This is a genomic window from Agrobacterium deltaense RV3, from assembly GCF_900013505.1.
GTDB classification, from domain to species: domain Bacteria; phylum Pseudomonadota; class Alphaproteobacteria; order Rhizobiales; family Rhizobiaceae; genus Agrobacterium; species Agrobacterium leguminum.
Map to the genome: position 1 here is coordinate 1986280 of NZ_LT009745.1, position 57172 is coordinate 2043451.

At 59.9% G+C, this 57172-nt stretch carries 54 protein-coding genes and 1 other RNA gene (2 of these 55 running past the window's edge); 19 read left to right on the forward strand and 36 right to left on the reverse strand.

What is annotated here, in order from left to right:
* A protein-coding gene (locus AGR7B_RS10075) for an MFS transporter (protein ID WP_080856567.1) crosses the window boundary here: on the forward strand, window positions 1–220 show its 3' portion. 1085 nt of this gene lie to the left of the window's left edge; 220 of the gene's 1305 nt are visible here — the last part of the coding sequence; its start codon lies off the left edge, out of view; the stop codon is at window positions 218–220.
* A 75-nt stretch (window positions 221–295) separates the two neighbouring features.
* Here AGR7B_RS10075 and AGR7B_RS10080 read toward each other — a convergent pair whose 3' ends face one another.
* From AGR7B_RS10080 to AGR7B_RS10180, 22 genes are all read right to left on the reverse strand, one after another.
* Window positions 296–1105, reverse strand: coding sequence for a GGDEF domain-containing protein (locus tag AGR7B_RS10080; RefSeq protein WP_065655956.1), 810 nt, complete (start codon window positions 1103–1105; stop codon window positions 296–298).
* Window positions 1106–1288: 183 nt separating this feature from the next.
* A complete protein-coding gene (gene murB, locus AGR7B_RS10085; protein ID WP_065655815.1) occupies window positions 1289–2254 on the reverse strand; it encodes a UDP-N-acetylmuramate dehydrogenase in 966 nt (321 codons plus the stop codon).
* Window positions 2251–3666 (reverse strand): UDP-N-acetylmuramate--L-alanine ligase, encoded by a 1416-nt coding sequence (gene murC, locus AGR7B_RS10090; RefSeq protein ID WP_080856568.1) that lies wholly within the window; start codon window positions 3664–3666, stop codon window positions 2251–2253. The genes murB and murC overlap by 4 nt, the downstream gene beginning before the upstream one ends.
* Window positions 3663–4799, reverse strand: a complete 1137-nt coding sequence (gene murG, locus AGR7B_RS10095; RefSeq protein WP_080856569.1) for an undecaprenyldiphospho-muramoylpentapeptide beta-N-acetylglucosaminyltransferase — start codon at window positions 4797–4799, stop codon at window positions 3663–3665. Before murG ends, murC begins: the two co-directional genes overlap by 4 nt.
* A 6-nt stretch (window positions 4800–4805) precedes the next feature.
* The gene (gene ftsW / locus AGR7B_RS10100) at window positions 4806–5960 is read right to left on the reverse strand and encodes a putative lipid II flippase FtsW (protein ID WP_080856570.1); all 1155 of its coding nucleotides are present in this window, start codon (window positions 5958–5960) and stop codon (window positions 4806–4808) included.
* A gap of 5 nt (window positions 5961–5965) precedes the next feature.
* On the reverse strand, window positions 5966–7375 hold the full coding sequence (gene murD / locus AGR7B_RS10105) for a UDP-N-acetylmuramoyl-L-alanine--D-glutamate ligase (RefSeq protein ID WP_080856571.1): 1410 nt from the start codon (window positions 7373–7375) through the stop codon (window positions 5966–5968).
* Window positions 7376–7378: 3 nt separating this feature from the next.
* The gene (gene mraY, locus AGR7B_RS10110) at window positions 7379–8479 is read right to left on the reverse strand and encodes a phospho-N-acetylmuramoyl-pentapeptide-transferase (protein WP_003522196.1); all 1101 of its coding nucleotides are present in this window, start codon (window positions 8477–8479) and stop codon (window positions 7379–7381) included.
* Between the two features lie 23 nt (window positions 8480–8502).
* Window positions 8503–9936 (reverse strand): UDP-N-acetylmuramoylalanyl-D-glutamyl-2,6-diaminopimelate--D-alanyl-D-alanine ligase, encoded by a 1434-nt coding sequence (locus AGR7B_RS10115; RefSeq protein ID WP_065655810.1) that lies wholly within the window; start codon window positions 9934–9936, stop codon window positions 8503–8505.
* On the reverse strand, window positions 9933–11402 hold the full coding sequence (locus tag AGR7B_RS10120; RefSeq protein WP_080856572.1) for a UDP-N-acetylmuramoyl-L-alanyl-D-glutamate--2,6-diaminopimelate ligase: 1470 nt from the start codon (window positions 11400–11402) through the stop codon (window positions 9933–9935). The genes AGR7B_RS10115 and AGR7B_RS10120 overlap by 4 nt, the downstream gene beginning before the upstream one ends.
* Before the next feature lie 57 nt (window positions 11403–11459).
* Window positions 11460–13202 carry a peptidoglycan D,D-transpeptidase FtsI family protein gene (locus tag AGR7B_RS10125; RefSeq protein ID WP_003522193.1) on the reverse strand — a complete coding sequence of 581 codons (1743 nt, stop codon included), beginning with the start codon at window positions 13200–13202 and terminating at the stop codon, window positions 11460–11462.
* Window positions 13202–13756, reverse strand: a complete 555-nt coding sequence (gene ftsL / locus AGR7B_RS10130) for a cell division protein FtsL (RefSeq protein WP_020811527.1) — start codon at window positions 13754–13756, stop codon at window positions 13202–13204. The genes AGR7B_RS10125 and ftsL overlap by 1 nt, the downstream gene beginning before the upstream one ends.
* A 1-nt stretch (window position 13757) precedes the next feature.
* On the reverse strand, window positions 13758–14783 hold the full coding sequence (rsmH, locus tag AGR7B_RS10135; protein WP_080856573.1) for a 16S rRNA (cytosine(1402)-N(4))-methyltransferase RsmH: 1026 nt from the start codon (window positions 14781–14783) through the stop codon (window positions 13758–13760).
* A 14-nt stretch (window positions 14784–14797) separates the two neighbouring features.
* The gene (gene mraZ / locus AGR7B_RS10140; protein WP_080856574.1) at window positions 14798–15238 is read right to left on the reverse strand and encodes a division/cell wall cluster transcriptional repressor MraZ; all 441 of its coding nucleotides are present in this window, start codon (window positions 15236–15238) and stop codon (window positions 14798–14800) included.
* A gap of 430 nt (window positions 15239–15668) precedes the next feature.
* Window positions 15669–15857 (reverse strand): hypothetical protein, encoded by a 189-nt coding sequence (locus AGR7B_RS26150; RefSeq protein ID WP_245317715.1) that lies wholly within the window; start codon window positions 15855–15857, stop codon window positions 15669–15671.
* Complete coding sequence (locus AGR7B_RS26155) at window positions 15824–16021, reverse strand: type II toxin-antitoxin system RelE/ParE family toxin (protein WP_245317702.1); 198 nt, start codon at window positions 16019–16021, stop codon at window positions 15824–15826. Before AGR7B_RS26155 ends, AGR7B_RS26150 begins: the two co-directional genes overlap by 34 nt.
* An 89-nt stretch (window positions 16022–16110) precedes the next feature.
* The gene (locus AGR7B_RS10150; protein ID WP_059756642.1) at window positions 16111–16389 is read right to left on the reverse strand and encodes a ribbon-helix-helix domain-containing protein; all 279 of its coding nucleotides are present in this window, start codon (window positions 16387–16389) and stop codon (window positions 16111–16113) included.
* A 111-nt stretch (window positions 16390–16500) separates the two neighbouring features.
* Window positions 16501–16902: RNase P RNA component class A (gene rnpB / locus AGR7B_RS10155), an RNA gene on the reverse strand.
* A gap of 56 nt (window positions 16903–16958) precedes the next feature.
* Window positions 16959–18149 carry an FAD-dependent oxidoreductase gene (locus AGR7B_RS10160; RefSeq protein WP_080856575.1) on the reverse strand — a complete coding sequence of 397 codons (1191 nt, stop codon included), beginning with the start codon at window positions 18147–18149 and terminating at the stop codon, window positions 16959–16961.
* 59 nt (window positions 18150–18208) lie between these two features.
* The gene (locus AGR7B_RS10165; RefSeq protein WP_080856576.1) at window positions 18209–19396 is read right to left on the reverse strand and encodes an NAD(P)/FAD-dependent oxidoreductase; all 1188 of its coding nucleotides are present in this window, start codon (window positions 19394–19396) and stop codon (window positions 18209–18211) included.
* 92 nt (window positions 19397–19488) lie between these two features.
* The gene (locus tag AGR7B_RS10170) at window positions 19489–20028 is read right to left on the reverse strand and encodes a lytic transglycosylase domain-containing protein (RefSeq protein WP_003522187.1); all 540 of its coding nucleotides are present in this window, start codon (window positions 20026–20028) and stop codon (window positions 19489–19491) included.
* 247 nt (window positions 20029–20275) lie between these two features.
* The gene (locus AGR7B_RS10175) at window positions 20276–21055 is read right to left on the reverse strand and encodes an N-acetylmuramoyl-L-alanine amidase (RefSeq protein ID WP_080856577.1); all 780 of its coding nucleotides are present in this window, start codon (window positions 21053–21055) and stop codon (window positions 20276–20278) included.
* On the reverse strand, window positions 21052–21792 hold the full coding sequence (locus tag AGR7B_RS10180; RefSeq protein ID WP_003522185.1) for a J domain-containing protein: 741 nt from the start codon (window positions 21790–21792) through the stop codon (window positions 21052–21054). Before AGR7B_RS10180 ends, AGR7B_RS10175 begins: the two co-directional genes overlap by 4 nt.
* Before the next feature lie 319 nt (window positions 21793–22111).
* On the opposite strand from AGR7B_RS10180, the gene AGR7B_RS10185 reads away from it, so the two are divergent.
* The 7 genes from AGR7B_RS10185 (at window position 22112) to AGR7B_RS10215 (ending at window position 29763) form a co-directional block, all read left to right on the forward strand.
* Complete coding sequence (locus tag AGR7B_RS10185) at window positions 22112–23323, forward strand: pyrophosphate--fructose-6-phosphate 1-phosphotransferase (RefSeq protein WP_080857051.1); 1212 nt, start codon at window positions 22112–22114, stop codon at window positions 23321–23323.
* A gap of 52 nt (window positions 23324–23375) precedes the next feature.
* Entirely contained in the window at window positions 23376–24011 is a 636-nt protein-coding gene (locus AGR7B_RS10190) for a LysE family translocator (RefSeq protein WP_080856578.1), read from the forward strand.
* A gap of 136 nt (window positions 24012–24147) precedes the next feature.
* Window positions 24148–25233 (forward strand): lytic transglycosylase domain-containing protein, encoded by a 1086-nt coding sequence (locus AGR7B_RS10195; RefSeq protein WP_080856579.1) that lies wholly within the window; start codon window positions 24148–24150, stop codon window positions 25231–25233.
* 199 nt (window positions 25234–25432) lie between these two features.
* Window positions 25433–26683 carry a BtaA family protein gene (locus tag AGR7B_RS10200; RefSeq protein ID WP_080856580.1) on the forward strand — a complete coding sequence of 417 codons (1251 nt, stop codon included), beginning with the start codon at window positions 25433–25435 and terminating at the stop codon, window positions 26681–26683.
* The gene (locus tag AGR7B_RS10205; protein WP_162934099.1) at window positions 26680–27399 is read left to right on the forward strand and encodes a class I SAM-dependent methyltransferase; all 720 of its coding nucleotides are present in this window, start codon (window positions 26680–26682) and stop codon (window positions 27397–27399) included. The genes AGR7B_RS10200 and AGR7B_RS10205 overlap by 4 nt, the downstream gene beginning before the upstream one ends.
* A gap of 235 nt (window positions 27400–27634) precedes the next feature.
* Window positions 27635–28414, forward strand: a complete 780-nt coding sequence (locus AGR7B_RS10210) for a glycoside hydrolase family 25 protein (protein ID WP_162934100.1) — start codon at window positions 27635–27637, stop codon at window positions 28412–28414.
* A 122-nt stretch (window positions 28415–28536) separates the two neighbouring features.
* Window positions 28537–29763 carry a lytic murein transglycosylase gene (locus tag AGR7B_RS10215; protein ID WP_003522178.1) on the forward strand — a complete coding sequence of 409 codons (1227 nt, stop codon included), beginning with the start codon at window positions 28537–28539 and terminating at the stop codon, window positions 29761–29763.
* A gap of 465 nt (window positions 29764–30228) precedes the next feature.
* Here the strand turns inward: AGR7B_RS10215 and metF are convergent, their stop codons facing one another.
* Entirely contained in the window at window positions 30229–31122 is an 894-nt protein-coding gene (gene metF, locus AGR7B_RS10220) for a methylenetetrahydrofolate reductase [NAD(P)H] (protein WP_162934101.1), read from the reverse strand.
* Window position 31123: 1 nt separating this feature from the next.
* On the reverse strand, window positions 31124–32137 hold the full coding sequence (locus tag AGR7B_RS10225) for an ArsR/SmtB family transcription factor (RefSeq protein ID WP_003522176.1): 1014 nt from the start codon (window positions 32135–32137) through the stop codon (window positions 31124–31126).
* A gap of 217 nt (window positions 32138–32354) precedes the next feature.
* On the opposite strand from AGR7B_RS10225, the gene AGR7B_RS10230 reads away from it, so the two are divergent.
* Both AGR7B_RS10230 and AGR7B_RS10235 read left to right on the forward strand, forming a co-directional pair.
* Window positions 32355–32972: an MT-A70 family methyltransferase gene (locus tag AGR7B_RS10230; RefSeq protein ID WP_078051842.1), complete on the forward strand. Its 618-nt coding sequence runs from the start codon at window positions 32355–32357 to the stop codon at window positions 32970–32972.
* A complete protein-coding gene (locus AGR7B_RS10235; RefSeq protein WP_078051841.1) occupies window positions 32969–33565 on the forward strand; it encodes a BglII/BstYI family type II restriction endonuclease in 597 nt (198 codons plus the stop codon). The genes AGR7B_RS10230 and AGR7B_RS10235 overlap by 4 nt, the downstream gene beginning before the upstream one ends.
* A 41-nt stretch (window positions 33566–33606) precedes the next feature.
* Here AGR7B_RS10235 and ettA read toward each other — a convergent pair whose 3' ends face one another.
* Window positions 33607–35256 (reverse strand): energy-dependent translational throttle protein EttA, encoded by a 1650-nt coding sequence (ettA, locus tag AGR7B_RS10240; RefSeq protein WP_078051840.1) that lies wholly within the window; start codon window positions 35254–35256, stop codon window positions 33607–33609.
* A gap of 127 nt (window positions 35257–35383) precedes the next feature.
* Here ettA and AGR7B_RS10245 point away from each other — a divergent pair, with 127 nt between their 5' ends.
* The 4 genes from AGR7B_RS10245 (at window position 35384) to AGR7B_RS10260 (ending at window position 40335) form a co-directional block, all read left to right on the forward strand.
* The gene (locus AGR7B_RS10245) at window positions 35384–36385 is read left to right on the forward strand and encodes an alpha/beta hydrolase (protein ID WP_208616023.1); all 1002 of its coding nucleotides are present in this window, start codon (window positions 35384–35386) and stop codon (window positions 36383–36385) included.
* A gap of 251 nt (window positions 36386–36636) precedes the next feature.
* Window positions 36637–37839: a succinate--glutarate CoA-transferase gene (gene caiB, locus AGR7B_RS10250; protein WP_065655797.1), complete on the forward strand. Its 1203-nt coding sequence runs from the start codon at window positions 36637–36639 to the stop codon at window positions 37837–37839.
* A complete protein-coding gene (locus AGR7B_RS10255) occupies window positions 37836–39503 on the forward strand; it encodes a thiamine pyrophosphate-binding protein (protein ID WP_065655796.1) in 1668 nt (555 codons plus the stop codon). The genes caiB and AGR7B_RS10255 overlap by 4 nt, the downstream gene beginning before the upstream one ends.
* 67 nt (window positions 39504–39570) lie before the next feature.
* Window positions 39571–40335, forward strand: coding sequence for a HugZ family pyridoxamine 5'-phosphate oxidase (locus tag AGR7B_RS10260; RefSeq protein ID WP_065655795.1), 765 nt, complete (start codon window positions 39571–39573; stop codon window positions 40333–40335).
* Between the two features lie 270 nt (window positions 40336–40605).
* On the opposite strand, the gene AGR7B_RS10265 is transcribed toward AGR7B_RS10260, so the two are convergent.
* The 3 genes from AGR7B_RS10265 to AGR7B_RS10275 form a co-directional block, all read right to left on the reverse strand.
* Window positions 40606–40947, reverse strand: coding sequence for a RidA family protein (locus AGR7B_RS10265; RefSeq protein WP_003494829.1), 342 nt, complete (start codon window positions 40945–40947; stop codon window positions 40606–40608).
* Between the two features lie 48 nt (window positions 40948–40995).
* The gene (locus AGR7B_RS10270; RefSeq protein ID WP_003522797.1) at window positions 40996–41334 is read right to left on the reverse strand and encodes a protein tyrosine phosphatase family protein; all 339 of its coding nucleotides are present in this window, start codon (window positions 41332–41334) and stop codon (window positions 40996–40998) included.
* Window positions 41335–41451: 117 nt separating this feature from the next.
* Complete coding sequence (locus AGR7B_RS10275) at window positions 41452–42285, reverse strand: aldose 1-epimerase family protein (RefSeq protein ID WP_080856582.1); 834 nt, start codon at window positions 42283–42285, stop codon at window positions 41452–41454.
* Between the two features lie 156 nt (window positions 42286–42441).
* Between AGR7B_RS10275 and AGR7B_RS10280 the strand changes: the two genes are divergently transcribed.
* On the forward strand, window positions 42442–43830 hold the full coding sequence (locus AGR7B_RS10280; RefSeq protein WP_080856583.1) for a L,D-transpeptidase family protein: 1389 nt from the start codon (window positions 42442–42444) through the stop codon (window positions 43828–43830).
* A 69-nt stretch (window positions 43831–43899) separates the two neighbouring features.
* Here the strand turns inward: AGR7B_RS10280 and AGR7B_RS10285 are convergent, their stop codons facing one another.
* From AGR7B_RS10285 to AGR7B_RS10325, 8 genes are all read right to left on the reverse strand, one after another.
* Complete coding sequence (locus tag AGR7B_RS10285; RefSeq protein ID WP_208616025.1) at window positions 43900–45105, reverse strand: MFS transporter; 1206 nt, start codon at window positions 45103–45105, stop codon at window positions 43900–43902.
* A 46-nt stretch (window positions 45106–45151) separates the two neighbouring features.
* Window positions 45152–45799: a TetR/AcrR family transcriptional regulator gene (locus AGR7B_RS10290; RefSeq protein ID WP_080857055.1), complete on the reverse strand. Its 648-nt coding sequence runs from the start codon at window positions 45797–45799 to the stop codon at window positions 45152–45154.
* A 145-nt stretch (window positions 45800–45944) separates the two neighbouring features.
* Window positions 45945–46661: an AAA family ATPase gene (locus AGR7B_RS10295; RefSeq protein ID WP_065655791.1), complete on the reverse strand. Its 717-nt coding sequence runs from the start codon at window positions 46659–46661 to the stop codon at window positions 45945–45947.
* Between the two features lie 205 nt (window positions 46662–46866).
* Window positions 46867–48012 (reverse strand): iron-containing alcohol dehydrogenase, encoded by a 1146-nt coding sequence (locus AGR7B_RS10305; RefSeq protein ID WP_080856586.1) that lies wholly within the window; start codon window positions 48010–48012, stop codon window positions 46867–46869.
* Entirely contained in the window at window positions 48009–49397 is a 1389-nt protein-coding gene (locus AGR7B_RS10310) for an aldehyde dehydrogenase family protein (protein WP_080856587.1), read from the reverse strand. Before AGR7B_RS10310 ends, AGR7B_RS10305 begins: the two co-directional genes overlap by 4 nt.
* A gap of 18 nt (window positions 49398–49415) precedes the next feature.
* On the reverse strand, window positions 49416–50783 hold the full coding sequence (locus tag AGR7B_RS10315; RefSeq protein WP_080856588.1) for a glutamine synthetase family protein: 1368 nt from the start codon (window positions 50781–50783) through the stop codon (window positions 49416–49418).
* Between the two features lie 66 nt (window positions 50784–50849).
* On the reverse strand, window positions 50850–52364 hold the full coding sequence (locus AGR7B_RS10320) for an amino acid permease (RefSeq protein ID WP_080856589.1): 1515 nt from the start codon (window positions 52362–52364) through the stop codon (window positions 50850–50852).
* 227 nt (window positions 52365–52591) lie between these two features.
* On the reverse strand, window positions 52592–53365 hold the full coding sequence (locus AGR7B_RS10325; RefSeq protein WP_080856590.1) for an N-formylglutamate amidohydrolase: 774 nt from the start codon (window positions 53363–53365) through the stop codon (window positions 52592–52594).
* A 174-nt stretch (window positions 53366–53539) separates the two neighbouring features.
* Here AGR7B_RS10325 and AGR7B_RS10330 point away from each other — a divergent pair, with 174 nt between their 5' ends.
* The 4 genes from AGR7B_RS10330 to AGR7B_RS10350 form a co-directional block, all read left to right on the forward strand.
* Window positions 53540–54418: a MurR/RpiR family transcriptional regulator gene (locus AGR7B_RS10330; RefSeq protein WP_080856591.1), complete on the forward strand. Its 879-nt coding sequence runs from the start codon at window positions 53540–53542 to the stop codon at window positions 54416–54418.
* 291 nt (window positions 54419–54709) lie between these two features.
* The gene (locus AGR7B_RS10340) at window positions 54710–55816 is read left to right on the forward strand and encodes an ABC transporter substrate-binding protein (protein WP_065655786.1); all 1107 of its coding nucleotides are present in this window, start codon (window positions 54710–54712) and stop codon (window positions 55814–55816) included.
* A 99-nt stretch (window positions 55817–55915) separates the two neighbouring features.
* On the forward strand, window positions 55916–56800 hold the full coding sequence (locus AGR7B_RS10345; protein ID WP_078051829.1) for an ABC transporter permease: 885 nt from the start codon (window positions 55916–55918) through the stop codon (window positions 56798–56800).
* Window positions 56797–57172, forward strand: the start of a protein-coding gene (locus AGR7B_RS10350; RefSeq protein ID WP_003522814.1) for an ABC transporter permease. Its footprint extends 407 nt past the window's final position; the window shows 376 of its 783 coding nt (coding positions 1–376); it begins with the start codon at window positions 56797–56799; its stop codon lies off the right edge, out of view. Before AGR7B_RS10345 ends, AGR7B_RS10350 begins: the two co-directional genes overlap by 4 nt.

Below are 57172 nucleotides of genomic sequence, written 5' to 3' on the forward strand. Positions count from 1 at the left end.
GATCGGAACGGCGCTCGCCGCCCCCTTCCCGACCCGCGTGCGCTACACCGGCTCGTCCATCACCTTCAACATGGCCGGCATCTTTGGCGCATCGCTGGCACCCTACATCGCCACATGGCTGCAGGTGAATTACGGCATGGGGTATGTCGGCTATTATCTCTGCGTATCGGCGCTCATCACGCTCGCCTGCATTCTTCTGTCCCGCAAGGACGAAGTCTGATCCGAACGGATTGCCAGACATTAAAGAGCCCGCGAAACCTTCGTTTCGCGGGCTTTTGTTTGCCTGTTTTAACACTTACGCCACGGCCTGGCGCCGCTCCACATGACCGGTCATGCAGACGCGATTGCGCCCTCCTTCCTTTGCCCGATAGAGCGCCAGATCGGCATTGTGCATGACCTTGTCGAAAATGTCGGCGTCGCCGCGAAACGCCACGCCAATCGAAATCGTCACCGTGATCCGCAAATCCTGATACTCCACCGGGGTGGTCTCGATGGCTGCGCGAACCCTTTCGCACATCTGCAGAAAGGCGAGCGGGCTGGTTTCCTGCACAACGACAAATTCCTCGCCACCCAGGCGGGCGACATGCGCAGAAGAATCGAAATGCTCCCTTATCCTGCGGGCGACGTTCGAGATGACGAGATCACCGGCAAGGTGGCTGTATCTGTCATTCACCTTCTTGAAATGATCGATATCAAGAAAGGCGACGCAATAGTCGCTGCCCAGTTCAGCGCATGCAGCATAAAGGCCGAGCCGGTTGCTAAGGCCGGTCAGGGCGTCCGTATGGCTCAGATGCAGGAAGCGCTCGTGGGATTGCACGAGAATTTTCACTTCCCTGGAATTCAGCCAACAGACCAGCAATGTAACCGTAAACGCCACCGTCCCGCCGAGCGTCACACTCAACATGATGCCGTTGAAGAGATCGGTTACCAGCCCGAACCGCGCGAGAAGCGTCAGGCCGCCCATGCACATCAGGATGACAATGATCGTCACGAGACAAGCGATACGAATGGAGAATTCAAGCGGCTCGAGCCGCCTGCGGCCATCCGACGTGGCGACCGAAAAACTTATCATTTCGATCGGTTTTTTCCAAAGACCCAACATCATGCTCAAAAGCGCCTAGATCACGTAATGCCGTTGGTATTTCCTGATAAAAAGTAATTTAATAGAAGGACGAGACGCCGCTTCGCCCCGATAATATCGGCAAAAACTGTTGATTGACCGTTACGATACATGAAACGGCCAGATCAACAGCAGGTTTTTCTTGCAATTGGCAGCATTCGCCGAGGCTTAAGCCCCGAGGAACGGCTCCACTTCCCGGCCCGGCATGAACAGGCCAAGGCGCTTGATTTCCCATTCCAGCCGGATGCCCGACTTCTCGAACACCCGCTTGCGGATGGTCTCACCCAGATATTCCAGATCGTAACCGGTCGCATGGCCGGTATTGATCATGAAATTGCAATGCAGCGACGACATCTGCGCGCCGCCGATGACCAGACCGCGACCGCCCGCCTCGTCGATCAGTTCCCAGGCGGAATGACCTTCGGGATTCTTGAAGGTGGAACCGCCCGTCTGCTCGCGGATTGGCTGCACGGTTTCGCGGTGGTGGCGCACGGCGTCCATATCGGCCCGGATTTTCGCCTTGTCTTCGGGATAACCCTCAAACAGCGCGCCCGTAAAGATCAGACCTGCATCGGCACCGGAATGGCGATAGCTGTAGCCCATATCGGCATTGGAAAGCACATGCTGATTGCCCTGACGGTCGACCGCATAGACCTCCACGACACGCTCGCGCGTCTCGCCGCCATTGGCGCCCGCATTCATGCGCAGCGCACCGCCGATGGAGCCGGGAATGCCGTAATAGAAATGGAAACCGCCGATGCCATTATCCATGGCCATAGCGGCAATATGCTTGTCGGGGCAGATCGCGCCCGCCTTGATGCGGTTTTCACCGGCAAGCTCCACCTGGCCGAAGCCCTTGGCGGACAGACGGACGACAACGCCCGGAATGCCGCCATCGCGCACAAGAAGGTTCGAGCCGACGCCAACCACGGTCAACGGCACGTCTTCCGGCAGAATTTTCAGGAAGGCAATCAGATCGTCGGTATCGTGCGGCTGGAACATGACTTCCGCAAGACCGCCGGCTCTGAACCACGTCACGCGGTCCATGGGCGCATCCGGTGTCAGACGTCCCCGCAATTCATTTACCCCGTCGCCGAGCCTCCCCAGCAATTTAACCCCATCGACCTGTCTCATTCAGACTTTCCTGATATGCTCTTCAATTCCGAAGGCAGCGCCGCTGCCCATTGCGTGATATTTCCAGCCCCCAAGAGAACCACGAAATCACCCGGATTCGCAATGCCTGCAACCACTGAGGCGAGATCTTCCCGTTTCTCGAGAAAACGGGCGTCCCGGTGGCCGGCGGCCTTGATGGCCGAAACCAGCGCTTCCGAGCTTGCACCCTCGATCGGATCTTCGCCCGCGGCATAGACCGGAGCAAGGATAATCGTGTCGGCATCGTTAAAACAATGCGCGAAATCGTCGAACAGGCTGGAAAGGCGGCTGTAGCGGTGCGGCTGGTGCACGGCGATGATGCGGCCCTTGCAGGCCTCCCGCGCCGCCTTCAGCACGGCCTTGATCTCCACCGGATGGTGGCCGTAGTCATCGAAAACCTGCACCCCATTGGCTTCGCCCGTCAGCGTGAAACGTCGCTTGACACCACCAAAGGAGGCAAGCCCCTTCTTGATGTCGGCTTCCGAAATGCCGAGACGATTGGCAACCGCGATTGCCGCTGTCGCATTCGAAACGTTATGGCGGCCGGGCATCGGCAGGACGAGGTCCTTGAAAGAGAAAATCTTGCCGGTGCGGCGACGGCGGATTTCCACGTCGAAGACCGACCGCGTGCCATCGATGCGCACATTCGAAAAACGCACGTCGGCCTGCGGGTTTTCACCGTAGGTGATGACCTTGCGGTCCTCGATGCGGCCGACCAGCGCCTGCACTTCCGGATGATCGAGGCACATGACGCCGAAACCGTAGAAAGGCACGTTCTCGACGAACTGACGGAAGGCAGCACGCACGGCATCGAAATTGCCGTAATAGTCCAGATGCTCGGGATCGATATTGGTGATGACAGCCACATCGGCCGGCAGCTTCAGGAAGGTGCCGTCGGACTCGTCGGCCTCCACCACCATCCATTCGCCCTCACCCATGCGGGCATTGGTGCCATAGGCATTGATAATGCCGCCGTTGATGACGGTCGGGTCAAGATTGCCGGCTTCCAGCAGGGTTGCGACCATGGAGGTGGTGGTGGTCTTGCCATGGGTGCCGCCAATGGCGATGGCATTACGGAAACGCATCAGTTCGGCCAGCATTTCGGCCCGGCGAACGATCGGCAGGTGCTTTTCACGCGCCGCGATGAGTTCGGGATTGTTCTTCTTGATGGCGGTGGAAACGACCACGACCTCGGCATCGCCGATATTATCCGCCGTATGACCGACGAAAACCTCGATGCCCTTGTCGCGCAGGCGCTGCACATTGGCGCTGTCGGCCTGATCCGACCCCTGAACGCGGTGGCCGAGATTGTGAAGCACTTCGGCAATGCCGCTCATGCCGATCCCGCCTATGCCGATGAAATGCACAAGGCCTATGGCTTTCGGCATCTTCATGCCCCAACTCCTTCATTCTTTTTCTTGAATTCCTGTATGGACCGGCCGGAAGCAATCGCCTCGACCAGATCGGCCAGCACATCCGCCGCATGCGGTTTGCCCGTCGCCTTTGCCGCCGCCGCCGTTGCCGAAAGACGATCCGGCTCCGAAAGCGCTGAGGACAGCAGGCCGGAAAGCTTCTGCGGCGACAGTTCCGCCTGCTTGATGACGCTTGCTCCGCCCGCCGCCGAAAGCGCTGCCGCATTGGCGGCCTGATCGTGATCGAGCGCATGCGGATACGGAACGAGGATAGATGGGCGGCCGATCACCGAAAGCTCCGATACGGTCGATGCGCCCGAGCGGCTGATGACCAGATCGGCCTCGCCGATACGCGACGCCATGTCGCCGAAGAAGGGCGAAACATCCGCCTTCACGCCGAGCTTCTGATAGGAGGCGACCACGCTGTCCTTGTCTTCCGGCCGCGCCTGCTGGGTGACGACGATGCGCTTGCGCTGTTCATCCTTCAGCAGGCAGATCGCCGCAGGCACCGCGCTCGAGAAGAACTGCGCGCCCTGGCTGCCGCCGAAAACGACAAGCTGGAATGTCTCACCCGTCTGCGAGGGCGTATAGGGTATCTCCGACGCCGCCAGCACCGCCGGGCGCACGGGATTGCCGGTCGCCACCGTCTTGTCGGAATATTGGCCGTTGGCGGGCGGCAGGAAACCGCCGGCAATCGCTTTCACGCGGGCAGCCAGCGCCTTGTTGGCGCGGCCCATTACGGCATTCTGCTCGTGAATGATGGACGGAACGCCAAGCCCGGTGGATGCCAGAAGCGGCGGCACGGTGGGATAACCGCCGAAACCGACAACTGCTACCGGCTTCAGTTTCGCCACCAGCCGGCGCGCGGCGCGCAGACCAACCCACAGCTTCCAGAGCGAACGCGCCACGGAAATCGGGTTTTTCGAGCCGATGGTGGCGGACGGCACGACATGGATTTCATCCGCCGGAAACTTGCCGGCATAACGCTCGGCGCGGCTGTCGGTAACGAGGTGCACCTGATAACCGCGCGCTTTCAGCGTGTGCGCGAGCGCCTCTGCTGGAAAGACATGGCCGCCGGTTCCCCCGGCGGCAAGAAGAACAATACCCTTGCTCATGATCGTTTACTCCGCGGGAACGCCGGAACCGACGCGGAAGAAACTCCGCTCCTGCGCCCGCTTTTCGGGTCTGTGGCGTGTCAGCGCCAGAAGGAAGCCGGCGGTCACGCAGATCGCCATCATCGACGAACCACCGTAGGAAATCAGCGGCAGCGTCATGCCCTTGGCGGGCATCAGTTCCAGATTGACGCCGATATTGATCATCGACTGCATGCCGATCTGCAGCACAAGGCCCGCCACGGCAAAGCGGCAGAAATCGTCCTTTTCCTTGAAGGCGTGCGAAAGGCCGCGCAGCACGATGAAGGCGAAGATCACGACGAGGAACATGCAGAAAACGATGCCGAATTCTTCCGCAGCCACCGAGAAGATGAAGTCGGTGTGGCTGTCGGGAATGATGCGCTTGACGATGCCCTCGCCCGGTCCGCGACCGAACCAGTCGCCGCGAATGATAGCCTCGCGCGCCGTGTCCACCTGGAACGTATCGCCTTCGCCGGTCCAGAAACGGTCGATACGACCGGCCACGTGCGGCAGCATCAGATAGGCGGAGATGATGCCGCCGACCCCGACGCCGCCGAGCATGATGATCCAGAACCACGGCACGCCGGCCATGAAGAACATGCCGCCCCAGACCACGGAGGTCAGGATCGTCTGGCCAAAGTCCGGCTGGGCGATCAGGAGTGCGGCGACGATACCGAAAGTGATGATGGCGAAAAGATTGCCGGGAATTTCCGGGTGGCGCGCCCGCTCCGCAAAAAGCCACGCGCAGACGATGACGAAGGCCGGCTTCATGAATTCCGACGGCTGGATGGAGAAGCTGCCGATGGAAATCCAGCGCCGCGCACCCTTGACCTCGATGCCGAAGAACAGCGCGAAGATCATCATCAGCAGCGAAACGATAAGCATGATGACCGCCACGCGTCGCACCTGACGCGGCGACAGGAAGGATAGGCCGACCATGATCGCCAGCGACGGCACCATGAACATCGCCTGACGCTCGACGAAGAAGAAACTGTTGAGGCCGATGCGCTCGGCAACCGCAGGCGAGGCCGCAAAGGACAGCATCAGGCCGATGCCCATCAGCGCGATGAACGCCGCCAGAAAGAAACGGTCGATGGTCCAGAACCACTCTGCGACCGGACCGCGATCAACTCGGCTTACCATGGCCTTCAGCCCCCTTTTCCAGAGTCAACCAGCATCGTCATGCCATCGAGCGCCGCGACCTGCGCGACGAACGAATCACCTCTGATCTCAAAGTTCTTATATTGATCGAAGCTTGCGCAAGCCGGGGATAACATGACGATATTGCCGGCCGTCGCATCTTTTTCCGCATCCGCCGCCGCATGTTGCACGGCCTTGTCCAGCGTGCCGGATATTTCATAAGGCACGGCTTCACCAAGTGTCGCGGCAAATTCGGCTGCCGCCTCGCCGATGAGATAGGCCTTGGCGATGCGCGGGAAAAGCGGCGAAAGGCTGGTGATGCCGCCTGCCTTGGGCAGACCGCCGGCGATCCAGTAGATACGGTCGAAACTTGAAAGCGCCGGTGCCGCAGCATCGGCATTGGTGGCCTTGCTGTCATTGACGAAGGTGACATTGCCACGTCGGCCGACCGGCTGCATACGATGCTTGAGGCCGGGAAAAGACTTCAGGCCTGCGCGAACTTCCTCTTCGGAAACCCCGACCGCAAGGCAGGCGGCGATTGCCGCCGCCGCATTCTGCGCATTGTGGCTGCCGCGCAGGGTCTGGATACCGTCGAGATCGGTGAGCAGCGAAGAAGTGCCGTCATGCGCACGGAAAATGCGGCTGCCTTCGGCATAAAGACCTTCGGAAACCACATTGCGCTTGGAAATGCGTTCCACCTTGACACCGGCGCGTTCGATACGGTCGGCAATCAGCGTCGAATGGCTGTCATCGACACCGACGATTGCCGTTTGACTGCCCGCCACCAGCCGTTCCTTGACGTCGGCATAGTGCTGCATCGTGCCGTGCCGGTCGAGATGATCGGGCGTCAGGTTGAGAAGAATGCCGGCGGTCGGATTGATCGTCGGTGCGAGATCGATTTGGTAGGACGAGCATTCGACAACATAGAAGCGCTGCGCCTTCGGCGGATCGAGGCTTAGTACCGCCGTACCGATATTGCCGCCCAGCTGCGTATCGCGGCCGGACGCCTTGAGAATATGCGCGATCAGCGCCGTCGTTGTCGACTTACCGTTGGTGCCGGTAATAGCGATGAAAGGGCAATCCGGCGCATGCGCACGGCGCTCGCGGATGAAAAGCTCGATATCGCCGATGATCTCGACGCCCGCAGCTTTCGCAAGGTCGACCGACCAATGCGGTTTCGGATGCGTCAGCGGCACGCCGGGCGCCAGAACGAAGGAAGAAAAGCTCGACCAGTCTATCGTTCGAAGGTCCGCCGTCTTGATGCCCTCGGCCTCAGCCTTCGCGACACTGTCGGGATTGTCGTCGAAAGCCACGACATCCGCCCCGCCAGCCACCAGCGCCCGGGCCGTGACGAGACCCGAACCGCCAAGCCCGAAAAGCGCGACCTTCTTACCTTTGAACGACGTGACCGGGATCATCGCTCACCTCAGCTTCAGGGTGGCGAGGCCAAGCAGCGCGAGGCCAACGGAGATGATCCAGAAACGGATGACCACCTGGCTTTCCGTCCAGCCCTTTTTCTCAAAATGGTGATGGATCGGCGCCATCAGGAAGACGCGCCTGCCGGTGCGCTTGAACCAGAAGACCTGGATGATGACAGACAGTGTTTCCATGACGAACAGACCGCCGACGATGACCATGACGATCTCGTGCTTGGTCGCGACAGCGATGGAGCCGATCAGGCCTCCGAGCGCCAGCGAACCCGTATCGCCCATGAAGATGGCGGCGGGCGGAGCGTTGAACCACAGGAAGCCGAGGCCTGCGCCGATGACCGCGCCGACGATGACGGCAAGTTCGCCCGTGCCGGGCACGAAATTGATCTGCAGGTAATTGGCGAAAACCGCGTTACCGGCGAGATAGGCGATCACGCCGAAGGTGGCGGCGGCGATCATCACAGGCACGATGGCGAGACCATCGAGACCATCGGTCAGGTTCACCGCATTGCCCGCGCCAACGATGACGAAAGCACCGAACAGCACGAAGAAGTAGCCGAGATTGATCACGAATTCCTTGAAGAAGGGAAACGCGATGGAGCTGCCGAGAGTGCCGCCATGCGGTGCGGAGGCGAGCGCCATCTTCATCATGAAGAACACGGCAATCGCCGCGATCAGGAATTCAATGCCGAGACGGGCCTTGCCGGAAAAGCCCTTGTCGCTCTGTTTCGTCACTTTCAGATAATCGTCGTAGAAGCCGATGGCTCCGAAACCGAGCGTCACCATCAAAACGGCGACGACATAGACGTTCGACAGATCGCCCCAGAGCAGCGAACCGCCGAGAATGCCGGCAAGGATCATCAGGCCGCCCATGGTCGGCGTGCCGGCCTTCTTGAAATGCGTCTGCGGACCATCCGCGCGGATGGGCTGGCCCTTGCCCTGGCGCACGCGCAGCGAATTGATGATCGCCGGTCCGAACAGGAAGACGATCAACGCAGAGGTGAACATCGCAGCACCCGCCCGGAAGGTGATGTACCGGAACAGGTTGAAGATTTGAATTTTATCCGACAGTTCGACGAGCCAGATCAGCATAATTGCCCTTTCAAAAGGCTATTTCAGACTTGGCGTTCCGTCTCGGGGAATGCCGGATACTTGTCAAGCAGCGCGGCGACAATCTTGCCGAAACCGAGGCCAAGTGACGATTTTACCATCAGCGCGTCTCCCGGTTGCACCCATTGCAGGGCGAAATCGGTCAGTTCCGCCGTCGTCGGGAACCAGATGACGGTAACGCTGTCCGGCAACGCATCACGCAGCGCCGCCATCGCCTCACCCGCCAGCCAGACATGTTCGATACCAGCCGCGAGCAGTGGGCCCGCCAATTCTTCATGCAACTGCGCGGAAAACTCGCCCATCTCCAGCATGTCGCCGAGGACTGCGACGCGCCTTCCGTGACCCTGCGTCGGCGTTTCCGCCAGCACGGCGATCGCCGCGCGCATGGAGGCCGGATTGGCATTGTAGCTTTCATCGATCAGCAGGAAGGTGCCACCGTTGATTGCCAGCTGATGGCGCTGGCCGCGCCCCTTTACCGCCTCAAGCGTTCCCAGCGCCTCGAAGGCACGGTCGAGATTGGCGCCGGTGACCGCAACGGCGCCCAGCACGGCCATGGCGTTATCGGCAATGTGCCGGCCGGGAATATTGATGTGCAACTCGCTGGTTTCACCGTTCAGGATCGCCCAGATCGTCGAGCCCGTCGTCGTGCTCTCGAAATCCGCGAGGCGGAAATCCGCCTTGGCATGCTGCCCGAAGGTGAGGATATGCTCGATACCCTGTTCCTGCGCCGCTTCTTCAAGCTGTTCGAATTGGGCGTTATCGCGGTTGAGGATGACGGAACCGCCCTCTTCCAGACCCTCGAAAATCTCCGCCTTGGCGCTAGCGATCTCTTCGATGTTCTTGAAATTGCCGAGATGGGCCGGTGCGATGGTCGTGATGATCGCCACATGCGGGCGCACCAGCTTCACCAGCGGCCGGATTTCGCCGGAATGGTTCATGCCGATTTCGAACACGCCGAATTCCGTGTCCGCCGGCATGCGCGCCAGCGTCAGCGGCACGCCCCAATGATTGTTGAAGGAGGCTACCGCCGCATGCACACGGCCTGAAGGGGCGAGCGCCTGCCGCAGCATTTCCTTGGTCGTGGTCTTGCCGACCGAACCGGTTACCGCAATGATGCGCGCCGACGTTCTTTCACGCGCCGCGATGGCGAGCTTGCCGAGTGCGGCAAGCACATCTTCCACCACGATCATCGGCACGGTCAGGCGGCCGAGCGCCGGCAGCTTGGCCTCGGCAACGACCAGAAGCCCCGCCCCGTTCGCAACGGCGAAGCTGGTGTAATCATGACCGTCCACCCGGTCGCCCTTGATGGCGAAGAACGCTTCGCCCGGCTTGACCGTCCGGCTGTCGATGGAAATGCCGGTGATTCCGGTCGGCAGGTTGCCCACGGGGCGTCCTGCCGTGATGGCGATCATGTCGGCGACTGTCCATAACCAGCTCAAATCTTCGATCCTTCCAGCCCTGCCAGTGCAGCGCGCACCTGTTCATGATCGGAAAACGGCAGCGTTACCGAACCGACGATCTGCCCCTCTTCATGCCCCTTGCCTGCAACGATCAGCGTATCGCCATGCGAAAGCAGCGACACCGCATGGCGGATAGCGTCCGCCCTGTCGCCGATTTCCAATGCGCCGGGTGCCGCCGCCATGACTTCGGAACGGATCGTTGCAGCATCTTCCGAACGCGGATTGTCGTCGGTGACGATGACGATGTCGGAAAGCCGCGTCGCAACCTCGCCCATGATCGGGCGCTTGCCCTTGTCGCGGTCGCCGCCGCAGCCGAAGACGGTGATGATGCGGCCCGAGGTGAAGGGCCGGACCGAGGTGAGCACATTTTCCAGCGCATCCGGCTTGTGGGCATAATCCACATAGGCAAGCGCACCGTTCTTCGTCTGGCCCACAAGCTCCAGACGGCCGGCGGCGCCGATCAGCTTTTCTAGCGCCTTCAGCGCGGTTGCTGCGGGAACGCCGGTGGACATGGCAAGACCGGCCGCGACGAGAGCGTTCGCAACCTGAAAATCACCCGCCAAGGGGATGTCGACTTCATAAATCTCGCCGTCATGATGCACTTCGATCATCTGCTTGTGACGGAAGTGCTCGACACGCTTCAGGGCCAGATATTCGCCTTTGCGACCGACCGTGCGCACATCGAGACCGGCTTCGCGCGCCGCCCGGATCGCCTTTTCCGACCACGGGTCGTCGGCGAAGATCACGGCGGGAGCGCCCTTTTCCATCAGCGTATCGAAGAGCCGCATCTTCGCGGCCATATAGTCCTCGACGGTCGGATGATAATCCATGTGGTCGCGGCCGAGATTGGTGAAACCGGCGGCTGCCAGCCTCACTCCATCGAGACGGCGCTGGTCAAGACCGTGGCTGGACGCCTCCATCGCCGCATGCGTCACGCCTTCGGCCGCAAGTTCGGCCAGAAGCGCATGCAGCGTCACCGGATCGGGCGTGGTGAGCGCGCCGTAATCCTCGCGGCCGGGTGCAATCACACCTGTCGTGCCGATCTGTGCAGCGGCATGGCCGGCGAAAGCCCAGATTTGCCGCACGAAGGAAGCAACGGACGTTTTTCCCGCAGTACCGGTGACGGCGACCATGGTTTCCGGCTGTTTTCCATAAAAACGGGAAGCGGCAAGGGAGAGATAAAGGCGTGGATCGGTGACCGAAAGCACCGGCACATCGGCATCCACCGCGTGTCCGGAAACGATGGCGACCGCGCCCTTGGCAACCGCGTCCTTCACATAGGCCGCGCCATCCGCCTTGGTGCCCGCAACCGCCACAAACAGGCTGCCCGGCGCAGCCTTGCGGCTGTCTGCGGTGATCCCCCCGATTTCGATCGCCCCGATCTCAGACAGGAGCAATTCTTTCAATTCCGGAAACGCATTTCCGGATATATCTCGCAAATTCATCGACTGTGTCCGTCTTGTCCCCCCGGCGCGAATCGCCGGAACATCATAAGCTAACAATCAATAAGACACGAGCAAGGCCGAGCCATCCTTGCCGAACTTCGGCTTCACGCCCAGCACCGCCGCCGTGCGGGTGATGATATCGCGCACCATCGGCGCTGCGGATGTGCCGGCGAGTGCCGCGCCATTACCCTTGTCCGTCTTCGGCTCGTCGATGAAGGACAGCACGACATATTGCGGATCGTCCATTGGGAAGGCCGAGAGGAAGGCGTTGAAGTTCTTGTCGTGCACGTAACGTCCGTTGACGACCTTGTCGGCCGTGCCGGTCTTGCCGCCGACGTTGAAACCATCGACGCGCGCGTTGCGGCCGGAACCGTTGACCCCGTTCCACTCGAACAGGAAACGCATGTCCTTGCTGGCGCCCGGTTTCAGAACCTGCTTAGCCACCTGATCGGCCTGTTCGCGGGTACGCGGCAGGAAAGTCGGCTCGATCAATTTGCCGCCATTGACGAGTGCAGCGCCGGCAACCGCCGTCTGCAACGGTGTCGTGGAAACACCGTGGCCGAAGGAAATGGTAATCGAGTTGATCTTCTTCCATTCGCGCGGCTGCGACGGCAGCGCCACTTCCGGCAGTTCGGTCTGCATGCGGGTCAAAAGGCCAAGCCGGGTGAGGAATTCCTTGTGGCCTTCCGTTCCCACCGTATCGGCAATCTTGGCAGTACCGATGTTCGACGAATACTGGAAGATTTCCGGCACCGACAGCATCCGGCCCTTGCCGTGGAAGTCCTTGATGGTGAAACCGCCGATGCGGATCGGATAACGCGCATCGAAGGTATCGCCGAGACGGACGCGGCCCGAATCGAGACCCATGGCGATGGTGAAGGATTTGAAGGTGGACCCCATTTCGAACGTGCCGTTCGACATGCGGTTGAGCCAGCCTTCCTTGGCGCCTTCGGCCGGATTGTTCGGATCATAATCCGGCACGGAGGCCATGGCGAGGACTTCGCCGGTATGCACATCCAGAACCACCGCGCCGGCGCCGATTGCCTGGAACTTGGTGATGGCCGAGGTCACGACTTCGCGGACAATGGACTGTACGCGCAGATCGATGGAAAGCTTCACCGGCTCCAGCGGCTGGTCGCTGGTCATGCCAAGCGCGGTCAGATCGGCAAGGCCCTGGCTGTCGACGTAACGTTCCATGCCGGCAACGCCGCGATTGTCGATATTGACGTGACCGACGACATGCGCAGCGGTCGGCCCGCCGGGATAAAAGCGGCGCTTTTCCGGACGGAAGCCGACGCCTGGAATGCCGAGCGCCAGAATCTGGCTCTGCTGCTTCGGCGTCAGCTGGCGGCGCAGCCACTGGAAGCGCGAATTGGAGGAAAGCTTCTGATAGGTGCTGCGCTGGTCGAGATCCGGCAGAACCGTCCGCAGCTTCTCGATAGCCTCATCGATATCGACGATGCGATGCGGTTCGGCGAAAAGCGAGACGGTGCGAATATCGGTGGCCAGAACCTCGCCATTGCGGTCGAGAAGATCGGGGCGCGACGCCATCAAGCGGTCGGCGGGTGCGATGCTCGATACCGTTTCCTGCTCGGCCATGCCATATTGCACAAGACGCCCGCCAACGACGGCGTAAAAGGCCACAAAACCGAAAATAATGAGGCCGACACGGCTTTTCGCCTGGGCGGCGCGCTTCTTGCGGGCGCCCTCAAAAGCCGCATGGTCGGTATAAACACCGGTGGTGCTGGCGGAAAAATGAGCCTTGCTCTTCAAAACCATGACGCGGGAGAGAAAAGACATTAGCGGTTCACCGATCCTGTTATCGTGTCATCCATGTCGTCGGTTTCATCGCCCGCGACGGCGGAGACGGCCGGAGCCGCTGTTGGACGGGAAACACGCGCCCGGGGTGTCGGAACCGGAGTGCCGTTGACGGCAATCTGGCCCGCCGGCGGTGATTTCTTTTTGGTGGCCGCACCAAGCGTCGCACCCGGCTTGGAGCCGTTGACGGCGGCGGCAATGACATCCTCGACGCTCATGCCTTCCGGTTCGGGCGGCTGCGGCAGTTGCGAGCGCAGCATGGGCAGCTCGCGCGGCTGCGCCAGTTGCGTCGGCAGCGTCGGCGAAAGGCCAAGCTCGTCCTGATAGGCATTCACGAGACGGTGCAGACGGTTCGGCTGCGTCAGGAGCGCCCAGTCGGCCCTCAAAAGATCGATCGTATCCTTCTCAAGCTTGATCTCGGCCTCCAGCTTGCGGACCTCCTCAAGCTTCAGATCGGCCTTGTGCTTGATCGAATAGGTCACGACGGCCGCGGCGACCATCACACCCATCAAGATGACATCGAAAGTGCGCAGCATATCAGCCTCCCATCTTTTCAAGGCTGGCGAGATCGGGAAGCTCGAAGATCGAATAATCCGACGCGCGCGCCGGTGCGGTCGTGCGCAGACCGGCCCGCAGTTTGGCGGATCGGGCACGGGGATTGAGCTCCGCCTCCTCATCGCTGGCGGCGATCATCGGCTTTCCGATGTTATCGAAAATGGCGGGCTTGTCCTCCACCATCGGCAGATGCCGGGAACCGGCGGCCTTGCCCGAACGGTCGGAGAAGAATTTCTTGACGATACGGTCTTCCAGCGAATGGAAGGTGACGACGACCAGCCGGCCACCGGGTTTCAAAACCTGCTCGGCGGCAAAAAGCGCCTGCGCCAGCTCGCCCAGCTCGTCATTGACGAAAACGCGCAGCGCCTGAAACACCCGCGTTGCGGGATGAATCTTGTCTTTGGCCTTACGCGGCGTGACGATTTCGATGAGGCCGGCCAGATCGCGGGTGGTGCGGAACGGCTCTTCCGCCCTCTTCTTCTCTATGGCGCGGGCGATGCGGCCCGGCTGCTTTTCTTCACCGAGAAAACCGAAGATGCGGATCAGATCGCTGACCTTCGCACGATTGACGACATCGGCCGCCGAAACGCCGGAACCCGACATGCGCATGTCGAGAGGGCCATTTTTCTGGAAGGAAAAACCGCGCTCGGCCTCGTCGATCTGCATGGAGGAAACGCCGATATCCAGCACGACGCCATCGAGCCCGCCTTGCGGGGCATGTTTCGCGAGATCGGAGAATTGCGATTGGATGAGGCTCAACCGGCCGCCATTGGCGGCAACCATCGCCTGACCGCCGGCGATCGCGGTCGGATCGCGGTCGAGCGCGATGACATCAGCGCCCTGATCGAGGATTGCCTGGGTATAGCCGCCGGCGCCGAACGTGCCGTCGAGAATGATCTTGCCGGATGATGGCTCCAGCGCGGCAATGACTTCGCGAAGCAGGACCGGGATGTGACGCTGAGGTCCGCCATCGGCATCAGAAGATCGTCCGCCAGAATTCGCCGCCATTCCGTGTCCCCGTCCTAGGCGGGGCGAGCAGCCGAAAAACCGCGCCCCGCTCTTGCTTCCGCCTGCGCCGCCAAAAACGCATTCGGTTGCCAAAGCTGAAAATGATCCGCCCGTCCGACGAAGGTGACCTCGGTGGATATGCCGGTGAATTCCCGCACGAAATCCGTCACCATCAATCGACCTTCCTGGTCGAGCTTTATGAAAACGCCGCCGCCGTGAACCAGCAGCGACATCGCGTTCGCCTCCGGCGAGAAGGCATCCATCGACGCAATCTGCCGCTCGTAGCGCTCCAGCAAATCCGGACCGCCGACACTGATTGCCGGAAAGGCGAAATCCTGAAGACAATAAAGCTCCTGAATGCCGCGCCTGACCAGCACCGAACGAAACGGAGACGGAACCGAAACGCGCCCCTTGGCGTCGATCCTGTTCGTCACGTTCGATAAAAAGCGGTCCATTACTCAACTCGCCAAAACCGCATGCCGCAAAGCGATTCATCCGCTCCGCAGCCGACACCGGTACGCACGACACATCGCCAAGCGCCAGGGCGACGTGCCCTGCAGCAGCCCCTCGTAGGCTCCTCACTCGTTTCAGCGATTGCGGGTCAAAAACACGACCCAATGTGGTGTGCATTTGGGATATCATGGGACACTATGGGCGTCAATGGGAGAAGCCGGCACGATACCGACTTCGCATCGGAAATTCATAAGCCGTTAAGTTTAACGAATGGTTTACCGAGCCACGCGACGATGCGCTCTCACGGCACGGGAAGATGCGGCGAAGCCGCTGTTTTTCTGTGTTAAAACAAGGAAATGGCCGCATTATCCGGCTTCACGGGCAGATGGGTCAGGCCGTCAACGTCAGAAAATAATGGAATCGATGAGGAGCTCAGTCAGGATGGTTTCCATCGCTGCGCTCTATTTCCGCATTCTCAGGGCGCAGTGCTTCCTCATCAAACTGCTGGCCTTTAGCCAGAAGACGCAGAACAACCACATCGTCCTGCTCCACCACAAAAGCGACACTGGCGCTGCGTTCAAAACCGATTATGCGGAGTCCCACACGCAGTTCGTTACGCACGGTGCCACGTTCGGGAAGACATTTAAAGTTGAAAGAAATATGCCGATGCGATCAATGTACCGATCTGCGACAGCGGACGACCCTGATTTACTGGCAATATTTTGATGGATATGCACCAGATCAGCCTGCGCTTCGGGTGACAGGCGCACAACGTAATACTTCATTTAAAAGCGTTTCCAGCAAAAACATGCGGCAACTTGGCATTACGAATTGAATAAATATAAATAGATAAAGGGTTTCCGAGAGGTGGGAGCTATGTGCGCCCCTCACCCTTAGCAATACGCGCCCTGACCTCAGCCAAACCTTCACTGAGAGGCTTGGCCCTGCCCGGGTCTGCTTTGTGAGCATCGTATGCGGATGTCACTTCTTCCTGCAACCACCGCTCCACGGCCGCATCGCGGGCTGCCAGGGTGCGAAGGCCATCACGGATAACCTCGCTCTCCGTCGCATATTCGCCGGAAGCGACCTTTGCCTTGACCATTTCCGCCATTTCCAGGGGAAGTGTGATGCTGAAAGCTTGGGTGGTGCGCATGGTTTTCGCCTTTCATTCCCCCTTGTATCACACGGTATGATTTAATCATACACATTCCTGATTATTCATGGGGGAAGCGGCATACACGAGCCGCCGCAAGATTGAGGAAAATTTGCCAGTTGGCCTGTAAGCCGGGTTCTGTATGGCCCCGGTTTGACCCGGAACGTGGCAGCCATTCATCTGGGACGGCATTTGCATGCCGCCTCGCGCAACCCACCCGGATGACGGGCCCGGAAACCGGCTGTGAACGGGCTTTCGCCCGCCCCGTGTCATCCCTATTCGGTCTTGCTCCCGGTGGGGTTTACCTTGCCGCCGCTGTTACCAGAAGCGCGGTGGGCTCTTACCCCACCCTTTCACCCTTACCATGCGATGCATGGCGGTTTGCTCTCTGTGGCACTTTCCCTGGGGTCGCCCCCGCCGGACGTTATCCGGCACCGTATTTCCGTGGAGCCCGGACTTTCCTCACCTTACCGTCTTTCGACATTGGTAAAGCGCGGCTGCCCGGCCAACTGGCATGGGCTGCATAACCATGTTCCGAGGCGAAAGCCACCGAAAAGCGCAGGCAAGGATCAAAGAAATGCCGGCTTGAAATCCGTCGAAAAGGCGCCATCGGCGATTTCTCCGTCCCGCAGAAGCACAGCACCGAGCCGTCCGATCTCATCGGAACTCTTGGCCGCCGTACCATTGCCGCCGGTCAGAACCGCAATCTTCGGCGAGGCGGTGAAGCCGATGGCCGGATAACCGCTTTGCGTTTTGGAGACGACGCAGGCGGCCATCGAGTCACGCGAGAGATCAATGGAAGGCACCAGCGATCCGACGATCTCAGAGAGATGATCACGCACGCTTTCGCGTCCGCCGGAGCGGAACCATTCCCGGATTTCCGGGTCGCTGCCGAGCCTCTTGTCGTCGGGATCGCCGCCGATCTTCAGATAGAATTTGCCATCCGGATAGCGCACCGGCGGCAGAAGATAGATATGTTTCGTCGTGTCGCGCGGCTCATAGATCAGCGACGGCATCTCCGCATATTGATCCAGATCGCCCTCATCTACCTCGAAGAAAGCGACGGTGCGTGCATAGACATCGAGCGCCACCGGCTGCGGCAGCAGATCTTTCGTGATCGAGAAGCCGCCGGCCGCCACCAGCACCCGGTCTGCGGTATAAACCGCGCCAGAGGCCGTCTCCACCCGCACGCGACCATCCTCTTCGCGCGTCGAGACGACGATATCGTCGACAAGCGTAACGCCCGCCATTTCCGCCAAAATGGCCTGCGCCTTCACCAGCCCACGTGGATTGACGTATCCGGCATTGTCCCTTTCGAACACGCCCTCGCAACCCGGCTCGAAGGAGAAATAGGGAAAGCGGCTTTCGAGGCCTTCCCCGTCAAGCAGTTCCGTCGAAACCCCGAGCCGCGCCGCCGCCTTGCGGACATCGTCGACAAAAGGATTATCGCCGCCCCGTTCGGGCCCCACCATGAGGCAACCGACCGGCGCATAAAATTCAACGCCGCTTCTTGCGGCGATATCGGCGTAACGCGCTATCGAGCGGTTGGCGAGCAGCGCCCAGTCGGCATCGCCGTCGATGGTGCGGGTAATCCGCGCCTCGTCATAGTGACTGGCGAAAACGCCCAGATGCGATTTGATGTCGGCAGGTTCGCCGGGGCCAATCAGCGCGACGCCATCCACCGTTTCAGCCAGATGGCGGGCGGCAGCGGCCCCCATCATGCCGCGCCCCACGACGATGTATCTGAAATGTCCCGACATGCCGCCCTCTTCACCCGCTCATTTCCGTCGCAACCTTGTAGCTGCTTCGTCCCCGAATGTCAGACGAAAACCGGCGACATTTCGGCGGCGAATTCATCCTCGGTCAACTGACCGTTCAAAAGCAGCATGGCGCCCAGCCGGCCGATTTCGTCCGAAGACTTGGCGGAGACGAAATTGCCGCCGGTCAGAACCGCGATATTGGAGGATTGCGTATAGCCAATATAGGGATAGCCGCTGCGGGTAATGGAGGCGACACAGGAGCCTGAGGTGACCGGGCAGCCGGCAAGCTCCGGCATCAAGGAGAGCGCCCGCTTTTTCAGAAACTCAACCTCACCCGGCGTGCCGTCCGAATGAAACCAGTCCACTGCGTCGGTGAGCGTTTCAAGCCTGCCCTTTTCGCTCTCGCCGCCGATCTTCAGATAGACCTTGCCATCGGGATAACGCACCGGCGGCAGGATATAGACGATGTCGTCCTCGGTCTCCGCCAGCACGATGGTGGAGGGCATCGCACCGAACAGCGCCTGCCGCGCCTCATCCAGCTCAAAAAAGACGATGGTGCGGCCCGTGGCCGCCATATCGACCGGAGAAGGCAGAAGCTCGGCCATGTTGGTGAAACCGCCGGCCGCTACGATAACCTTTTCAGCCGTATGAACCGCCCCTTCCCGAGTCGAAACCTCGACGCCATGGGAAGTATCGCGAATATACGCCGCCGTCTGGCGCACAAGCCGCGCGCCCTGCGCGATGGCAATCGTGCATTGCGCCTTCACCAGGGCGCGCGGATTGACGTGGCCGGCATATTGCGCCTCGAAATAACCGCTGTGATCGGCCGGCAGGGAGAACATCGGAAACCGATCAGCCAGCGCATCAGTGCCGAGTGTCTCCACACCGAGACCGAGGCGGTCGGCCGAGGCAAACGCGCGCGAGACATAATCTCCCGCAAGCCCCCTGCCGTTTCCGGTAAACAGGCAGCCCGCTTCCGTGAAAAAGCGGATGCCGCTTTTGGCCTCGATCTCCGCATAACGGCGGATGGAGCGCTGCGCGAGTTCCGCCCAGACCGGATCGCCATCAAAACCGCGGGTAATGCGCGCTTCGTCGTAATGGCTCGAAAACACACCCTGATGGGTCTTGCGATCGGTGGGCTCGTCCGGGCCGATCAGCGCCACGCCATCCGTTTGCACTGAGAGATGCCGCGCCGCAGCCGCTCCCATCATCCCGGCCCCGACGACGATATATTTGAAATCCGGCATGTCATGCTCCGTATCAGATTTGCTTCTGACTACAGCATGCCGGGCCGAACCGGAATCGCTTTTCGCAATTTCGCAGACGAACGATGGCGGCCTCAGCCGGCCAGCAGCGCCTGCACCTTGCCGCAATAACGCTTGGAGACCGGGTTCATCCGGGTGGCGCCATGGCCTGCATTGTAACGCAGGATCGTGCTGCACACCTGGCCGCCGCCAAGCTGATGCGCCGTCGCCAGATATTGCATGCCCCAGCGTATATTGGTCTCGGGATCGTAGAGCGCCTTGGTCGTACCGCGATAGCCCATCATCCGCGCCGTCGCCGGCTTGATCTGCATCAGCCCGACCTCGCCTGCGCTGCCGCGGGCTTTCGGATTGAACTTGCTTTCCACCGAAACCACGGCATGCGCCAGATTGGTGGGAACGCCGTAACGCTTGGCATATTTGACGATCAGATCGGAATAGTCGTTCCTGAGCGAGGAAGGCAGGCTCTTTTCGGGAATGGGATAACCGGGCTTGCGGAAGAAGGTCTCCAGCGTCACGGTTTTGGTCTTGACGTCCTCGTCTTTGGCAAAAGCAATCCCCGCCTGCGAAGCGAGCATAACAACGCCCGCCACGACAGCAACAACAACCCTGTTCATATGTAGAAAAAGTCTCCAGATCGGATGACAGAAACAATGAAGCGGCACAATTAATCTGCGCCCGGAAAGTCGATCACGACCTTCCGCTGTCCGGTCTCCTTGATTGATATTGACGGCAGGTTCCCCTGAAGAACGACACCGCATGCAGTGACGTTCTTAAACTTCCTCAATGCGGATTAACTGTGGCACGGTAAAAAAAGCGACTTGAGCAGCAAGAAAACCGGGAACGTTTTTCCAGAATCCGCGTTCAGGCGGCCGAAAATCTCGGCAGGCTGGCGATCAGCCGATGCAACGTGTCGATGGTGGAGAAATCCGCGATGCCATCCACCAGAGCGGGACGGAAATGCCGCTGGAAGGCAGCCACGGCGCCTTCGGTTTTCTCGCAATAAGCGCCTGTAATTTCAACGCCATAACCATAGATGGACAGCATCGACTGTAGCGCTTCGACCGGTTGGCCATGATCGCCGCGCTGGAAAAAACGCCCGCCACGGATCGGCGCAGGCTCCACCCAATGGCCGACACCGTGCTGCGACAGGATGTCCCACGGGAATTTTTCACCCGGATCGACCTTGCGGATCGGCGCGACATCCGAGTGCGCCAGCACCCTTTCAGGGGCGATAGACCAGCGCTGGCCGCAATCGCGACACAATTCGATGACGGCTTCCACCTGTTTCTTCGGAAATTCCGGCAGGCCGCCGGGATGGCCCTGATTGGCGATCTCGATGCCGATGGAGCGGGAATTGATGTCTTGATCCCCCGCCCAGATGCTTTTGCCCGCGTGCCAGGCACGGCGGGTTTCCGGCACGAGCTGAATGACGCGCCCGTCTTCGAAGACGAAATAATGGCTGGAAACCTGGCTTTCCGGATTGCAGAGCCACGACAGCGCGCCGTCGGCCGTCGTCATGCCGGTATAATGCAGCAGAATAATATCAGGGCCGGCCACACCCAGCCTTTCGCCATGGTTAGGCGAAGGCGCAACGGCTGCTCCCCCGAAATCCGGGGTAAAATCCGGCAGACATTCACTCATGCGACGCGGCGTTCTTTCTCGATGGCCGCATAGGCGGCGTTAAGAGCCGCCATACGCTCATTCGCGGCCGCATGCAATTCCATGGGAACGCCGCGTGCGATGAGCTTGTCAGGATGGTGTTCGGCAACCAGCGAACGATAACGCCGGCGAATATCGGAAAAATCGTCGGAAGGCGAAACGCCGAGCACACGATAGGGGTCGCGCCCGTCCATATGGACATGCCGCGCCATGATCGTTTCGAAGTGATCTTCGGTGATACGGAAGATCTCCGCTATCCGGCCGAGGAAGGCCAGTTCCCGCTCGTGGATCAGCCCATCGGCCTTGGCGATGTGGAACAGGCCGTCGATGACGCTTTCCAGCATCTCGCAATTGGCATGTCCGGAACCGCACAGACCGGCAAGCCGCTCCGCATAGGCCTCGTAACCGGCAACGTCCTGACGGGCGAGATTATAAAGACGGGCAACGTTCTTGGCTTCTTCTTCCGGAAAATCGAAGATTTGCCGGAAGGCGCGCACCTCGGCATCGTTAACGACACCGTCGGCCTTCGCCATCTTGGCGGAAAGCGCGATGATGGCCACGGAAAAGGAAACCTTGCGGCGCGTCTCCGGATCACCCTCGAAAAGGGTGCGGATGGCTTCCACGACGCGCCCGAGCGCACCGCCTGCCGCGTCGCCGATTGCGCCGAGCAGCCGTTCCCACAGGGATGAAATTTGCAGACAGGCGAAATCGAACATCATGCGACAAGCATGACGGGATATTGCCGCGAATGCAATATGTCCAGCGGGCCGGCGGCATTAACTTTTATTCATCTTTGCGACAGTTTTGCTTCAGGAACAAGAGCGCGCCAGACGATGACGCCACAGTTTTCCACAGATGGCGGGAAGCCGACCACCGGCTATGCCGATTGAAACGATTATATTCCGCCACTTTGCTCAAGCCGCTGAAAAACCGCGAGAAATCGGCGTTTTTCTTTATAAATTCACTTTACACCTACACGCGGCTGTCGCATCCATTTGCCAGACATGTCTTTAGGTATATGTGAAAAGGAGAGCCATGATGGCCAAACAGAAAGTCGCAATGCTGACCGCGGGTGGCCTTGCGCCCTGTCTCTCTTCGGCCGTGGGCGGCCTGATCGAGCGTTACAGCGACATCGCGCCCGAGATCGACATCATCGCTTACCGCTCGGGTTATCAGGGCGTGCTTCTGGGTGACCGTATCGAGATCACCAGGGATATGCGGGAAAAGGCGCATCTGCTGCACCGTTACGGCGGTTCGCCGATCGGCAACAGCCGCGTCAAGCTCACCAACGCAGCCGATTGCGCCAAGCGCGGTCTGGTCAAGGAAGGCGACAATCCGCTTCGCGTCGCGGCTGACCGGCTGGCGGCCGACGGCATCACCATTCTCCACACCATCGGCGGTGACGACACCAACACGACGGCTGCGGACCTTGCCGCCTATCTCGGCGCCAACGGCTACAATCTCACCGTTGTCGGCCTGCCGAAGACGGTGGATAACGACGTTGTGCCGATCAAGCAGTCGCTCGGCGCCTGGACGGCCGCCGAAGTCGGCGCCTCATTCTTCGACAATGTCAGCAACGAACAGAGCGCGGCGCCGAAAACTTTCGTTATCCACGAAGTCATGGGCCGCCATTGCGGCTGGCTGACGGCCGCCACCGCCCGTGCCTATATCCAGAAGACCAGCGGCAATGAATATGTCGAAGGCCTGATGATGAACACGCAGATGAAGAACATCGACGGCATCTACCTGCCGGAAATGGCCTTCGACATCGAGGCGGAAGCCGAGCGCCTGAAGGAAATCATGGACAGGAACGGCTATGTCACGCTGTTCGTTTCTGAAGGTGCGGGCCTCGATTCCATCGTCGCCGAACGCGAAGCCGCCGGCGAGGCCGTCAAGCGCGACGCTTTCGGCCATGTGAAGATCGACACCATCAATGTCGGTGGCTGGTTCCAGAAGCAGTTTGCCAGCCTCATCGGTGCGGAACGCTCCATGGTGCAGAAATCAGGCTATTTCGCCCGCTCCGCCGCCGCTAATGGCGACGACCTGCGCCTCATTCAGGGCATGGTCGATCTCGCCGTCGAAAGCGCGCTCAACAAGGTCTCCGGCGTCACCGGCCATGACGAAGACCAGAATGGCAAATTGCGGACCATCGAGTTTCCGCGTATCAAAGGCGGAAAGCATTTCGACCTCTCTGCAAAATGGTTTACCGAAGTGATGGAACACGTCGGTCAGCCGTTCACAGCGGCCTGATTTTACGATAGGCTAAAATAATACGGCGACAGGGAGGGCAAGGAGGAAGAGAATGTCTGGACAGGCCTGGCTGATTTTTTGTGCAGCATGTGCCGTTGTGTTCGCACTCCCCTCTCCCCTTGTATTTTCTGTCGCCTCCTATGCCGCCATTCGCGGCAAAAAGACGGTCTTCACCTCCGTCAGCGGCGGCGCGCTCGGCATCGTCACGGCCATGACGATTTCCGCCATTCCGGTGGCCGGTCTCGCCTGGCTGCCGCAATCCTTCGTGGAAATCGTGCAATGGGCCGGCATCGGCTGGCTGATGCTGTTCCTCCTGTGGACCTTCGCCACGCCGGCCGCCCAGGCCGCCAATGCCGATAATGACAATCTGCCGGGCAAATCCTGGAGCGGTATTTTCCGCGATTGTTACGCCATTGCCGCCCTGCGCCCGCGCTACTTCGCTTTCTTTCTGGCGTTGTTGCCGCAATTCGTGTCCACCTCCGGCAATGCAATTGAAACGCTTGCCATGGCGCAGGCCGCCATCCTGCTTCTGGCGCTGGTGATTCTGACCGCGCAGGCGCTGTTTGCCCGGCCTACTCTGGCGATGGTGCGCCGCATGTCGGGCGATAAAAAAATCCGGCCGAAATACCGCACCCACTTCATTTCCGGCCGCGCCGTCAGCGCCGGATACAGGCGCATCGCGGCCTGAAAAACCGCCCGAAAGCCGGGGAGAAACGTCCCGGCTTGCCGCTATCCTTACAATAGGTTAATGAAGGCGCGACGGGACACTGCCTGCTTCGCTCGACGCGGGGGTATCGAAAGACAGGCATAACGAAGGCGGCAACATGCGAAATTCGGGAAAATTCCGCGGAAGAAGTGCACTTCTTCTGTCTTCCACCGTGGGTCTGGCACTGGCATTGAGCGCATGCACCAGCGTCGAATATACCGCCAAGGAAGGGCCGAACGGCCCGAAGATCGCAACAGTCAATCCCGCGACCACTCCTGCGCAGACATCGGCGCAGCCGGCAACGGCCGAAGCAGCAGCGGGCGCGACCCCGGTAGCAGCAGCAACGGTGCAGACCGCCGAAACCGCAACCCCTTCCCAGCCTGCAGCACTTCCCACCGCAGTCGCCGTCAAGGGCGGACGCGTGGCGCTGCCGCCGGCTTCCGAAATTGCTGCAGCCGCAGCCATCGCCGCCCAGATGCAGCCGCAGCAGAACGAGGTCGCCCAAGCTGGTGTGACGACATCTGCGCCGACCACGGCCACGGCGCTGGCACCGACAAGCGCCACTCCGGCGGCCGCAGCCATCGAAACGGCTGACGTGGCGGCCAAGCCGGCTGCCCATAATGCCGCCGCCGATCTGCCGCAGGTGGTTGCCGTCAAGGGCAGCTTCCCGCCCGCACCGCCGCCGCCCGGCTCGCCCTCCATCGGCACCGAACTGACGGCGGAACGCAAAGTCATTCCGCTGCCGAAGCCGGACAGCACGGTTCTGGCCTATGCCGCCGGCCCCACCAATGCCGCGCTGGCCGCCATCCGCCAGAACGAATCGATGACGGCGCCGCTCAATTCCGCGCCGGCCGGACGCGAAAAGCTGAGCGGCCTTATTACCAAATACGCCACCATGTATGATGTGCCGGAAGATCTGGTTCACCGCGTCGTGCAGCGCGAGAGCCGATATAATCCCGGCGCCTATAGCAGCGGCAATTTCGGCCTGATGCAGATCCGCCACGCCACGGCACGCTCCATGGGCTTCGATGGCCCCGCCTCCGGCCTTTTCGATGCCGAAACCAACCTCAAATACGCCGTCAAATATCTGCGCGGCGCATGGGTTGTGGCCGGCAACGACCGCGACAACGCGGTCCGGCTTTATGCGCGCGGTTATTATTACGACGCCAAGCGCAAGGGCATGCTGCACGTTTTGCGCAAGTGATGGCCTCAGGCTCTGTTATGCGAATGCAACCGCGCGGCTTTTCTTAAGCCGCCGGGTCTTTCCATTTCGTCATCCTGATTGGGCGGCGCGGGCTGGTTTTCCACCGACACCCCTATTCCACGGCTTTGCCCACAGCCCCTGTCATCAAATTGTAGTGTCACGGCTGTAGACGCCTCTCAATCGACTGAGAGGTGAACATATGACGAGTGCGGCACCCAAGACCGGCTTCAGCAAAAACACGAAACTGAAGTCCGCATTGCTCCAGCACAAGGCACTCTCCAAAAGCGGTCTGTCCGAGCGCTTCTTCGGCGTCCTCTTTTCCGGCCTCGTCTATCCGCAGATATGGGAAGACCCGGAAATCGACATGGAAGCGATGGAGCTCGGCGAAGGTCACCGCATCGTCACCATCGGCTCGGGCGGCTGCAACATGCTGGCCTATCTCTCCCGCAATCCGGCCAGCATCGATGTCGTGGACCTCAACCCGCACCACATCGCGCTGAACAAGCTGAAGCTCGCCGCCTTCCGCCATCTGCCCGCCCATCAGGACGTGGTGCGCCACTTCGGCCGCGCCAATACGCGCAGCAACAGCCACGGTTACGACCGCTTCATCGCCGAGCATCTCGACGCCACGACCAAGGCTTACTGGTCGAAGCGCACCCTTTCCGGCCGCCGCCGCATCTCTGTCTTCGACAGGAATATCTATCGCACCGGCCTGCTCGGCCGCTTCATCGGCGCCGGCCATCTCATGGCCCGGCTGCACGGCGTAAAGCTCACCGAAATGGCCAAAACCCGAACGCTGGATGAACAGCGCCAGTTTTTCGACAGCAAGGTGGCGCCGTTGTTCGACAAGCCAGTGGTGCGCTGGCTGACGAAGCGCAAAAGCTCACTCTTCGGCCTCGGCATCCCGCCCCGGCAATATGACGAACTGGCCAGCCTTTCCGCCGATGGCACGGTCGCATCCGTGCTGAAGGAGCGGCTGGAAAAGCTCGCCTGCAACTTCCCGCTCAGCGACAATTATTTCGCCTGGCAGGCCTTTGCGCGCCGTTATCCCGAGCCGCATGAGGGTGCGCTGCCCGCCTATCTCCAGCCGGAATATTACGAGACGATCCGCAACAACACGGCCCGCGTCGCGGTTCACCACGCCACCTATACCGAGCTTCTCTCCAGAAAGCCGGCAAGCGCCGTCGACCGTTATATCCTCCTCGATGCGCAGGACTGGATGACGGACACGCAGCTCAACGAATTGTGGTCGCAGATCACCCGCACCGCCGCGCCCGGTGCGCGCGTCATCTTCCGCACCGCGGCCGAAAAGAGCGTCATCGAAGGCCGGCTTTCGCCCGATATCCGCAACCAGTGGGTCTATCTCGAAGAGCGCTCCAGCGAGCTCAACGCCATGGACCGCTCGGCTATCTACGGCGGCTTCCATATCTATCAGAGGGCTATGGCATGAAAACCATCGGCGAGAATGTGGGACTTGCAGATAGCGCGCATGCGAGCCTGATGGACCGCATGTATCGCCACCAGCGGCATATCTACGATATCACCCGCAAATATTACCTTCTCGGCCGTGACCGGACCATTTCCGGCCTCGACGTGCCGAAGGGCGGCACGCTCTTGGAAGTCGGCTGCGGCACCGGCCGCAACCTGCTGCTGGCCAGCCGCAAATTTCCGCAGGCAAGACTGTTCGGCCTAGACATTTCCGCCGAAATGCTTCTGACCGCAGCCGAAAATTTCGCCGGCAAGGCGGAACGCCCCATTCTGCGCGTGGCCGATGCCACTGCTTTTCGCGCCTCCGAATTCGGCCAGCCTGACGGCTTCGACCGCGTCATGATCCCCTATGCCCTGTCGATGATACCGGACTGGGAAAAGGCGATCGAACAGGCGCTCACGGCGCTGAAACCCGGCGGCTCGCTGCATATCGTCGATTTCGGCCAGCAGGAACAATTGCCGAAGTGGTTCCGCACCCTTCTGCAAGTCTGGCTCACCCGTTTCCACGTCACGCCCCGCGCCAATCTCCGCTATGTTCTGGCCAATATGGCCGGCCGTTTTGACGGTAATCTCGAATTCGAGGAAATCGCCCGTGGTTATGCCTGGCGGGCTGTCATCACGCTTCCAGTTGCCGAAGCGCATCAGCCGAAGGTTCACCGCATATTGGCCGACGCCTGATTCCCGGCAAACTGCGAAACCGGGGCGATAGCATGTGGCGCCGACTTCAAGGCTCCCTCCAAGCCGAAGCTCCGTACTAAAACCGCAAATCGCTTGAAATCCAGCGGCTTGCGAGGTGCAAAAGACACGCGCCCCCTTGCCATATCGATTTGTTTACCATGTTATGGGTAAATCGGGAGATACGGCGCGCCGTTTTGCGGCCGCGGGATGGGCAACAATAATCATCAGGGTTCCAATGCGGCTGCGTTTTTCGGCACTATTGTCGGCTTTGCTGTTGATCGGCGGCTGCACCTCCACCAGCTATGACCTGCTGGAAACCGCATCCGTTTCCAAGCCGAAATTTTCCGATACCGATCCGCAGGATTTCGGCACGAACAACCCGCACCGCCATGAGGTGCACGGCATCGACGTGTCCAAATGGAATGGCGATGTCGACTGGCCGACCGTGCGCAAATCAGGCGTGTCCTTCGTCTTCATCAAGGCGACGGAGGGATCGGACCGCATCGATCCCAAATTCGGCGACCATTGGCGCAGCGCGGCGGCGGCAGATGTTCTGCACGCGCCCTATCACTTCTATTATTTCTGTTCGACAGCAGACGCCCAGGCCGACTGGTTCATTCGCAACGTGCCGAAGGAGGCCGTCACCCTGCCCCCGGTTCTCGACGTTGAATGGAACCCGGCCTCGCCCACCTGCAAGACGCGCCCGGCGCCCGGCATCGTTCGTGCCGAGATGCATCGTTTCCTCGACCGCATCGAAGCCCACTATGGCAAGCGTCCGATCATCTATACCTCGGTCGACTTTCACCGCGACAACCTCGTCGGCCAGTTCAAGGATTACCATTTCTGGGTCCGCTCCGTCGCCGCCCATCCGGCCAAGATTTACGAAGACCGCAAATGGGCCTTCTGGCAATATACTGCAACCGGCGTCGTGCCCGGCGTGAAGGGTCCGACCGACATCAATGTCTTTGCCGGAACGGAGAAAAACTGGCGGAAATGGATTGCTTCCGCCAAATAACACGGCCAAGAAGCAACACTTTTGAAAAATCGGCGTTGTTCTGCAACGTCAGATCATTCGGTCCGTTTTTTTGTCGCAAACATATGGGTAAAGCGGGCTAACAACCTATCGAGGAAATTCCCATGCCCACCTTCCGGTCGCGCAGCATCGTTTTTGCCGCCGCTTTGTCGCTTCTTTCCACCGGCTCCGCCCTCGCCACACCGCCAGTGGCCGCGCCCGACGATCCCAAGCAGGTTGCCTGCGGCGGCGACCTCGGTGCATTTCTCGAAGGCGTGAAAGCCGACGCACTTGCCAAGGGCATTCCGGCCGATGCGATCCAGAAGGCGCTTGCCGGCGCGCAGATCGACCCGAAGGTGCTCTCGCGTGACCGTGCACAGGGCGTCTTCCGCCAGACCTTCCTGGAATTCTCTCAGCGCACCGTCAGCCAGGCCCGTCTGGATATCGGCCGCAAGAAACTTCAGGAACTCTCCTCCACCTTCGCCCGCGCCGAAAACGAATTCGGTGTTCCGGCCGGCGTCATCGCGGCCTTCTGGGCCATGGAGACGGATTTCGGCGCCGTTCAGGGCGATTTCAACACCCGCAACGCGCTGGTGACCCTCTCGCATGATTGCCGCCGCCCGGAACTCTTCCGCCCGCAGCTGCTGGCGCTGATCGAAATGGTCCAGCACGGCGATCTCGATCCCGCCGCCAATACCGGCGCATGGGCCGGTGAAATCGGTCAGGTGCAGATGCTGCCCAAGGACATCATCGCCTTCGGCGTCGACGGCGATGGCGACGGCCACATCAACGTCAAGAGCAGCGCCCCGGATGCGATCCTGACGGCTGCGAAGTTCATCCAGCATCTCGGCTTCAAGAAGGGCGAACCCTGGATTCAGGAAGTCTCGCTGCCGGAAAACCTGCCCTGGGAAAAATCCGGCCTCGGCGGTCCGCTGACCGCGGGTGACTGGTTCGCACTGGGCGTGACCCCGCGCGACGGCAACAGAAACTTCGCCACCCTGCCCGCTGCCCTCATCATGCCGCAGGGACGCAAGGGACCGACCTTCATCACCTATCCGAACTTCAACATCTATCTGGAGTGGAACCAGTCGTTCATCTACACGACCTCGGCCGCCTATTTCGCCACCCGCCTCATGGGCTCTCCCGTCTACAACAAGGGCAACCCGGAGCCCGGTTTCGACGATGCGACCATGAAAGAGCTTCAGACCAAGCTTGAAGCGCGCGGACACAATGTCGGCAAGGTGGATGGCATTCTCGGTTCCGGCACCCGCGTCGCCATCCAGAAGGAGCAGCAGCGTCTCGGACTGCCCGCCGATGGCTGGCCTTCGACCGCACTTCTGCAGGCGCTTTAAGCAATCTTAACGGCGCCTTCCGGCCCTTAATCTGTCGGACGGAATAAAGGCATAAAGCGTTAATCTCGACCTGATGACTGGGGATAACACCCCGGTCATTTACTTTTTTTAAACATATGAAGCACTGCGTGATAAGAAAATAATCTTTTATTTTCAAATAATTACAGAAATTTCTTTTTATGCCGTCTGAAGACGTGCTGCACTGCATCACAAAAACCGCTTTTCAACTGCCACAAAACGGTCATATTATCGAACCTGTCAACAAGAGGAGGCACCCATGGGACTTACAAAATCTCTCAATGCCTTGGCAGTCGGTTTGGCGTTTTTGTTCGTAGCGATGATGCTTTTCATCTGACGAGACGTGAAGACCAAACGCAGATAAGAACCGTAGATGACACGAGTTTAAAAAGCGCAGGCCCTGAGGGACCTGCGCTTTTTTCATGTCGGTAATCCGCTGTTGTAAAATCAGGCGGCGCTGCGGCGCAGACGCTCCAGACCGAGATTTTCAAGCACCGCGTCAACCAGCGGCGCGCGGTTCATGGTGTAGAGATGGAACTCATTGACGCCACGCCGCTGCAGATCGGCGATTTGCTCGGCGGCAACCTCCGCGGCCACGCGGGCGCGACCTTCCAGATCGTCGTCATAACCTTCGAAACGCTCATCCAGAAAACCGGGAATGCTGGTGCCGCAGCGACCGGCGAAACGCTTGAGCTGGGTGAGGTTCTGGATCGGCATGATGCCCGGAACCACCGGAATGGTGATGCCCGCAGCCGTCACCCGCTCCATATAGCGTTCGAACACGTCATTATCGAAGAAGAACTGCGTCAGCGCCCGCGTCGCGCCGTTATCAGCCTTGCGCTTCAGCATATCGATATCGACCGCTTCGCTTGCGCTTTCCGGGTGCTTTTCCGGATAGGCCGACACGGAAATCTCGAAATCGGCAATTTCACGCAGCCCCTTCACCAGAGCAGCGGCGTTCTCATACCCTTCCGGATGTGGCTTATACGCCGTGCCGATGCCAGTGGAGGGATCGCCGCGCAGCGCCACGAAATGACGAACGCCGGCATTGCGAAACTCTTCGATAACCTGATGCACGTCCTCACGGCTGGCATCCACGCAGGTCAGATGCGCGGCGGTCGCCAGATGACTGTCGCCGATCATGCGGCGCACCGCATCCAGCGTCGGCGCCTTGGTGGATCCACCGGCGCCATAGGTGACGGACACGAAATCCGGGTTCCATTTCTTCAGCTCGGCAACAGTTTCCCAGAGCTGGGTTTCCATCTCGGGATTCTTGGGCGGGAAAAACTCGAAAGACAACCGAATATCGCCATTTTGGCGCGCGGTTTCCGACCTCAACATATCATGCCCTCCCGGCAGCAAGTAAAACGGCCTCTTGCACCACATCGTCTGCCATCAGCAGCCGCTGGTCACGGGCAACCCATATCGTCACGTCCAGAGCTTCGTCGGACGCTTTTTCAGAATGAAGATCGACAGCGCGCTCCAGAGAAAGCCCGGCCTTCTTCAGCCATTCTTCCATCAGCGGATGCGAGAAACCCAGCCGCACATGCGCATGCTCGTCGCGCAGATATTCGAAGGAATGCGGCGCAAGATCGATAACGATCAGCCGCCCGCCGGGGCGCAGCATGCGCGCGGCCTCGGAAAGCGCAATCTCCGGCTGGTCGAGAAAATGCAGGACCTGATGGATGACGATCAGATCGAAATCCTGGCCTTCCAGCGGCAGGTTGAGAATATCGCCATGGCGCACGGATGCATTGACCACGCCCGCCTTGTCGAGATTGGCACGCGCCACCGAGAGCATGTCACGGCTGGCATCCACACCGATTGCGCGGCGATAGATACCGCTCAGCAGCTGCAGAATGCGACCGGTGCCCGTACCGAGGTCGAGCAGCGAATCGACCGGCGTGGTGCCCACCAGCTTCAGGAGCGCGCCTTCCACCGCCTCGTCGCTGACATGCAGGCGGCGCAGCTCGTCCCAGGCGGAGGCGTTACGGCTGAAATAATCCTGCGCCCGCTCCGCCCGCACCCGCTTGACGGTGGCAAGCCGTTCGCTGTCGCGCTGAAGAACGGCGTCGGAGGGCGATGCGGCGCCAAGCAGCTGCCGGACGACGCCCGCAGGCTCACCATCCTGCCGCAAACGGAAATAGGCCCAGGCGCCTTCCTGATAACGCTCGATCAGTCCCTCTTCCGTCAAAAGCTTGAGATGACGGGAAATGCGCGGCTGCGACTGGCCGAGAATTTCGGTAAGATCGGTAACCGTCAGATCGCCGGCCGAAAGAAGCGCCAGCAAGCGAAAGCGCGTGGGCTCACCCGCCGCCTTCAGAAGATCCACCAATTTGTCCAGACCGAACGCCACTCTGCCGCGCCTCGCAAGCTAATCAAGATATAAAGATATCTTTATGTCTTCTGCGCGAATATTGCAACATTAATATCGAACTTTGTGGGTGAAGTTTTTCCGTACGAGACATGAGAAAGAGAATCGTGAACAATTGACATTGGAACAATTTGTTCTACTTTTGTTCTGAACTTCATAAAGGAATAAGTCTTTGAATGCTGAGCCGATAGATCCATCAATGGACCTGATGAGCAAGCTTGGAGGGAAGAAATTCCACACGATTCTTGCCGACCCGCCTTGGCGTTTCACTAATCGGACCGGAAAAGTCGCGCCGGAGCATCACCGTCTTTCTCGCTATGAGACGATGACGACCGCTGACATTTGCGCACTACCGGTAGCCTCTCTCGCAGCTGAACCTGCGCATCTTTATATGTGGGTGCCTAACGCCCTGCTCCCGGATGGTCTGAAAGTTCTGGCATCTTGGGGCTTTGAATATAAATCCAATATCGTTTGGCATAAAATACGCAAGGACGGTGGATCAGACGGTCGAGGCGTCGGTTTCTATTTCCGCAATGTTACAGAACTGCTTTTGTTCGGTGTCAGGGGTAAAAATGCCCGCACGCTTGGGCCTGGCCGCAGTCAGGTAAATTATCTCGCTACACGTAAACGCGAACATTCCCGTAAGCCCGATGAGCAATATGACCTCATTGAGGATTGCTCCCGTGGTCCCTATCTCGAGCTGTTTGCACGCGGAACCCGTCCGGGTTGGACCTACTGGGGCAATCAGGCCGATGAAAGTTACAAGCCGACGTGGAGCACCTACGCTTACAATTCGTCTGTGGAAGCTGCTGAATGAGCGCTGGATTACCTAAAATCGATCTGCTTCCAGGATGGGATTGTTATGATTGGCGAAATGCCAAAACAATCTTGCAATATGGTCACCCTCAAGAGTGGGCCGACATTGTCGATGTACTTGGCCATTTTTCGTTGGACAAGGAGGCTTTAGCCGCAAAAGGCGGAAGGAAAAGCCCGATATCTTCAGCCATTGATGGGCAGTTTTATTACAGAGATTGGAAAGAAACAAAGTTTGAGACGGCAGTCCTCGTGGATGGCCAACAGAGTGACTCGCCGACACACAAGGTTGATTGTTTCAAAGGAAAAATCGCCCTTGAAGTGGAGTGGAACAATAAGGACCCCTTTTACGATAGAGACTTAAACAACTTTCGACTTCTCTATGATCTTCGTGTCGCGGACGTCGGCGTTATTGTGACAAGATCGACTGCGTTGGTTAAGTGGATGGCAGCAGGCTACCTCGACTTGGGACGAGAAACTGCGGGCACAGGTTCTTCTACAACACATTTTGAAAAATTGGAGCCCCGAATACTGGGCGGAGGAGCAGGCGGGTGCCCCGTTCTGGTCTTCGCGATGACGCCCGCCCTAATAGTTTAATACGTCAATTGAGCGCTGCTCACGCGACGCTCAATGTTTACTTAGCGCGTCAGGCGCTTGTAGCTCACGCGGCCGGGCTTGATGCTTTCTGGGCCGAGGCGGCGGACCTTGTCCTTTTCGTAGTCTTCGAAGTTGCCTTCGAACCATTCCACATGGCTGTCACCCTCGAAAGCGAGGATGTGCGTGGCCAGACGGTCGAGGAACATGCGGTCGTGGCTGATGATAACGGCGCAACCGGCAAAGGCTTCCAGCGCTTCTTCAAGTGCTGCCAGCGTTTCCGTATCAAGGTCGTTGGTCGGTTCGTCGAGCAGCAGAACGTTGCCGCCGGCCTTCAGCATCTTGGCGAGGTGCACGCGGTTACGCTGACCGCCCGAGAGATTGCCGACCTTCTGCTGCTGATCGCCGCCCTTGAAGTTGAAGGCGCCGCAATAGGCGCGCGAGTTCACTTCGAACTTGCCGAGCTTGATGATGTCGTTGCCGCCGGAGATTTCTTCCCACACGGTCTTGTCACCCGCCAGCGCGTCACGGCTCTGGTCGACGTAACCGAGCTGAACGGTATCACCAACGGTCACGGAGCCACTATCAGGCTTTTCCTGGCCGGTAATCATCTTGAACAGCGTCGTCTTACCGGCGCCGTTCGGGCCGATGACGCCTACAATACCGCCGGGGGGCAGCTTGAAGGACAGGTTTTCGATCAGCACGCGGTCGCCATAGGACTTCGTCAGGTTGTCGGCTTCGATGACGACGCGACCGAGACGCTCGGCAACCGGGATAACGATCTGCGCATCGCCGGGACGACGGTTTTCCGCTGCTTCCACCAGCTCGTCATAGGCCTTGATACGTGCCTTGGACTTCGTCTGGCGGGCCTTGGGGCTGGAGGCGATCCATTCCTGTTCGCGGCTGATTGCCTTCTGGCGCGAGGCGTCTTCGCGGGCTTCCTGCTGCATGCGCTTGGCTTTCGCCTGCAGGTAAGCGGAGTAGTTGCCTTCGTAAGGAATGCCGCGGCCACGGTCGAGCTCGAGAATCCAGCCCGTGACGTTGTCGAGGAAGTAGCGGTCGTGGGTGATCATCATCACGGCGCCGGGATAATCGCGCAGGTGCTTTTCAAGCCACGCAATGGTTTCCGCATCGAGGTGGTTGGTCGGTTCGTCGAGCAGCAGCAGATCCGGCTGCGACAGCAGCAGACGGCAGAGCGCCACACGACGGCGTTCACCACCCGAAAGACCGGTTACGGCCGAGTCGCCGGGCGGGCAACGCAGCGCGTCCATGGCCATCTCGACCTGGTTTTCGAGGTCCCAGAGATTCTGGCTGTCGATGATGTCCTGAAGCTTTGCGCCCTCATCCGCCGTTTCGTCGGAATAGTTCATCATCAATTCGTTGTAGCGGTCGACGATGGCCGTCTTGCTCGCCACGCCTTCCATAACGTTTTCCATCACGGTCTTGTTTTCGTCGAGCTTCGGCTCCTGCTCGAGATAACCGAGGGTCGCGCCTTCGGCCAGCCAGGCCTCGCCGGTATATTCCTTGTCGAGACCGGCCATGATTTTCAGAACAGTCGACTTACCGGCGCCGTTCGGGCCGAGGATACCGATCTTGGCGTCGGGGTAGAAGGAGAGATGAACGTTCTCCAGAACCTTCTTCGCACCGTAGGCCTTGTTCAGCCCGGCCATGTGATAGATGAATTGACGTGCCATTGTAGCGAATGCTCCACATCGGATTTTTAAGAGTACGTATCGGGAAATTTGCCGCTATGTAGGGTAAATAGGACCTTGGGGCAACCTCTGGCACGATTATGACCCCATGATTATGACAAGGGATGTTATGGCAGGGACAGGCGCGATCATGAATGAAACGACCGACGACTTGGCCTTCAGCCGTATTCAGAGGCTGGAAGCCCCCTCCGGCGCATCCATCGCCTTTCGCCACCAGCCCTCCGCTCTTGCCACTGCGCGCGGCGTGCTGATGATCTGCCACGGGCTGGTTGACCACGCGGGCCGTTATCGCCGGCTCGCGGATGTGATGTCGAAGCAGGGTTTCGAAGTCTACGCCCACGACCATCGCGGCCATGGCCGCACGAGAGCGGCGGACGCGCCTCTCGGCCGTTTTGCCTGGAAGGACGGCGCGGAAAAGGTCGTTGCCGATGTCATGGCGATGCGCCGGATGGCCGGCGAAAGACATCCCGGCCTGCCGGTAATCCTGTTCGGCCATTCCATGGGCGGCCTCGTGGCGCTGAACACCGCCGTCAGCCATCCGGATGCCTTCGATGGCCTGTCCATCTGGAATTCCAGCCTCAATCCCGGCCTCATGGGCCGTTTGGCACAGGTTGTGCTGCGGCTGGAAAAGATGCTGAAGGGCTCGGATGTGCCGAGCGCCATTCTGCCGAAGGCGACCTTCCGCGTGTGGAATGCGAAAATGCCGGAAAGGCGCACCCATGCCGACTGGCTGAGCCACGACAGGGCGGCGGTGGACGCCTATGTGGAGGACCCGCTCTGCCAGTTCGAGGCGAGCGTTTCCCTGTGGCAGGATGTCTTCGAACTCTCCTATCGCGCACCGAAACTCATCGAGCGCCTGCCGAAAACCTTACCGCTTCTGCTTGTCAGCGGCGATCAGGACAAAGCCACCAATGACGGCAAGGAGATCGTCTGGCTGGCGGAGCGTTTCCGCGAGGCAGGTTTCAGCCATGTCGAGCACACGATCTACAAGGGCATGCGACACGAGACCCTGAACGAAATCGACTGGCAGCCCGTCGCGGCGGATTTTGCCGCCTGGTGCGGCCGCGTCGTGGATGACAGTAAAACGCCCTCCCCGTCATTCCGGCCTTGAGCCGGAATCCAGCCGACGCGCGTCTGCGCGGCGAGAAGAGTCTTTTCAGCCCAATGACTTGGGCTGGCTGGATTCCGGCTCAAGGCCGGAATGACGGAATTAGGAGACTCTCAAAACACCGAATGTCGAAGCTGCCGTGTCAGCCCCAGTTTAGTGCCGTTCCAAAACGGAATAAGTCCATGAGATAAAATCACATGCGACGAGGCAAGCAGCGGTCTATAAACCGGAAGACACAAAATACCGGGGGACCGATGACCGACATGCCAAACAGGAAACCGCCGCTATCGGGCATCCGCGTCATCGAACTTGCGCGTGTTCTGGCCGGTCCCTGGGCAGGGCAGATGCTGGCCGATATGGGCGCTGATGTCATCAAGGTGGAAAACCCCGAGGGCGGCGACGATACCCGCGCATGGGGACCGCCTTTCGTCGAAAGCGACGATGGAGAAAACCTCTCCGCCGCCTATTACCACGCCACCAATCGCGGCAAACGCTCCATCGTCGCCGATCTGAAAACGCCCGAGGGCTGCGAGCTGGTGCGCCGGCTGGTGCGCACCGCCGATGTCGTCATCGAAAATTTCAAGCGCGGCGGGCTTGCCAAATATGGCCTCGACTACGAGAGCCTGAAGGCGCTCAATCCGAAGCTGATCTATTGCTCCATCACTGGCTTCGGCCAGACCGGGCCTTATGCCGATCTCGCCGGATACGACTATATCGTGCAGGGCATGTCCGGCTTCATGTCGATTACCGGCGAAGCCGACGGCCAGCCGATGAAGGCGGGCGTGGCGGTTGCCGATATCTTCACCGGCATCTATTCCGTGTCAGCCATTCAGGCGGCGCTGATCCACGCCATCCGCACCGGCGAAGGCCAGCATATCGACATGGCGCTTCTCGATGTGCAATCGGCCGTGCTCGCCAACCAGAACATGAATTACCTGATTTCCGGCAAGCCGCCCGTCCGGCTCGGCAACGCCCATCCGAATATTTCCCCCTATGAGGTGGTGCCGACGGCTGACGGTTTCCTGATCTTGGCGGTCGGTAATGACGGCCAGTTCCGCCGCCTCTGCACCATTCTCGGCATCGGCGCGATTGCCGATGACGAACGTTACGCGACAAACAAGGCCCGCGTGGCCCATAAAGCGGAAGTCCGGCAGATAGTTTCCACCGAAACGCTGAAATGGCAGAAGCGCGATCTTCTGACCGCCTGCGAAAAGAACGCCGTCCCCGCCGGACCGATCAATTCCATCGAGGAAATGTTCGCCGACCCGCAGGTGAAAGCCCGTGGCCTTCGCGTCGATCTGGAGGCGGAGGACGGCACCGTCATCCCCGGGGTCCGAACACCCATTATCATGTCGCAAACGCCGCTGCGCTATGAACGCCCGAGCCCGAAGCTCGGCGAACATCAGGCGCAGGTGCTGGCCGAACTGGAAAACATCGAAAGGACCACGACGCCATGACTGCAGCCGGAATGAAAAGAACAGGCGGGCAATTGATCGTCGAAGCGCTGAAGGCCAATGGCGTCTCCCGCGTTTCCTGCGTTCCGGGCGAAAGCTATCTCGCCGTACTGGATGCGCTTTATGAAAGCGGCATCGAAACCGTGGTCTGCCGCCAGGAAGGCGGCGCCGCCATGATGGCCGACACATGGGGCCGGCTGACGGGTGAACCCGGCATCTGCATGGTGACCCGCGGACCGGGCGCCACCAATGCCTCGGCGGGCCTGCACATCGCAAGGCAGGATTCCATTCCGATGATCCTCTTCATCGGTCAGGTTCAGCGCGAAGCGCGTGAGCGCGAGGCGTTTCAGGAAGTGGAATATCGCCGCGCCTTCACCGAATTCGCCAAATGGGTGGGTGAGATCGACGATGCGCGCCGCATCCCCGAATTCGTCACCCGCGCCTTTGCCGTCGCCACCTCCGGCCGCCCCGGCCCTGTGGTGCTGACGCTGCCCGAAGACATGCTGGTGGAAGAGGTCGAAGCGCCCGAAGCAAAGCCCTATACTCCGGTCGAAGCGCATCCCGGCCCGTCACAGATGGCCGCCTTCGCAAAAATGCTTGGCGAGGCGAAGCGCCCGGTCTTCATCATCGGCGGCACACGCTGGTCCGAGGAAAGCGTCGCAGGCTTCAAGGCATTTGCGGAAAACAACAAGCTGCCTGTCGGCTGTTCCTTCCGCCGCCAGATGCTGTTCGATCATCTGAGCCCCTCCTACGCGGGCGATGTCGGCATCGGCATCAACCCGGCGCTGGCCAAGGAGATCAAAGAGGCCGATCTCGTGGTGCTGCTCGGCGGCCGCCTCTCCGAAATGCCGTCTTCCGGCTATACGCTGCTCGACATCCCCTACCCGTCGCAGAAACTCGTCCATATTTATCCGGAAGCCGAAGAGCTTGGCCGCGTTTACCGTCCCGATCTGGCGATCTGCGCCGCACCGGACGATTTTATAGCCGCCCTCTCCTCCATCACACTTTCCGGCAGTGCGGCATGGGCGGATCGCACCGCCGCCATGCATGCGGCCTATCTCAGCTGGTCGACCCCGCCGAAGACCGGCCCCGGCGCTGTGCAGATGGGTCCGATCATGGACTGGATCGAGGGCAATGTGCCCGAGGACGCGATCTTCACCAATGGCGCCGGCAACTATGCCACCTGGGTCCATCGCTTCCACCGTTTCCGTCGCTACAATACGCAATCGGCCCCGACATCAGGTTCGATGGGTTACGGCCTGCCGGCGGCGGTCGCGGCCAAGCATCTGTTCCCCGAGCGCGAGGTGATCTGCTTTGCCGGCGACGGCTGTTTCATGATGCATGGGCAGGAATTCATCACCGCCGTGCGTTACGGTCTGCCGATCATCACCGTACTGGTCAATAACGGCACCTACGGCACGATCCGCATGCATCAGGAGCGGGAATATCCCGGCCGCGTCAGCGGCACCGATCTTGTCAATCCGGATTTCAACGCCTTTGCCAAAGCCTATGGCGGCCACGGCGAAACGGTGGAAAGAACGCAAGACTTCGCCGCCGCTTTCGAACGGGCGCGGGCAAGCGGCAAGCCGGCCATTATCGAGGTAAAACTGGATGCCGAAGCGATCACGCCGACGCGTACCCTGACGCAGATCAGGACCGGAAGCTGATATGACGCATGGACACGGCTCCGGCATGGTGTAAATCCTGACTGAAACTCACAGCTTAGGAAACGACATGCCGGATGCAGCCTCTCCCGTCATCACCCCGCGCGGCGCAAAGATCGAGTCCTCGGCCGGTGCGCCTTTCGAGGCCGTGCGCGTGGCCCGGGACGTCTTGCACACTTCCCGCGCGGCAGCGCTTGCGACCCTCGATCCGGTCAGCGGTTATCCCTATACGACCGCCACCAATATCGGCATCGAGCCGGACGGCACGCCGTTTTTCTTCGCGGCGGGGCTGACGCTGCACGCCCGCAACATGGAGGCGGACGCGCGCATCTCGCTGACGCTCGCCCCCTTCGGCAAGGGAGATGCGCTGACGCTGCCGCGGCTGACAATGGTGGGCAAGGCGGAACAAATCGGCCCGGATGAAGCGCCGCTCGCCATCGCGCGCTACATTGCCCGCTACCCCAAAGCGAAACTTTATCTCTCCCTTCCCGACACGCGGCTTTACCGGTTGCGGACGGAAGGTGTGCAGATCAATGGCGGCCCGGCCCGCAATGCCAGCAACATCACCCCGGCCGATCTGCGCACCAATCTCTCAGGCGCAGACGAACTGATGGCGGCGGCGGAAAGCGAAGCGACCCGCCTCAACGCCATCAAGGGCGAAGCGTCCCGGCTCGCCGTTCTGGCCGGCGCAAAAACTGGCCGCTGGACGATCACCTCCATCGACCCGGATGGCATCGATCTCGCCTCGGCGAGCGATCTGGCCAGGCTGTGGTTTGCGGAGCGGGTGACGACGTTGAAGCAGTTTGAGAAGGCGCTTGCTTCGCCGGTGAGGTGACGGACGCAAGCGATTCAAAAAACATGAAAATTACTTCTACTTGGGATTTTGTGGCCATGTCGCCACGCCGCGCCGTCACCCCGGACTAGATCCGGGGTCCAGCGCGATCAAGTCCTTGATCGCGAAAGACTCTCTTCACGGCGCAGACACGCCGTGGCTGGATGCCGGGTCAAGCCCGGCATGACGGGGAGAGTTTTTGACCCCATCCCATCAAAAAAGGCCGGGCCGCTTTCCGCGACCCGGCCTTTTCTTAAAAACTCAGACGGATGCTCAGAGAGCAGCGGTCACGATGAACTCAACCTTGTAGTCCGGCGTCGCCAATGGTGCGCCGCTGGTGGCGCGGGCCGGCGGGTTTGCCGGGTCGATCCAGCCTTCCCAGACGGCGTTCATTTCGCCGAAGGTGGACATGTCGGAGAGATAGATGATGGTCTGCAGGATCTTCGACTTGTCCGAACCGGCAGCGGCCAGCAGGCGGTCGACTTCAGCGAGAGCAGACTTGCTCTGTTCCGTAACGCTCGTGCCTTCGCCAACCTGGCCGGCCAGATAAACGGTGTTGCCGTGAACGACGGCGCCGCTCATGCGCTTGCCCGGCTCGATACGCTTGATGGTCATGGAAAACTCCTGTTGATTGGCATTTAAAATAGAACGATGCGCGGAAAATCAGCCGCGCAGGTGATGGGTCTTTTCGTAAATCGCCGTCGAGCGCGCGCCGGAACGGCAATAGCCGAGCATCGGGCGCTGCAATTCGTCCAGCGCATCCACCATGCCGGCAACGGCATCGGCATCGACGCCGTAACGGCCAACCGGCACATGCATGATGGTGAGGCCAAGCTGCTCGGCACGCTCGGCAATATCGGCGAAAAGCGGCTGGCCGTCTTCTTCGCCGTCAGGACGGTGGCAGACGATCGACTTGAAGCCGAGCGCCTTGATCTCGTCGAGATCGGCAACGCTGATCTGTCCCGTTACCGAATATTCGTCGTCTATGCGCCTGATATCCATGTCATGCCTCCGCTGAAACCGGCGTCCGCGCCGCTGGCTGTCACCCTTGAAATCCGCATCCGATGTAAGCGGTCAAACCCCCTGCGTCAATGACAGGGCATCTTCATTCGGTACGGCTCAGAGGATGGAAAAGCGCAGGCCAAAGGAACGGCTTTCGCCCGGCTGGAGAATATTGAACTCGCCGGCCGCCTCAAGCTCGCTCCGTCCCACCCAGCGATGCGATACCGGCTCGATGCCGAGCACATTGGCCGGCGCCTGCTGGTTGCGCCACATCTGCAGATAGGGCAGCGTTTGCGTGCGAAAACGCACCGTCAGCGTTTTCCCGCCGATGGCCGCAATGGGTCCGAGCGCGAGCGACGCCCACTCGTCATCACCGGCGGGAACGCAGAAAACATTGCCCGGCTCTTCGCCGAAACGCCAGCCGTGGCCGCCACCGTCCAACATCGCGCCCTCAAGCCGCACGGCATCGTCGAAGAGGCGAGCGCCGACATTCATATGATACATCAGGAACACCGGGATGGGCCGCTCGGACGTGTTGACGATCCGGTCATCGAGGCTCACTTCGCCGCTTTCCCCGTCGATACGCCATGTCCGTTCCAGAAGGGCCGTGCCGCCATCGGCAAGCTTCACGGGAACCTCGACGCGCGCCAATGCATTGGACTCATAAACATCGAACGCAATGACCGTCGCGGGATGCGAGGAAAAGGACCCATGCAGCGGATATCGACGTCCCTCACCGTCGCCATCGATTGGCTCGGGATGGCGGATATGGTCGGGGCCGCAGGTGAACAGAAAGCCTTCCAGAGAGTGGTCGATGCGCGCATCGCCATCGTCGGGAATGGCGCGGCCGGGCGCGATGTCGACGCCATCGACGACGAAGGAGCCGATATCGAAGACGGAGGTTTCATCGAGGAAAATGCGTGGCGATCTGCCAGACTGAAACGAACGCAAGATAAACCTCCCTGTGACCTTGAAAACGCATGCTTCACGGAAACGCTACTAACCGTGACGGAAATTAAGATTGCATTAACCGCGAATTCACCTTTTTCACAATAGGGTCAAGATTGCGGTGTGTTTATCGGTGAACAAGTAAGGGATAGCAGAATCGTGAAACAGTTTCTTAACGCAGCTCTGGGTCTGACAGTCGCGCTGGCGGCAGCTATCGCCCCGCTACAGGCTGGCGCGCAGCAGCGTTATGGCGATCAGCAGACGATGCTGGTGACCCCTGATGGTCGTGTGCTCGACTTCATGCCGGAGCGCGGCGATATCGTCATCAGCCGCGATTCCATGGGACGCACGGTGTTTTACGACCAGTACGGCAATCTCCTCGCCACCGAAATGCCCTCCGGCTACCAGGAGCGGCAACAGGCACGCCAGCGCGACACCACCTATTACCCGCCCGCCCCCGGCGGCCAGTATCGTGAGCCGCAACGCGACTACGGCTATCAGGACAATGGCAGCGTGCGCGATTACCGCGAATATCGCGGCGACGGTTCCGACGAGAATTTCTATACCGGCTCCGTTCCCGCACCCGGTCCGGTTGAAAGCGGGCCGCTCGGCCAGCCGATGCCGGGCGAAAGCACCACGGCCGCCGTTCCGCAGCCGGACCACCTGATCGAGCGCCATACGCCGGTAACAACGCCGGTCAATCGCTCGCGCCAGGAAATCGTCGCGCTCCAGACATTCCTCGACCGTGAAGGCATCTCGCCCGGCGTTATCGACGGCAAGATGGGCGACAACGTCAACAAGGCGATTGCCGCCTGGCAGGATATGACCGGCGAGAAGCTCGACCCCAACAATTCCGATGACATTCTGGAGCGTCTGCGCGCTTCCGGCGGCATGCCGATCGTCGACTACACCATCACCGCCGCCGACGCCGCCGGCCCCTATGTCGCCTCCATCCCGGACGACTATGCCGAGAAGTCGCAGCTGCCTGCCCTCTCCTTCACCTCGACTTCGGAAGCGCTCGCCGAACGTTTTCACATGGATGAGAACTATCTGAAGGAACTGAACCCCGGCATCGATTTTTCCGTTCCCGGCACCATCATCAAGGTCGTCAATCCGGGCGAGACGAAAAAGGGACAGGTTGCCCGCATCGTCGCTCATAAGGGCATCAAGCAGGTCTTCGCCTATGGTCAGGACGGCAATCTGATCGCCGCCTATCCGGCCACCATCGGTTCCACGGACACGCCCTCGCCAAGCGGCACGCACACGGTGGAGCGCATAGCGCTCAATCCCGGCTACACCTATAATCCGAAGATCAACTTCAAGCAGGGCCAGAACGACAAGATCCTGCAAATCCCGCCGGGTCCGAACGGCCCGGTCGGCACGGTCTGGATTGCGCTGTCGAAGCCGACCTATGGCATTCACGGCACGCCGGAACCCTCGAAGATCGGCAAGACCAACAGCCACGGCTGTATCCGCCTGACCAACTGGGATGCGACCGAACTGGCGAAAATGGTCCGCCCCGGCGTGGTGGTCGAATTCGCGGAATAGGATCGACCGAAAGAAAAAAGAAAAAGCCCGGCGGTTTGGTCCGCCGGGCTTTTTTCATTTGGTGGCGTTTCAGTCACGTTTTTCCGTGAGGAAATAAAGCAGGGCTGCCACCGGCAAGGCGAAACCGATCCACGAGGCGGCTTGCCATTCGCCGACGGCATAGGCCCAGCCGCCAACGGCGGAACCGATTGCGCCGCCCATGAAGAACGTCGCCATATAGATGCCGTTCAAACGGCTGCGGAATTCCGCTCCGAGCGTGAAGATGGCACGCTGGCCAAGCACCAGATTGGTGGTGACGCCGAAATCCAGAACGATGGCGGCGACCACCAGAATGGCGAGCGCCAGATGCGAGCCTTCGGGCGCAAGATGCGTGACGGCGAAGGAGAGCGCCACCGCCACCAGGGCAAAGAAGGTGGCCGCACGCGTCCAGCCACGGTCCGCCATGCGCCCGGCAATCGGCGCGGCCACGGTGCCGGCCGCACCGGCCAGTGCGAAAAGCGCGATTTCACTCTGGCTCAGATTGAAATGCGGTCCGCTCAGATAAAGCGGCGTCGTGGTCCAGAACAGGCTGAAAGCCGCAAACAGGAAGGCGTGATAGATCGCCCGCCGCCGCAGGATCGGCGTGTGCAGCGCCAGCCGGCCCATCGAAGCCATCAATGCGCCGTAGCTCAGCCGCGCATCGGGCATACGGGCGGGCAGAAGCCGGAAAAGCACCACGGCAAGAAGCGCCATGACGGCCGCCGAGGTCAGAAACACACCGCGCCAGGAGACCACTTCAGACAGAAGGCTGGAAACCGGGCGCGCCAGCATGATACCGGCCATCAGCCCGCTCATGACATTGCCGACCACCCGGCCGCGAATGGCATGCGGCGCCATGTGGGCGGCATAGGGAACGATGACCTGCACCGCCACGGAACTGACGCCGACCAGAAAGGCCGCAATCAGAAACGGGGCCGCATGCGGCGCAAATGCTGCCGCCACAAGGGAAAGCACCGCCATCGCAACGGCGCTGACCACCAGCTTGCGGTTTTCAACGAGATCGCCGAGCGGCACGACAAACAGCAGACCGATGCCGTAACCGATCTGGGTCAGGGTCACGATCAGCCCCGTCGCACCGGCAGAAAGACCAAGCTCCGCCCCGATGATGCCGGCCAGCGGCTGGCCATAATAAAGATTGGCGGCAATCAGTCCGCAGGCTGTGGCCAAGAGGAACGTCAAGGCCGGGGAAATGGATGTTGCCTCGACATCATCCCCTTCAATTACACGCGTCGTCATCATTTTCTCCAATATGGAAACAATTGTTTCCTAAATAGTCACAAAATCACTCGGCAAGCTTCATGGCGATATCCACCACGGCCACCATGTCTTTGAGGCTGCGCCCCGTCTTTCCCACCACGCGCATGCCGTACATCATGCACAGCATCGCCCGGGCGAGATCATCGGGATCGGCCTTCGAACGCACGGAACCATCTTTCTGCCCTTCAGCAACGACGCGGGCGACAATTCGCTCCCTCGCCTTCACCGCCCGCTCGACCACGATTGCAATATCGTCATCCAGAGCCGCCAGATCGGCAGCAGCACCAACCACCAGACATCCGTCAGAGCCGACACCGCCATGCGACCGTTCCGCATAGAACATCAGGCCTGCCCTAACGCGCTCATAACCGGTATCGAAACCAGCCACCGCAGCCTCGAAACGCTCGGTCTGCACGATCCTGTAGCGTTCCATCGTGGCGATGAAGATGGCTTTCTTGTCCTTGAAAGCCTTGTAAAGACTACCCTGTGCCAGTTCCATCGCATCGGTAAGGTCACCGACGGAAGTGGCATGATAACCGCGTCGCGAAAAAACCCGAATCGCCCCATCGAGCGCGCGGTCGACGTCAAACTCGCGCGGCCTGCCGCGATGGCGCTGTTCCGGTGAATTGGTGTGGTTGATATTGCTCATGGCCGGAATATAGGAAACGATCATTTCCAAATCAAGCGAATAATGAAACCGGCGCGGAAAAGCGTCGACCGATGCCCGGACAAGCTCAACGGCCGCCAATGGTCCAAGGCATCATCATCCGTCTGCGGTGATGAAGACCGCAGAAGGATAGAAGGCCGAAATCAATGTTTCAGGCGGCCTTGCGGGTGAAAAGGCGAGCCGGTTGCGTGCCGAGCCGCAAAAGACGTTTCGGCAGCAGGCCGACAACTTCGGTGGCGAAGGCTTTCGCGTTCTCCACCGCCTTGTCGATATTGCTGACCTTGTCCTTATCGAGACAGAGGAGCGTACCACCATAATCGAAAATATCGCGATAGGCCGCTCTCTCGACAATCGGCGTATTGAGAACCGAGACGTTCTTTTCCGCCAGCAGCATTTTGACGAGCAGCAGCGAACGCGTCGCCACCATGGCATTCACCCGCGTCAGTACGATTGAATGGGCGATAGCCTTGCCCATCTTGCGGTTCAGGAATTCGATGTGATCCAGAACTTCGGCAGCGCCGCGCGCATCCATGGCTGAACCTTGAACCGGGATCAGCACATGATCGGAAATACCGAGCGCCATGGTCAACAGCGGGCTTTTCGCGCCCGGCAGGTCGATGATGAAACAGTCGGTATTGGTTTTATTCTCGCGAATATGGCCTTCAAGCGAAGCCATCGTCACATGCGAAATCACCGAGAGATTTTCGATCTCGCCGGACAAGTCGTGCCAGCGGGAAATCCACAATTGCGGATCGGCGTCCAGAACGGTCACGCGGTGACCGCTGCGGGCCAGTTCGGTTGCCAGAAGCAGCACTGCTGTCGTTTTTCCGGCACCGCCCTTGGTATTGGCGAAAGTGATGACTGACATGACACCCCCTGTTGGTCAGAGCCGTTTCATGCTCATTCACGCACCGAAGCAATTCATGGTGCTTTCCATAACCTTAACGAACATGGTTAAGAAAAGGCTAAGAACCGTTATGCCGCGCAACGAAAAGCCCGCGATAAATCGCGGGCTGTCGATAATGGCTGCGTTCTCTCGATTTTCTCCAAGCCTGACGAATATAAGAGGCCCCTTAAAAGCAGGCCTCAAAAAGCGCCCTGGTATTCTCCAGCGTCATCGGCACCGGATTACCGCCGCAGCTCGGATCCTTGATCGCTTCCGCCGCCAGTTCGTCGATACGATCCGGCTTGATGCCCATGGCGGTGAGATTCTCCGGCACGCCGAGTTCCCTGCGAAGCTCCAGCACATAGTCATAGAAGCCGTCGAAACCGCCGGAGATACCGAGATAGGCAGCCGCGCGGGCAATCTTGTCCTCGATGGCCGGACGGTTGAAGCGCAGCACCGCCGGCATGACGACGGCATTGGTCATGCCGTGATGGGTGTTGTAGACCGCGCCGATGGGGTGCGAGAGCGAATGGATGGCGCCGAGGCCCTTCTGGAAGGCGACCGCCCCCATCGCCGCCGCCGCCATCATATTGGTGCGCGCTTCGATATCCGTGCCGTCCTTATAGGCGCGCGGCAGGAATTCCTTGACGAGCCGCAGCCCCTCCAGCGCCACACCGGCGCTCATCGGATGATAGAAGGGCGAGGAATAGGCCTCAAGGCAATGGGCAAAGGCATCCATGCCCGTGCCTGCCGTGATGACCTTCGGCATGCCGACAGTCAGTTCCGGATCGCAAATGACGACGCCGGGCAGAAGCTTCGGATGGAAAATGATCTTCTTCACATGGGTCTGCGAATTGGTGATGACGCTGGCGCGGCCGACTTCCGAACCGGTGCCCGCCGTCGTCGGAACCGCGACGATGGGCGCGATCTTTGAAGCGTCCGCTCGGGTCCACCAGTCACCGATATCCTCGAAATCCCAGACCGGGCGCGTCTGCCCGGCCATGAAGGCGATGGTCTTGCCGAGATCGAGGCCAGAGCCGCCGCCGAAGGCGACGACGCCGTCATGGCCGCCATCGCGATAGGCTTTCACGCCGGCTTCCATGTTGATCTCGTTGGGATTCGGATCGACCTCGGCAAAGATCGCCCGGCCGAGACCCGCCTCTTCCAGCACGTCGAGCGCATGCGCTGTTATCGCCATATTGGCGAGGCCGCGATCCGTAACGAGCAGCGGCTTCTTGATGCCGAGCGTCTTGCAGGCTTCCGCCAGTTCCTTGATCCGGCCACGGCCAAGCTTGACGGCGGTGGGGTAGCTCCAGTTGGCGACGATATTCATTTCGTGACTTTCTTCAGATGGTAGGATTTCGGGCGGGTCAGGTTCTGGAAGCCGAGGACGGAGAGCGAACCGCCACGGCCCGTTTCCTTCACACCGGTCCAGCAAAGCGCCGGGTCGAGATAGTCCGCACGGTTCATGAACACGGTGCCGGTTTCGATCTCGCGGCCGATACGCCCGGCCCGGGCGGCATCCTGCGTCCAGAGCGAGGCGGTGAGGCCATATTTGCTGTCATTCATCAGCGCGATGGCTTCGTCATCGTTCTTCACCTTCATGATGCCGACCGCCGGGCCGAAGGTTTCTTCGGTCATGAATTCCATCGAATGATCGACATTGACGAGAACTTGCGGCGCGACATAAGCGCTCTCGCCATCGTCGGCGGGGAATAGCTTCGGATCGACCAGCGCCTTGGCGCCCTTGGCGACGGCGTCCGCGATCTGCGCACGCACCACCTTGGCGAAACGCTTGTTGGCCATCGGCCCGAGCGTCGTTTCCTCAACCAGCGGATTGCCGAGCTTGTAGTTGGACACCCACGCCACGGACTTCTCAACGAAGGCGTCATAGAGGTTTTCATTGACGTAGATGCGCTCGATGCCGCAGCAGCATTGCCCGGAATTATAGGTCGCGCCATCCATCAGCGTATCGACGGCGGCATCCAGATCGGCATCCTCCATCACGTAACCGGGATCTTTGCCGCCGAGTTCAAGCCCGAGACCGGTGAAGGTGCCGGCAGCGGCGCGTTCGATGGCACGGCCGCCTTCCACCGAACCGGTGAAATTGACGAAGTTGAACAGGCCCTCGGAAATCAGCGCCGAGGTCGTGCCGTGGTCGAGGAAAACGTTGATGAAAACGTCTTCAGGCACGCCGGCCTCGACGAAGGCCCGCACCATGCGCTCGCCCACCAGTAGCGTCTGCGCCGCATGTTTGATGACGACCGTATTGCCGGCCATCAAAGCGGGCGCGACGGTGTTGATCGCCGTCATGTAAGGATAATTCCACGGCGCGATGACGAAGACCACGCCATGCGCCTCGCGCTCGATACGGCGTTCGAAATTGCCGCTCTCCTCAATGACGAGCGGCGCCAGCGCATCGGCCGCAATGGAGGCGACATAGTTGGAGCGCTCGTTAAAGCCCTTGAACTCGCCGCCGTAACGAACCGGACGGCCCATCATATGCGCCAGTTCCGGCACGACTTCCGCCACCATTTCATTGAGGCGCGCCACGCCCTTCAGCACCAGCTGAACGCGATCCTCAAGCGGACGACGCGCCCAGTCCTTTTGCGCCTTGCGCGCTTTCGAAACGGCGGCCCGCGCCGCCTCCAGCGACATCGCCTCCCGCTCGGCATAAACCGAGCCGTCGATGGGCGAGATATTCTGGATCATGGTCATGATGTTTTCCCGTAATGATTAGGCTCGTTCGAAACCGCGCGCCACTTCCCAGTCGGTCACGCGGCGGTCGTATTCTTCCTGTTCCCACCGTCCGGCATGGACGTAATGATCGATCACATCGTCGCCGAAGGCGTTGCGCAGCATTTTCGATCCGTCCAGAAAGACAGTGGCGTCACGCAGGGTCTTGGGTATCTCGCGCACGTCCTTGCCGCCATAGGCATCGCCGACAAAAGCGGACTCAAGTTCGAGTTTATTTTCGATGCCGTCAATGCCTGCCGCAAGCAAAGCCGCCATGGCGAGATAGGGATTGAGATCGGAGCCGCCAACACGGCATTCGATGCGGATGCCCTTGGTGCCTTCGCCGCAGAGACGATATCCGGCCGTGCGGTTGTCAAGGCTCCAGATCGCCTTGGTGGGCGCAAAAGTGCCGGCCATGAACCGCTTGTAGGAATTGATGTAGGGTGCCAGAAAATAGGTGATCTCGCTGGCATGGGCGAGAAGCCCGGCAACATAATGCCGCATCAGTTCCGACATGCCGTGCTTGGCGTCCTTGTCGAGAAAAGCAGGCGTCTTGCCATCGGCGCTCCATAGCGACTGGTGAATATGCGAGGAACTGCCGGCGGCGTTGTAGTTCCACTTGGCGAGGAACGTCACGGCCTTGCCCTTGGACCAGGCGATTTCCTTGGTGGCGTTCTTGATGATGGCGTGCCGGTCGGCCATGGTCAGCGCCTCGGCATAACGAACGTTGATCTCCGCCTGACCTGCGGATGCTTCGCCCTTGGAGTTTTCGACCGGAATGCCGGCGCCCTGCAGGCCCTTGCGCAGCGCCCGCATGACATCCTCTTCCTTGGTCGTCTGGAAGATATGGTAATCCTCATTATAACCGCTGGCGAGGTTCAACCCCTTGTAACCGTTGGCGCGCGCCGCATCGAAAGTCTGGTCGAACAGGAAGAATTCCAGTTCCGTCGCCATATAGGCCTTCAGCCCCATGGCCTCCAGCCGCGCCACCTGCTTTTTCAACATTGCGCGCGGTGAATGCGGCACTTCCTCATGGGTGTGGTGATCGAGCACATCGCACAACACCAGTGCCGTGCCTTCCAGCCACGGCACACGCCGCAGCGTCGAAAGATCCGGCTTCAGCACATAATCGCCATAGCCCTTTTCCCAGCTCGAGGATTTATAACCGGGAACGGTTTCCATCTCCATGTCCGTGGCAAGCACGTAATTGCAGCTATGGGTTTCCTCAAAGGCGCTTTCAACGAAGAACTCCGCCTGGAACCGTTTGCCCATCAGACGCCCCTGCATGTCGACAAGGCAGGCCAGAACCGTGTCGATGCGCCCCTCGGCGACATCCATCTTAAGCGCGTCGAATGTGTAGCTCGTCATTTTGTCCGTTCCCTTTATTGTCGTGGCCGGGCGGCCGGAATGCGGCCGCCCGTTTTGTTTTGAGCATCAGGCCTTTGCAGCCGCTGCGGCAACCGCAGCCTGCTTGTGCTCCAGCGCGAATTCCTCTTCCGGCGACAGGATGAGGCGGTGGCGGCCGATGAAGGCAAAGTAGGTGATTGCCACGGCAAACCAGACAGCGACCCAGAGCACGCCCTTGGTGAAGTTCGGATCCTGGATCTGGTAAAGCAGCGTGACGATGGCGATGATGACCGTCAGCACCGCGCCCGGAATGCCGAAGGGCGAGCGGAACGGCCGCTCGATATGCGGCAGGTTCTTCCTGAGCAGAATGAAGGAAATCGCCTGCATGATGTAGGAAAACATCGCACCGAACACGGCCATGTTCAAAAGTACGCTGCCGATGATGCTGCCACCCTGTTCCGCACCCAGCGCGAACCAGATGACGAGCATGACCGCCAAGCCGACAATCGCGCCGGTGATGTTGGCAACGTATGGCGTGCGATACTTGGAATGGGTGATCGACAGCACGGTCGGGAAGTAACCCGCACGCGACAGCGAATAGATCTGGCGACCCTGCGCGTAGAGGATCGTGTGGAAGCTGGCGATCAGGCCGGTCAAGGCAACGAGACCCAGCACCACCACGCCGCCATCGCCATAGATCGCCTTGAAACCATCGAGCAGCGGCTCAAGCGAGGAGCTGAGGTGGAAGGCGCCGACGCCTGGCAGGGACGGGTTGAGCAATACGATCATGAAGGCCGAAACCATTAGCGTCACCATGCCGAGGATGATGCCCTTCGGCATGTCGCGCTTGGGATCGACCGATTCTTCCGCCGCCAGCGGCAGTTGCTCGATGGCGAGGAACAGCCAGACCGCGAAAGGCAGCGTGGCGAGAACGCCCGAAAAACCGAATGGGAAGAAGGAACCACCGCCCTCCGGCAGCTCCACCGCCTTGCCGTCAGGTCCGACACCGATGTTGAGCGCAAAACGCGAAAAATCGATATTCGGGATGGCGCTGATCCAGAAGAACACCAGAACGGCAAGCGAAATCAGCGTGATGACCAGCGTAACCTTGAAGGAAAGCTCAAGCCCGAAGACATTGAGCGCAAGGAATATCGCGTAAAACGCTATCCACACGAAGGGTGAATAGGCGGGATCGAGGCCGAGAATGGAGTTCACATAGGCCGTGATGAAGGTGACGACGACCGCCGGCGTCAGCACATATTCGACATTCTCGCAAAGCCCGGTGATGAAGCCGCCCCATGGGCCCATGGCCGTGCGGGCGAAGGAATAGGCCGCACCCGTATGTGGCAAGGCCGGGCTCATTTCCGCAATCGAAAATGTCAGCCCGAGATACATGATGGCGATGATGATGCCCGCCACCAGCATGCCGCCCCAGCCGCCGGTGGAAAAGCCGAAATTCCATCCGGAAAAATGCCCGGAAATGACCGCACCGACGCCGAGCGACCAGAGCGACCACACGCCCGCATAACGGGATAGTCCGCGTTTTTCGAAATAGGATGCATCAGCCTTCTTGTAGCTGACGCCTGACGATGAACTGTCCATGCCCTTCTCTCCTGAATAAGAAAAAAACAAGCCAGTCAGCCGTTATTGGCCGATTGTGCCCCAGTTTCCGGCTTCACCCGGGAGTCTCCCGCGATTGGCCGCACGCACTTGCTGTTCCCTTGCCGCTTCGTGTTTTTCCGGCTGCATGGCCGGCTTTTATAAAAATGGCGGCAGTCTCATCTGGCAGCCGGCCCCGGTGTTTTCACCATCGGCCGGCCATAGCTCCCTCACTCATCGATCGATGAGAGCGCCTTCCCCATAAGCTCGTGGAGAAAACCGGCGATTGCCGCCTGCTCTCCTTCATTGGTGATGAGATCGTTGCGGATCTCGATCATGACGTTCAAAAGCCCATCCGGCAGCGCATGCAGCCGCAGCGTATGCGTCACGCCATCTTCCGGGCCGTAAGGATCGTTGCGATTGACCGTGAGCGAGGACCCGTCGGCACCCGCCAGCATCGCATCCGCGAGGCGGCTGTCGGTATCGTGCAGAATGCCGATCTCAACCTTTCGGAACCGGCCGTGATAAACCGGTGTGAAACTGTGGATGGTCACCACCACCACGTTGCGGCCCTCCGCCTGCCGCGCGGCGATGATCTCGCTCACCCGGTCATGAAACGGCACATAAAGTGCGGAGGTGCGGGCGAACCGCTCCGCTTCGCTGAGATCGAAATTGCCGGGAATATCGTAAATCTCGCTTTTCACCGGCATGGCGGAAGGCGATTCGGGCGGCCGGTTGCAATCATAGACGAGACGCGAAAATCGCTGATAGACGAGCGTGGCGTCAAGTTTTTCCGAAAGCAGCCGGGCAACGGCCAGAGCGCCCGGATCCCAGGCCGCATGGCTCGAAAGCACCTCCGGCGAAAGACCCAATGTGCCGAATTTCTGCGGAATGGTGGCGGAGGCATGTTCGCAGACGAGAAGGACGTCGCCCTTCGCCGCCGCATTCTCGATGCCAACGGCCTGCCCTTCTGCTTCTGTGAAAAACCGTGACCGCAGCGTCATGCACGAACCCCACCCGGAACCCCCGCGTTCCGTCAACGCCGAAAAGAATTCTTCACATTATTGCGAGTGTCAAATGGAATTTTGAAATTTTCTCTTCATTTTCCCATTGACTCGATAGCTGGCACAGATGTTTATTTTAGCCATGCACCGGCAGAAGACCGGAAGGGGAAAAATTTGCGCAGCACGACGGCGACCGTGTCGGATGTCATTCATGCCCATTACGACGCACTGACCCGTTCGGAAAAACGGCTGGCGGAGAGCCTGCTCGGCAACTACCCCGTCTCCGGCCTCGGCAGCATCACCACCATTGCGGAAAATGCCGGCGTTTCGACGCCGACGGTGGCGCGCATGGTGCAGAAGCTCGGCTACAAGGGCTATCCGGAATTTCAGGCGCATCTGCACCAGGAACTGGAAGCGACGATTTCCGGCCCCATCGCCAAACATGACCGCTGGGCAACCAATGCGCCCGGCCTGCATATTCTCAACCGCTTCGCCGATGCCATCACCGGCAATCTGCGCGATACGCTGAGCGATCTCGACACCGCCGTCTTCGACAATGCCGCGGCGCTGCTTTCCGACCGCAAGCGCAGCATCTATTTCGTCGGCGGGCGCATCACCGGCGCGATTGCCGAATATTTCTTCACACATATGCAGGTGATCCGGCCGAGGACGACGCTGATGTCGTCGAATTCCAGCGCCTGGCCGCAATATATGCTGAACATGAGCGCCGGCGACATACTGGTTATCTTCGACATTCGCCGCTACGAGCACGACATGACGACGCTGGCTGAAGTGGCCAAGGCTAACGGCGTGCAGATCATTCTCTTCACCGATCAATGGACATCGCCGGTGGCGCGCCATGCGCTGCACACTTTCCGTGTCAGGATCGAAGCGCCCTCGGCATGGGATTCCTCGGTCGTTACGCTGTTCGTGGTCGAAGCGCTGATCGAAGCGGTGCAGAACGGCACCTGGGATGAAACCAGGGAACGCATGAACGCGCTTGAAGGCCTGTTCGAACAGACGCGGCTGTTCCGCAGGCCGGACAGAACATGAAACTACATAGCCGGGCAACTTGCTTGACGCGGATGCCGCACGCTGATTGGATACCTGTCATCGCTACCAGCACGATAAAACAGGATAAGAAACCAAGCTGGGGAACGTATCTGGCCACCACGGATCATGAGGGAATCTCCCGCAATTGCAGGCAAAAAAGCCGGGTGATGGCGGAAAACGGGCTTAAAGTGACGGAATCCGGATAAATAAATTGCAATCCAGCCGTCACATTAGCTTCATCGAGAATCCGTATCAGCGTCCGCAATATGAGAACACGAAGAGGAGAAAAAAGTGATCTCTCACTGCCGCCGACTGCTTGCTACGACCACTGCACTGGTCATCGCCTCCACCGCAATTGCCGCCGCTGAACCGAGCGCCGAGCTGATCGCGGCCGCCAAGAAGGAAGGCATGCTGACCACCGTCGCCCTGCCGCACGACTGGTGCGGTTACGGCGACGTGATTGCCGCCTTCAAGGCGAAATATCCGGAAATCACCGTCAACGAACTGAACCCGGACGCCGGCTCCGCCGATGAAGTCGAAGCCATCAAGGCGAACAAGGACAATAAGGGCCCGCAGGCTCCTGACGTCGTTGACGTCGGTCTCGCTTTCGGCCCGCAGATGAAGGCCGAAGGCCTCCTGCAGCCTTACAAGGTCTCGACCTGGGACGAAATTCCTGACAACGTCAAGGATCCGGAAGGTTACTGGTACGGCGACTATTACGGCGTCATGTCGTTCTTTGTGAACAAGGACCTCGTGAAGAACACGCCGAAGGACTGGGCCGACCTGCTGAAGCCGGAATATTCCGGTCAGGTCGCACTTGCCGGTCCCCCGCTGACATCTAACCAGGCAATTCTCGGCGTTCTCGCCGCCGGTCTTGGCCAGGGCGCGAAGTCCGGCAAGGAAGCCGGTGAAGCAGGTCTGAAGTATTTCGCCGACCTCAACAAGGCAGGCAACTTCGTTCCGACCGTCGGCAAGGCCGGTACGCTCGCACAGGGTTCGACACCAATCATCATCGCCTGGGACTACAACGCGCTTTCCTGGAAAAAGACGCTGAACGACAACCCGCCGACAGAAGTCGTCGTGCCTGAAAAGGGCGTTCTGGCCGGCGTTTACGTGCAGGGCATTTCTGCCTATGCACCGCATCCGAACGCAGCGAAGCTCTGGATGGAGCATCTCTATTCCGACGACGGTCAGCTCGGCTGGCTGAAGGGCTATTGCCACCCGATCCGCTTCAACGCAATGGTCAAGGCCGGCAAGGTTCCGCAGGAACTGATCGACAGCCTGCCGCCGGCAGCGGCCTACGAAAAGGCTATCTTCCCGACGCTCGAGGAAGTTGACGCCAACAAGGCTGCCGTTACCGGTGGCTGGGACAAGACAGTCGGCGCGAACGTCAAGTAAGTTGTTGAAAACGCACCCCGGCTGAAGAAAGGCCGGGGTGTTTCTTTCGTGATAACCGCAATATATAGACCGTTTTAAAACGGCGTGTGGGGACAAGGCATGCCATCAACCAACACCGGCGGACCATCCGACGCGGGCAGAAAGCTGCCGCTTCACTGGATAGGTGTGCTGCCATTTGTCGTATTTGTTGCGATGTTTCTGATCATGCCGACGATGAAGATCGTCATCGGTGCATTTCAGGATCCGAGCGGCAGTTTCACCCTCGCCAATATTGCTGGGCTTTTCACGCCGGCGATCATGGGCGCTTTTACGATATCGATAAAAATCAGCCTCGCGTCGTCATTGCTGGGGTGTTTGATCGGTTTTTCCGTTGCAGCCGCCGTCATACTTGGCGGCCTTCCCAATGCGTTGCGCGGGCCACTGATGACCTTTTCCGGGGTCGCGTCGCAATTTGCCGGCGTTCCGCTGGCCTTCGCATTTCTCGCCACGCTCGGCCCGGTCGGCATATTGACGGTGTTCCTGAAATCCCAGCTGGGGATAGACCTCAGATTGATGGGCTTCAACCTCATCTCCTTCTGGGGGCTGACAATCACCTATCTCTTCTTCCAAATTCCGCTCATGATACTGATCATCGCTCCTGCCCTGGATGGGTTGAAGCGCGAATGGCGTGAGGCGGCGGAAGTTCTTGGCGCGACGGGAACGCAATATTGGCGATTTATCGCATTTCCCATCCTGCTGCCGTCACTGCTTGGCACATTCGCGCTCCTGTTCGCCAATGCTTTCGGTGCTGTTGCAACAGCAATAGCGCTGACCGGCTCTTCGCTTAACATTGCGCCCATTCTGCTTTTCGCCCAGATACGCGGCGACGTGCTCGGCGATCCCCATCTCGGTTACGCGCTTGCCTTCGGTATGATCGTCGTTACCGGTGTCGCCAACACACTTTATATCTGGCTGCGCGCCCGCAGCGAAAGGTGGCTGAAATGAAGCGTTTCTTCGCCTGGGGCGCGCTGATTTTCGGCCTGCTCTATTTCGCCCTGCCGCTGATCGGCATGACCAACTTCTCGCTGAAAATGCGGCGCGGCGAATACTCATTCGACGCCTATGGCAAGGTGCTAACCGATCCGCGTTTCCAGGAGACTTTCAGCTATTCCGTGGTGATGGCACTGTTCACCATCGTTTTCGGGGTTCTGCTGGTGGTGCCCACCGCCTATTGGGTGCGCCTGAAACTGCCGGGTCTGCGGCCCTATATCGAATTCATTACGCTCTTGCCGCTGGTCATCCCGGCCATCGTCATCGTCTTCGGTTATATCCGGCTTTACAACACCTCCAGCTGGCTGCCGCTGACCGGCACGAGCT

Bases quoted from the DNA above. Each gene is read 5' to 3' on its own strand.
- AGR7B_RS10080 (WP_065655956.1), bottom strand. From the start codon at position 1,105: ATGATGTTGGGTCTTTGGAAAAAACCGATCGAAATGATAAGTTTTTCG.
- murB (WP_065655815.1), bottom strand. From the start codon at position 2,254: ATGAGACAGGTCGATGGGGTTAAATTGCTGGGGAGGCTCGGCGACGGG.
- murC (WP_080856568.1), bottom strand. From the start codon at position 3,666: ATGAAGATGCCGAAAGCCATAGGCCTTGTGCATTTCATCGGCATAGGC.
- murG (WP_080856569.1), bottom strand. From the start codon at position 4,799: ATGAGCAAGGGTATTGTTCTTCTTGCCGCCGGGGGAACCGGCGGCCAT.
- ftsW (WP_080856570.1), bottom strand. From the start codon at position 5,960: ATGGTAAGCCGAGTTGATCGCGGTCCGGTCGCAGAGTGGTTCTGGACC.
- murD (WP_080856571.1), bottom strand. From the start codon at position 7,375: ATGATCCCGGTCACGTCGTTCAAAGGTAAGAAGGTCGCGCTTTTCGGG.
- mraY (WP_003522196.1), bottom strand. From the start codon at position 8,479: ATGCTGATCTGGCTCGTCGAACTGTCGGATAAAATTCAAATCTTCAAC.
- AGR7B_RS10120 (WP_080856572.1), bottom strand. From the start codon at position 11,402: ATGAATTTGCGAGATATATCCGGAAATGCGTTTCCGGAATTGAAAGAA.
- AGR7B_RS10125 (WP_003522193.1), bottom strand. From the start codon at position 13,202: ATGTCTTTTCTCTCCCGCGTCATGGTTTTGAAGAGCAAGGCTCATTTT.
- ftsL (WP_020811527.1), bottom strand. From the start codon at position 13,756: ATGCTGCGCACTTTCGATGTCATCTTGATGGGTGTGATGGTCGCCGCG.
- rsmH (WP_080856573.1), bottom strand. From the start codon at position 14,783: ATGGCGGCGAATTCTGGCGGACGATCTTCTGATGCCGATGGCGGACCT.
- mraZ (WP_080856574.1), bottom strand. From the start codon at position 15,238: ATGGACCGCTTTTTATCGAACGTGACGAACAGGATCGACGCCAAGGGG.
- AGR7B_RS26155 (WP_245317702.1), bottom strand. From the start codon at position 16,021: ATGAAGTATTACGTTGTGCGCCTGTCACCCGAAGCGCAGGCTGATCTG.
- AGR7B_RS10150 (WP_059756642.1), bottom strand. From the start codon at position 16,389: ATGCGCACCACCCAAGCTTTCAGCATCACACTTCCCCTGGAAATGGCG.
- AGR7B_RS10160 (WP_080856575.1), bottom strand. From the start codon at position 18,149: ATGTCGGGACATTTCAGATACATCGTCGTGGGGCGCGGCATGATGGGG.
- AGR7B_RS10165 (WP_080856576.1), bottom strand. From the start codon at position 19,396: ATGCCGGATTTCAAATATATCGTCGTCGGGGCCGGGATGATGGGAGCG.
- AGR7B_RS10170 (WP_003522187.1), bottom strand. From the start codon at position 20,028: ATGAACAGGGTTGTTGTTGCTGTCGTGGCGGGCGTTGTTATGCTCGCT.
- AGR7B_RS10175 (WP_080856577.1), bottom strand. From the start codon at position 21,055: ATGAGTGAATGTCTGCCGGATTTTACCCCGGATTTCGGGGGAGCAGCC.
- AGR7B_RS10180 (WP_003522185.1), bottom strand. From the start codon at position 21,792: ATGATGTTCGATTTCGCCTGTCTGCAAATTTCATCCCTGTGGGAACGG.
- AGR7B_RS10185 (WP_080857051.1), top strand. From the start codon at position 22,112: ATGGCCAAACAGAAAGTCGCAATGCTGACCGCGGGTGGCCTTGCGCCC.
- AGR7B_RS10190 (WP_080856578.1), top strand. From the start codon at position 23,376: ATGTCTGGACAGGCCTGGCTGATTTTTTGTGCAGCATGTGCCGTTGTG.
- AGR7B_RS10195 (WP_080856579.1), top strand. From the start codon at position 24,148: ATGCGAAATTCGGGAAAATTCCGCGGAAGAAGTGCACTTCTTCTGTCT.
- AGR7B_RS10200 (WP_080856580.1), top strand. From the start codon at position 25,433: ATGACGAGTGCGGCACCCAAGACCGGCTTCAGCAAAAACACGAAACTG.
- AGR7B_RS10205 (WP_162934099.1), top strand. From the start codon at position 26,680: ATGAAAACCATCGGCGAGAATGTGGGACTTGCAGATAGCGCGCATGCG.
- AGR7B_RS10210 (WP_162934100.1), top strand. From the start codon at position 27,635: ATGCGGCTGCGTTTTTCGGCACTATTGTCGGCTTTGCTGTTGATCGGC.
- AGR7B_RS10215 (WP_003522178.1), top strand. From the start codon at position 28,537: ATGCCCACCTTCCGGTCGCGCAGCATCGTTTTTGCCGCCGCTTTGTCG.
- metF (WP_162934101.1), bottom strand. From the start codon at position 31,122: ATGTTGAGGTCGGAAACCGCGCGCCAAAATGGCGATATTCGGTTGTCT.
- AGR7B_RS10230 (WP_078051842.1), top strand. From the start codon at position 32,355: ATGGACCTGATGAGCAAGCTTGGAGGGAAGAAATTCCACACGATTCTT.
- AGR7B_RS10235 (WP_078051841.1), top strand. From the start codon at position 32,969: ATGAGCGCTGGATTACCTAAAATCGATCTGCTTCCAGGATGGGATTGT.
- ettA (WP_078051840.1), bottom strand. From the start codon at position 35,256: ATGGCACGTCAATTCATCTATCACATGGCCGGGCTGAACAAGGCCTAC.
- AGR7B_RS10245 (WP_208616023.1), top strand. From the start codon at position 35,384: ATGGCAGGGACAGGCGCGATCATGAATGAAACGACCGACGACTTGGCC.
- caiB (WP_065655797.1), top strand. From the start codon at position 36,637: ATGACCGACATGCCAAACAGGAAACCGCCGCTATCGGGCATCCGCGTC.
- AGR7B_RS10255 (WP_065655796.1), top strand. From the start codon at position 37,836: ATGACTGCAGCCGGAATGAAAAGAACAGGCGGGCAATTGATCGTCGAA.
- AGR7B_RS10260 (WP_065655795.1), top strand. From the start codon at position 39,571: ATGCCGGATGCAGCCTCTCCCGTCATCACCCCGCGCGGCGCAAAGATC.
- AGR7B_RS10265 (WP_003494829.1), bottom strand. From the start codon at position 40,947: ATGACCATCAAGCGTATCGAGCCGGGCAAGCGCATGAGCGGCGCCGTC.
- AGR7B_RS10270 (WP_003522797.1), bottom strand. From the start codon at position 41,334: ATGGATATCAGGCGCATAGACGACGAATATTCGGTAACGGGACAGATC.
- AGR7B_RS10285 (WP_208616025.1), bottom strand. From the start codon at position 45,105: ATGACGACGCGTGTAATTGAAGGGGATGATGTCGAGGCAACATCCATT.
- AGR7B_RS10290 (WP_080857055.1), bottom strand. From the start codon at position 45,799: ATGATCGTTTCCTATATTCCGGCCATGAGCAATATCAACCACACCAAT.
- AGR7B_RS10295 (WP_065655791.1), bottom strand. From the start codon at position 46,661: ATGTCAGTCATCACTTTCGCCAATACCAAGGGCGGTGCCGGAAAAACG.
- AGR7B_RS10305 (WP_080856586.1), bottom strand. From the start codon at position 48,012: ATGAATATCGTCGCCAACTGGAGCTACCCCACCGCCGTCAAGCTTGGC.
- AGR7B_RS10310 (WP_080856587.1), bottom strand. From the start codon at position 49,397: ATGACCATGATCCAGAATATCTCGCCCATCGACGGCTCGGTTTATGCC.
- AGR7B_RS10315 (WP_080856588.1), bottom strand. From the start codon at position 50,783: ATGACGAGCTACACATTCGACGCGCTTAAGATGGATGTCGCCGAGGGG.
- AGR7B_RS10320 (WP_080856589.1), bottom strand. From the start codon at position 52,364: ATGGACAGTTCATCGTCAGGCGTCAGCTACAAGAAGGCTGATGCATCC.
- AGR7B_RS10325 (WP_080856590.1), bottom strand. From the start codon at position 53,365: ATGACGCTGCGGTCACGGTTTTTCACAGAAGCAGAAGGGCAGGCCGTT.
- AGR7B_RS10345 (WP_078051829.1), top strand. From the start codon at position 55,916: ATGCCATCAACCAACACCGGCGGACCATCCGACGCGGGCAGAAAGCTG.